A 57,671-nucleotide genomic window follows, 5' to 3' on the forward strand; every position below is an offset into this window, starting at 1 on the left:
ACAACATATACCCGGACTGCCTAAGTATAACTAGAACGGTCGAGGTGGGCGGTCTTACAAAGTCGCAGCTTATCCAGATATTGCAACAGCACTTTATTTTAATGAACGAGTATGGAGAGAGACTATTTGCAGATGATAATTTCACTACATCTGCTAAGGCATACAGAATGGAGACTGTTGAGCTCACCGTCCGCAATCTGGGCTTGACTAAGGGGGCTACTACAGCTCAACTATTTAATAAAGCGAGCCAACTTGGTTTGGGATTGTGTCCACTTGAGCTGGCCCCTTATCTAAGACTGGAGTACCTAGATCAGCCTGAAGGTAATTCGGGAAAGTCCTCCCAGCTACATCAAGCTCCGTATGGCTCCATCACAATAGCTTCAGAGCCACTAACCGAAGACGAAAATTTTCCGAAAGGCTTTTATCTCAGACGAATCAATGGTGTTCTATGGTTACGTGGATACATTGCTGATGACCAACACGTTTGGGAGCCTGATGATCATTTTATCTTTTGTCACCAAAAAAAGACTTTGAATAAGTGAGCTTTATAAACCGATGTAATAATGCAGACTTTGCGACGCGGTAATATCCATAATCATAATTGGAAGGAGTATTTATGAGACTAAATATGCTACTTGGAACTTTGCTTGGTTTTTGGAAAGGTGAGTTTGACTGGATTTGGTGGATTACGATGCTTATGGGTGGGACAACAGGTCATCTAATAATTGCATTTCTTGAGCGGAAGTTAAAAAATAAGCAGAAATAAATAAACGGGTTTGTTTGCCGCCTGTTAGTGTGACATAAAAGATGGAGCCAGCCCCGCATTTTCATTTAGCAAAGAGCAAATGCAATTTGCAATAGATATTGGAACAGATTTCGATATTGATCAATACGTTTTTCCTTTTGAAGAAGAATGAAATAGGGTAAGAAAACTAGCCCTATAATAAGAAAGCTATTTAAATCAGACTCTAAGTGAAGTAAAGTTTCAGCCCCTGGTCTGAAGAGTTTGGGTTTAAATAATAATATAATTTAACCATCGTTAACAATTTATTATGAGGGTGGTTTATTATAAAAAAGAAAAATGCATTAAAAAGTCCATTGATCAGTTTTGTTGTCTTAACTTATGTAATATTTTTTGTGTTTTTTATGATAATCGGTATAAGTATAGTTATAGGTGCACCAGAGAGGGTAACAAGCATTCTGCAAATCATTGCTGCATGGTCATCAACCTTTGCATTTATTATTTTATTTAAAAAGATTTATCCGGCAATAAGGCTAAAGGATTTTGTGAAAAAGCAATTTGCTCCAAGAATTAGTTTTTCTGTTCTTAGCACTGTAGTGATTATTCAAATTATAATTGTCGCTGTTACGATATTGCTGTTATCAGATACAAACGATACTCAAAATTCAGCAATATTATTTACAAGTCCTGGGCTATTGTTGATAGCATTTTTAGATAGTTTAGTAAGGGGACCCTTAGGTGAAGAGTTAGGATGGAGAGGATATGCATTAAATGAACTTCAAAAAAAGTACTCTCCTTTGAGGTCAGCCCTAATAGTAGGTGTTCTGTGGGGGCTTTGGCACATCCCGCTGTGGTTTGCAACGGGTTATACCGGTGTGAGTTTAATCAAGTACATTTTGCTTTTTATGATTGGTATTTTATCATTTTCGATTATTGTGACGTTGTTCTACAACCTAAATAAGAACTTAGTGATACCAATTGTCATTCACCAATTATTTAATTATTCTCTTGTGGTGATTAAAGGAGATTTATTAGATATTATAGTATATGTTATGCTTTCTTATTTTGTTGTCGCATTAATATTAATTGTTATAAATCCAAAGGAAATACTGTACAAAAAAAGCATATGGAAATGATGTTACTGGATTACGTATTCTTAGAACTTAATCTACATCGAGTTTCATTAAGGGTATTTTCATTAAATGAAAAGGCCATACATCTAAATTCAAAATTAGGCTTTAAACAAGAAGGGGCTATAAGACAAAGCTTATACCGAAATGGGGAGTGGCACGATATAATACACATGGGGATTTTAAAGGAAGAGTATCTCTAGGAACAACTCCTTTACATTACCCCTTGGTAAGTGCAGTGGCACCAGTGGTAAATCTTATGGAAACCGTTGGTAAAAAACATGACAGAAGTGGTACATTTTAATGCTCCTATTCAGTGCTCTATGGAGGTTGAACAGATGAAAAGAACAGGCTCTGTATTATTTGTTTTGCTACTTCTAATTTTAGCCGCTTGTGGGAATTCAGATCCTGAAATTTCTCAGGAACAAGCCGAATCAATTGTTATAGAACGCCACTCTGGGGACATAGGTGAAATTGAAATAATATCAGTTAATCACAAATGGGGTAAATATATAGTTGAGTGGGGAAACGAAGAAAACTGTGAGAGTGGTACGGAGCATATTGATGACCAAAGCGGTGAGGTAATAAAGGGTGAAGTATCAATTTGTTAAAGAGAAAAATGTATAAAAGATTCTATAACTAAAGAGCTACGATCATTCAAAAGAATAGCCTCCTGTGCTAATGTGGTAGAATGGCCATACAATAATTTAGGTGAAAATAGGAGAGGCAAATGTTGAAGAAGAAAACTAAAAAGAAATGGTTATATTTTTTAATTGGAATAGCTTTGTTAATTTACTTTTTTTACTTTCAAAACAATTCAATTGTAACAAGTGAATATAACATTCGTTCAGACAAGCTTCCTCCAAATTTTAATGGATATAAAATTGTTCAACTATCTGACCTACATAATAAATCTTTCGGGAATAATCAAAGCGACCTTGTTAAAAAAGTGAAAAAGACAGAACCGGATTCTATTGTATTCACAGGTGATTTAATAGATTCGGAAAGATATGATGAGAAGCCGAGTCTAATTTTGATGGAAAAATTGGTTCAAATTGCTCCAGTTTATTATGTGACAGGAAATCACGAATGGCGGTCTGGGAAATTCAGTTCATTAGAGGGAAAACTGGAAAATATAGGTATCCAGGTGTTGAGAAACACAGCAGAAGAAATCACCCTTGGAACTGACAAAATTCAAATTATAGGTATTGATGACCCAGCAGTAGATGAATCTTCCGCAGAAAAAGCTGCAACGGAAGAAAATATTAAGAATTCAATTGAAGGAATCGAGAGAGGAGATAATTTTCATATTTTATTATCACACAGACCAGAAATGTTTTCTCTTTATAGTGAATATGGATTTGATGTAATTTTCTCAGGCCATGCACATGGTGGGCAATTTAGAATTCCCTTCGTGGGTGGTTTGATTGCTCCAGACCAGGGATTGTTTCCAAAGTATACATCAGGGAAACACAAGTCAGCTAACAGTACAATGATTGTGAATAGGGGACTTGGAAATAGTATTATTCCGTTAAGGATTTTCAATCGTCCAGAAATTATTGTAGTGACATTGAAGACTGATAAATAATCAATGTAACCTGTAAATTTTATCTTGGGAGTAATGAAATGTTTTAGCTGTTAATTGCAAAATAATGCTGCTCAGAAATTGTATATAAAAGCTGGTTTTCAAGATACAGACAAGATAAAAAATTATCAATTGGTGAACAGTTCATAGTGAATTTATTGCTGTAAAATACATACATATTATTAAACTAACGTGCGATTGTCCAATAAGGCAGTCGCTTTTTGTGTTAAATCAGCTAGTTGCTGAACAAGCACTTTTAATAAAAATTTAATCTCGTCTTCCTTGAACATCAGCATTTCCGAGCTTTGTCATGCAAACTATTAAATTAGGATGCAAAAATTGTTATAGTATATTATCTTCACTTGAAGGACTGATTGGGAGTGTGGACAGAGAATTCGGAATAATTATATAAATGATTTAAATATATGGTAAAATGAATTTAGATTATAAATGTGTAAAAATATGTACTCTTACGGGGCAGTGTTTTGAAGGGTTATGAAATATCTAAGTTTCAAAGTGAGGAGGGAGAACTATATTGATTAATACTATTACATGTACGGCTCTTGAAAAATCGTTCGAGGGTGACGGTACAAAAACGGTTGCGTTGGAAAATGCTAATTTAATATTTGAAAAGGGAGAATTCACGGCTATTATAGGACCGTCGGGGTCGGGGAAATCAACATTGCTAAGTTTACTCGGAACATTGGACAAACCAAGTAAAGGAACAATAACCTATGATGATATGGAAATTTTAAATAAACGTAAGAATCAAATTGCAGACTTTCGCTTCCAGGAGATAGGCTTCATCTTCCAGCAATTTCATCTACTTCCTACTTTAACAGCATTAGAAAATGTTCTTACACCATTGTTTTCGAGAAAAGTTCCATATAATAAATTGGAACAAGCTAAAGAGGTCCTGGAACAAGTTGGGCTTCAGGATAAAATGAATTCACTCCCATCCCAATTATCTGGTGGACAGCAACAGCGGGTTGCTATAGCTCGAGCGATTGTACATAAACCAAGCTGGCTACTAGCGGATGAGCCAACGGGTAACCTTGATACAGAAACAGGAGAACGGATTTATGATCTGCTTAAAGAACTAAACAAACAAGAAGGATGTGGCGTTTTATTTGTGACCCATGATCCAACACTTGCTGCAAAAGCAAGTCGCATCATTACAATGCAAGATGGTGTTATACGCTCGGATGAAGTAGGTGTAACACTGTGATTCGTTTCATTTGGCAGAACTGGTGGAGGCGGAAGGAAAGGTTTCTTCTGCTCATTGTTGGTGCCTTTATTGTTAGTGCTGGTTTAACATATTTAATAGGATTATCTGAGACCAATAAAGGAACCGTTGTTGATAATTTACAACAAAGATGGTCTGCATCTTATGACATTGTTGTTCGCCCAGACGGAACTCGTAGTTTTACAGAAGAGAAGAAACTATTAGAGCCTAATTACTTAAGTGGCTTAAGTGGAGGAATTAGCCTTGAACAATATGAAGCTATAAAGGATATACCTGGTATAGAAGTTGCCGCACCTATTGCGATGATTGGTTATGCTGATTATGAGGTTAATTTTGGTTATGCGGACTTGCCTGAGGATGGTATTTACAGAAGGATAATGGAGACCACTGTTGACAACGGAATAGACAAGGAAACAGATGCTTATAATTATTATTTTGTAAGTGATGTCTGGGATAACATGAACATGGGTACTGAATATGGAGTAGGCAGTCCACACCCGGATTTAACTGTTCACTCTTATGCACTGTTAGCTGGAATTGATCCAGAACAAGAGGCGAAACTAGTCGGTTTGGATGAAGCTATCATTCCTCTAGGGACAAGTAGGTATTTTAATGAATCAGATGGCTATTACTTTAATGGAATTAACGGAGGACATCATGAATTTCCAATCATCGTAAATCAACAAACGTTTGTTGATAAAGTAGAAAGTATTACATTTGAACGTTTAAATATACCTATTAACCAAGAGAATGTATATGAGGTAATGGAAACCGTAAAGGAAAAAGGTGGAGGAGAGTATTTAGATTCTATAGAAGGTGAAGTTGTCGAGACATTTACCTATACGGGTGAAGAAGCTTTTCGTGAATTTATAAATGAAAAGACGGGTGTTGACTGGGAAACTGGGGAAGCTCTACCGATTGATAATGATAAATCGGAGGGGGAATCAAAGGAGATTGTTGGGAATTCTGGTGAGGATAATGTGACTGGGATGGTTTATAAACCAAGTCCACTCGAGTATCAGGAAATTGCAAGTCCTTATGAAGATAGATGGCCATACACGTACCAGGTTATATCCTTTCAAAATGGAGAAGATACAGTAGCATTGTATAGAAATCAAGAGTCTTACCGTGAACCAGTTTTAATCGAGGAAGAATTTATTAATTTTCCTCGAATTAACCCAAGCTGGATAGGTTTCTATGACGCTAGTGAACTTGCAATTTCAAAGGATCCAACTACTGAATTGCCAATGGAAACATATCGCCCGGCGACTGCCGAGTTTGTCATGGATGCGGAAGGAAATCCAGTGAACCCACCTAAACAATTGAAGCCCATTGGAGATCCAAATAACTTTTTAACAGAACCACCAGGAATGCTTACAACAATTGAAGCAGCAGAAAAAATATTAGGTGATAAGCCGATCTCAGCGATTCGAATTAAAGTTGCAGGGGTTACAGATTTAAGTGATGAAAGCCAAGCAATATTAGAACAAGTTGCCAGTGAGATTGAAAATAAGACAGGGCTTATTACTGATATCACACTAGGGTCCTCACCACAATTAGCATTAACATACGTTTCAGGATTAAATGGTGATAATGATATCGGCTGGTTACAACAGCCTTGGGTGAATATTGGATCATCCATTTCTATTTTTAAAGAAACAAAAATCGGATTCTCTGGCGTTGTAGCTAGTGTTATAGCAATAGCAATTGTCTATGTCTGGGCTTCTGGAATTGTTAACTTGCTAGCCAGAAGAAAGGAATTTGCTGTATTGCTCTCAATAGGATGGCGGCCAAGTCAGTTAAGTCGTTTATTATTCCTGGAATCCAGCATAATTGGTATTTTTGTGGCGTTCATTTCCTGGATAATGCTTGGCTTTGTGTATGTATCGAGTGATGCAACGATATCCTTTGATCGCTTTTTATGGACTGGTTTATTTGGGCTTATTGTTTATATTTTAGGTTCGGTAATCCCAATCATTTTAATCCGAAATATCTCTCCTTATGAAGCAATGCGTACTGGAGAAATATCGGGTACAAGTAAGCGGATGTTCCAGGCTAAAGGAATTAATCGGATGGCTTTTAATCATTTTATAGGAAAGTGGAAAAGAAGTTTTCTGTCGGTTATTTCGATTGCCTTGCCAACCTCACTATTGGCAGTGTTTTTATACATTACATTCCGATTAAGAGGAATTATGTACACCTCATTACTTGGAGAATATGTAGCATTGGAAATAGGACCTCAACATTATGTCGCGATTATCATATCCTTAATTATTGCTATTTTGACTACAGCGGAAATTATGTGGCAGAATGTATCGGAACGAAGAGAAGAAATTTCTTTACTCCAGGCAATAGGATGGAAAAGATGGAGTATTCGTAGATTAATCTTGGCAGAAGGGATTTTTAGTGGCTTAGTTGCTGCAGTTATTGGTCTTACAATTGCCTTTTTGATGATGTGGGGATTATATGGTGCTTTCCCCAAGGAAGAAATTGGCTTTATTGTAGCAACAGGATTGATTCCGGTAGTGATTGGGTTAATCGGAACAATTTTCCCTGCAGAAAGAGCGGTTCGAATAATACCAAATCAGGGTATAGGTGGAAATATTTCGAATCGAAAAGCTGTGGAAAGGCGTTTAAAATGGATCGTGATTTCAACATCTGTATTATTAGTAGGTACGTTTCTGTTTACGATGGTAAAGGTTGCTCCTAATATTGAAAGTGCTAATCCAGAGCTTGAGGTAGAGCAAGCCTTTAGTCCGACAGAAGGTAGTGTGGAGGAAGATACAAATGTTAACAATACTGATCAGAACACTAATAATAATGTGACTGGGACTACTCACGAAACTACGGATGAATACGAATTAGAGTTTAGATCAGATGAGACTAGTAAAAATACAAGTTGGTCCGGAATGCTCTTTTATGAGGCTAAAGAAATAGAGAGTAGTTTACCTCCTTCTGAATCGGGGATGCAAAATATAGGAATTGAATTTACGTTTGAAATACTGGATTCAATGACATATGGAATACGGCCAAAGCAGCATTTTACACTCCTTGTTGGAGAGGAAACCTATTACCCGGTCGAAGTAGAAGTGCTTGAAGCGCAAGGCTGGAGGGATGAGCGCTGGTTAGAGGGACATCGAGATGGAATGATGCATGCTGTGTTGGAATTTACTGTTCCAGACAACACTGATAGTTATGGCTTGTTGTTGAAAAGCGAAAATGGATCTGTTGGAAGAGGGATAATGGTATGGTTTGAATAAATGTAAAAATGGTGCACTGGCTAATGACCAGACACCATTTTCTGCATTATAATCCCGTAACCAACCCGAGTAGCAGGACAACACCTCTCCTCAAATTCTATAAATCTACCACCATAACATCATAAATTTCCTCAACTGATTTCAGTGCTTCTAATTCATCTTTTTCCATATGTTTGTCAACTGTCAGCATCATGATGGCGTCTCCGCCTACATCAGATCTGTCTACCTGCATTGTAGCAATGTTAATATTATGTTGTGACAGAAGGCTTCCCATTTTGCCGATAACTCCTGGCTGGTCTTTATGATGGATGACTACAACATGACCCTTCGGTGTAAAATCAACACTGTAATGGTCTACCTTTACAATTCTCGGTCCAAGTCCGTTTAATAAGGTTCCGGAAACACTTCTGGATTCGGATTTTGTTTTCACTTCTACTTTTATTAAATTGGTAAATCCTCTTGCTTTAGGTGTTTTATTTTCTTGAATGGTAATCCCTCTTTTTTCAGCAAGAAACAAGGCATTCACATCATTGACATGGTTCCCCAGATGGCGCTTAAGAAGTCCTTTTACTGTATTTCTCGTCAATGGGGCAACTTCTACATCATACAAATCGCCGGAATAATATATATTTACTTCTTCGATAACTTCATCTGTTAAATGAATGAGAAAGTCTCCAAGCTTTTCTGCTAAATTAAAGTATGGTTCGATTTTATTCAGTATTTCTCCTGGAACAGATGGCAGATTAACCGGATTCTTTACTGTTTCTCCTGTTAAAAGGCTAATTACGTCGTGACAAACGTCAATCGCCACCATTTCCTGTGCCTCAATTGTGCTAGCACCAAGATGTGGTGTTGCAATGACTTCTGGTAGCTCCAATAGTTTATTGTCCATGAATGGTTCTTCCTCAAAAACATCCAGTGCAGCACCAGCTACTTTTTTTGAGGTGATTGCATGATACAAGGCTTCCTCATCAATGATCCCTCCACGGGCACAATTAACAATTTGGACACCATCTTTCATGAGTTTAAAAGCATCCTCATTAAGCAAATGTCTGGTTTCCTTTAATAAAGGGGTGTGAATGGTGATAAAATCTGCTACCTGTAAAACATCTTCAACCGTGCCATATCCAATCCCCATTTTGTCTGCTTTTTCTTCTGTTAAAAAAGGATCATACGCTGTGATGTTCATTCGCTGGCCTTTTGCTCTATATGCAACTTCAGCACCGATTCTTCCAAGGCCGATTATTCCTAATGTCTTATTCTTTAGTTCGACACCGACATATTTTTTACGGTCCCAACGCTTATTTTTTAATGAATTAAAAGCCTGTGGGATTTTTCTGGACAGAGACATGATCATTGCCATGGTATGCTCTGCTGCAGAATTGGTATTTCCATTGGGAGCATTCACAACGATGATCCCATGCTCTGTAGCAGCATCCAGGTCAATATTGTCAACGCCAACACCTGCACGTCCGATAATTTTTAAATTCGAAGCTTTGCTGATTAATTCCCGTGTTACTTGTGTCTGACTTCTTACTAATAAGGCATCAAAATCAGTTATTTTTACTGCTAATTCTTCAGGGGTTAACTCGGTATCAATCACAATATTCATGTTTTCGGCGTTACGAAGTGGCTGTATACCTTCTTCACTAAGTGGATCGGAAATTAAAATATTAAACATTATTATTACCCTCCAATATAACTTCCTGAGCTGCTCGTATACCTTTTCCAAGCTCTATCGTCTTGCCAATTCTAGTAAGTCCAATTTCAATAATGCTGATTGTCTGAAGTACATCAGCAACAGAACAGTAGCCCATATGACCGATGCGGAAAATCTTTCCTTTCAAATGCTGCTGTCCGCCTGCAATGGACAGACCAAATTCACTTTTAATAATACTTCTTAAATCTTCAGCTTTAAAGTCAGTTGGATTTACAGCGGTTACTGTTGGCGATGCTGCAATATCATTTGTAAGTAATGGGATATCATGTGCCCTGAATGCTTCTCTCGTCATTTTCATCATTAATTGGTGTCTTGAATAAACCTGCTTGAGACCTTCTTCCTCCATAAGTTTCAGAGCCTGCTTCAAACCAAATAGCAATGATAGACCGGGAGTGAAGGGTGTGGAATCTTTTATTAAATTGTCACGATATTTCGTTAGATCCAAGTAGAATCTCGGCTGCTCGTTTTCTTCAATGACCTTCCATGCACGATCGCTGACTGCAACAAATGTTAAGCCTGCTGGGAGCATCATGGCTTTTTGTGAACCTGTAACCAGGATGTCAATTCCCCATTCATCCATTTTTGTTTCCACACCGCCAACACAGGATACACCATCCACAATTACCAGTGCATCTGAGTATGTATGAACTGTTTTAGCAATTTCTTCAATTGGGTTTAATACCCCTGTTGAAGTTTCGCAATAGGTGGTGAAAACCGCTTTAATGTTTTGATGCTTCCTGAGATATTCTTGAATGGCTTCAGGCGTAACTGCGTTTCCCCAATCGACCTTAAGATGGTGCGTTTTTAATTGATAGGCAGCACATATTTTTGAAAAACGTTCACCAAAAGCTCCGGTTTCAACTACTAATACTTCTTCGCCTTGTTTAACGGCATTGACTACGGCAGTTTCGAGACCAGCTGTCCCACTTCCAGTAATGATAGAGACATCTTGCTTTGTGCCAAAGACAAACTTTAATTTTGGTTTAATCTGTTTGAGTAATTCCTTTGCTTCCTGACCCCGATGACCGATCATAGGCTGACTCATTGCGAGCTGTACACTCGGCGGGATTGGACTTGGTCCAGGAATTCTAAGTAAATGCTGATCTGGTAACATAATCTTTCTCCTTTCGTACTTGAGGTAATCTAATGGTGCTTTTCCATGTATTAATAAATAATTGTAAGGATATCAGATATATTATAATTGTCAATTAACTTTATGGATATTTATTTCAAAAAATAGACAATAAATGATAATATAAATTTAATGTTCGGTTTTTGGATTAAAATATGTAATATATAAAAGATCTTATTAAAATAATATACCTAAACACAAACAAAAACAAGCCGAATTTCAACATCGGCTTGTTTGTTGGAATTTTTAAATGGAAAAGCGTTATTCCAACCGAAATGAAAACTGTTTTTCGTTTATAAACTTTCCTTCATTATATGTGCGTTCAGTAAAAGTTACATTGTTATCATGGTCGATAATTAATACAGTGGAAGAGCGGGTGCCATAATTGGTTGTTTTGATAAAGAGGGGAGACAGTATTCGTTCCAAATCCAAGCCAACACCTGTTTGTGGCAGATGGGCGTCCTCGGCATCTTCAGCGTCAGAAAGGATATCAAATAAAACGTTGGACTCGATATTCTTCTGACTCCCTACATATTCCCTTAATCTTTTCTTTCCTTTTGTTACTTTTGGCCATGGGGTATTCAGAAAGTGGTTGCTTAGCCCGTGAGTCCCTGAAGTAATCTTAATGGCTTCATTCTCTATATTATTATAGTAGTATAAGCTGTCAGGACTTCCGAGAATGAGATTGAAGCCGACATAGTTATCTTTGCCCAGTTTTAATGAATCAAGAAAAGCCTCGGTGGATATATCATTTGCCAAATAGTTTGTAATAATCTCTCCACGAGAATTAGCACCTGACTTCATATGTTCTGGATCACGATAATTCGTTAGTGCCGCAAATCGGCCATGCTTCGTGATACCAAGCCATGTTCCCATTTGCGATAAATCACGTCCTGCCAGAATATTTGGATGATCTTCCCAAAACGCAGCAGGTGCAGTTGGGCGGTCATAAGCTTCATCCCGGTTCGCTGCAACAATTAATTTATATTTTGGATGTTCCTGGAATTGAAAATTAATCAAACACATAGTGGTAGAACCCCCTTTTAAATAAGTATACGTGTGAAGTGGGGGTGATATCAAAAAAAATGCCGGGGTAAAAAGTTTTTATAGCATGATCATCATATAAATGGTATACTAGCCAAGCGATGAGCTGATTTGTGTAAGACGAAGAATGAGGCAGTACATGTGCATGTGAACCACATGATTCTTCGCCACAAATAATTCGTTAAAAAACGCCTATTTTTATAGGCGTTTTTCTTATTAATCACGTCTAATTGTATCAACTTCAAGCGTTACATCATCACTGACAGAATCATTCCCCATCCGCATTTCATCATCTGCTATGACTAAAATTTTTCCTGATTCAATTTCATCCACATATTTTGAAGCCTGTTTGTCTGAGATACCTGAATGTATTAGTTTGTCATGTAAGTAGGGATGAGAACCCGCATCGTTCGTAAATACCTTCTTCACCTTATCCACAAATGATGGGTCAGAATCTGTTTCTACTATACTGCTTTCAACATTTACGTCTGTGCGTAGTGCTAAGTCATTTGTATCATCATTATTTGCAAAAATGGTGATGTTTTTTGCTTTATACCCCTTTAATTCCAGTCCGTCCACTGTCTTAATTGCCTCATCCTTTGTATCAAAAGATCCAAAAATTTGTCTGGTCATTTTAATCTCCTCCCGATGAGTATTTTCTTATATTTATATTCCCTGGTCTGTTTATTTTGAAACAAAACTCAACGTAAATTAATGAGAATTCTCAAAATTGAATATTGATAAAATGAATATAATATGATAAGTTAAATTTAGAAGGAATAACTTTATTTTTATAATTTAAAAAGGATTTGCTTTATATAGGTAGTAAATTAACCAGGAGGATAGTGATGGAACATATTTTTCAAAAAATATATGAGCAGCAGGCTGATTTTTCCAAAAGTTTACAGAAAATTTCATCACATTTTTTAAATGATCCTAAAATTTTTGCAGTATTTTCCGCTACAGAAGCTGGCAGGGAAGTAGGAGTCAGTGAAACGACAGTCATTCGTTTTTGCAAAAAGCTGGGGTACAATGGATATAGTGCTATGCAGGAAGATGTTCAGCGTAATCTTTTTTCTAATAGCAGTTTAACGGAATATCTTGAGGGTAAATCAGTGGACGAAAATATAGATAATCCAATTAAAAATCTGATGGTTAATGATATTGGTAACATCCAAAAAACGATGAAACAAATCTCAGAGGAAAGTCTTGAGACTGCTGTTTCCAAAATAGCTGAAGCTGATCGTGTTCTTGTCTCAGGAGTTAGGTCATCCCATGCTTTAGCAAGTTGGTTTGCATTTTCCCTAGATTTAGCTGTTGGAAATACCCGCCTTTACCATTCAAATGTTGACGATGTGTTACTCAGGATCAGTGAACTAACGGATGAAAGTGTATTTATCGCTTTTTCGTTTCATCGCTATGCAGTTGAGACCATTCAAATTGCGAAGCTTGCAAAACAGCAAGGTGCTTTTGTTATAGCAATCACGGATTCACCTGTTTCACCAATTACTGAATTTTCATCACTCATATTGCCAATCCAACTAAATGTAAAATCGACATTGGACGGGGCACCTGCAGTTTTATCATTAACGAATAGTATTGTTTCGAGTATATCTTTAAAAAATCAGGAAAAGTTTCAAAAACGTGCAGCACTTTTTGACTCAATAGAAGCAAAGGATTTATTTGCGAATTAAATGAAAAGGAGTCTGGATATGAAGTCCATTATTGAAAAACTTACCCCTTATTTAAAGAAGGTTTTTAATCATTTGCATGAAAGTCCAGAAATAAGCTGGGAAGAAACAGAAACAACAAACTATATTAAAGAGCTATTTAAACAAAAGGATTGTAAAATTAGTCCATTTGAAAATACAACCGGTCTTACGATAGAAGTCGGAAAAGGTAAGCCGGTCATTGCAATACGCGCAGACATTGATGCATTATGGCAGGAGGTAAATGGAAGGTTCCAGGCAAACCATTCCTGTGGCCATGATGCACATATGACTATTGTCATTGGTACATTGCTGACTATTCTTGAAAATGGATCACCTGAGAATGCTACGTTTAAATTTATCTTTCAGCCTGCGGAAGAAAAAGGAACAGGGGCTTTAGCTTTCGTCGATAACGGAGTTGCTGATGATGTGGACTATTTATATGGGATGCATTTACGACCAATGGAAGAATTGAAAAATGGACGGTTTGCACCTGCTATCGGACATGGGGCTGCAAGATTTATACAAGGGGAAATACAAGGTGACGATGCACATGGGGCGCGTCCACACTTGAATGGGAATGCCATTCAAATTGGAGCAGAGCTCGTGCAGCATTTGAATAATATTCAGATCAATCCAATGGTTCCACATTCTATCAAAATGACTTCCTTTCATGCAGGAGGAAAAAGTGCAAATATTATTCCTGGAAATGCGACCTTCTCTATCGATGTTCGAGCACAAACAAATGAAGTGATGAATCTGTTGTCAGAAAAAGTGGAGCAGATTGTAGCAATGCTTGCCAATATGCATCAGGTTAGTATAACTACCAGTACAGGTGCAAATGTTGCTGCAGCAGTTCTTGATGATGATGCAATCAATGTAATGCGTGAGGCAATATCAGAAAGTGTCGGAGAAGAAAATCTGGAGCCGGTAATTACAACAACAGGCGGGGACGATTTTCACTTTTATACGATCAAGCGACCAAATATAAAGGCAACAATGCTAGCAATCGGTTGTGACCTCGAGCCTGGATTACATCATCCAAATATGGCATTCAATCATGAAGTAATACCTAAAGCGGTAGAAATTCTCACACGAGCATTATATAAGACAGCTAAGATAAACCAATGAAAGAAGGAATCTGATGATGGAAAACATAACGATTCGCTCCATTAAAACTATGGAGGAATTACTTGAGGTACAGAAAGTAGAGGAGTCTGTTTGGCATATGCCACCAACACCAGTCCATCAAACATTTACTGCTTCAGTTAATGGCGGGATTATTTTAGGAGCTTATGATGGAGACAAAATGATTGGATTTTTATACAGCTTTGCTGGATTTGATGGGGGAAATGCGTATTTGTGTTCTCACATGCTAGGGGTATTAGCTGACTATCGAAAAGGTGGTCTGGGAGTACAGATGAAGCTGAAGCAAGCAGAACTGGCAAAAGAAATGGGTTATGACATGATCACATGGACATACGATCCACTTGAAAGCTTAAATGCCAATCTTAATTTGCACAAGCTTGGAGCAAAAGGTGCAAAGTATAAAGAAAACCATTATGGCTCAATGGATGATGGACTGAACCAGGGTTTACCAACAGACCGGATTCAAATTATGTGGAATATAAGTAAAAGTGAAGCAACAAATACAGTGGCTTTTAATGAAGATAAAGTATTGCTTACAGCCACATCAGAAGGAAATCCACTGATTACAAATACTTTTCATGAAACATACACACCGAAAAATGATGCTTGGTTCATGGCAATTCCAAATAACTTTCAACAGATAAAAAAGGAAAACTTTAAGCTTGCGAAAAGCTGGAGAATGCATACAAGAGAGGTATTTCAAAGACTATTTGCAGATGGATACCAAGCTGTAGATATCATTCGTGATGATGCAAAACAAGTTAGCTATTATGTTTTTAAAAAATAATTAGGCGGTTTTTTAAAGGATTGGGACCTTTGAGAATTAAAAAACAACTTACGAAAAGACTCAGGTAATTATTTCATTAATAAATAGGAGGTTTTTAGTTTGACGATTCCAATTAAACAAATCAAACTGAGAAAATTACAAATGCGGTTAAAGGATCCTTTTACAACTAGCTTTGGAACCATGCAGGATAAGGAATTTTATATAACAGAAGCAATAGATGGGGAAGGAAATAGCGGATTTGGTGAATCTGTCGCATTCATTAGCCCATGGTATAGCGAAGAGACAGTTAAAACAAATCTGCATATTATGGAAGACTTTTTAATTAAAATCCTAAAGGAAAATGAAATTTCCCATCCGGATCAGATTTCCGAGTTATTTCAGCCAATTAAAGGACATAATATGGCTAAGTCAGCACTGGAAGGAGCTATTTGGGATCTGTATGCAAAACGGCAGAATATCACACTAGCAGAGGCTCTTGGCGGTGAAAAGAAAGAAATTGATGTTGGAATTAGTATAGGAATTCAGCCTTCCATAGAAGATTTGCTTCAGACGATAAAAGGTTTTGTTCAAGAAGGATATAAACGGATGAAAATAAAAATTAAACCAGGCTGGGATGTTGACGTTTTACGTGAAGTTCGTGCGAATTACCCGGACTTGCCAATTATGGCAGATGCCAATTCTGCTTATACCTTGGATGATATCGAACATTTACAGAAACTGGACGACCTGAATCTTACGATGATTGAGCAGCCGCTTGGACATGATGATATTGTCGATCATGCGAAGCTGCAAGCTGTAATGAAAACACCAATTTGCTTAGATGAAAGTATTCATTCTCTTGAAGACACAAGAAAAGCTATTCAATTGGGAAGCTGTAAAATTATCAATATAAAAATCGGCCGTGTCGGTGGACTTACAGAAGCCAAGAAAATACACGATTACTGTAAGGATCACGATATTGCAGTGTGGTGTGGTGGAATGCTGGAAGCTGGTGTAGGAAGAGCGCATAACATAGCATTGACAACATTGGATCAGTTTATTTTGCCTGGTGATACTGCAGGATCATCAAGGTATTGGGTAAAAGATATTATTAAACCAGAAGTGGTTGTTCATAAGGGTGTTATTACAGTTCCTGATAAGCCGGGGATTGGTTATGACATTGATGAATCAGCATTGGAAGAATTTACTGTAGATGAAAAAGTGTTTAATTTTTAGGGCAAGATTAAAAGGCGAGAGGTAAAATCTCTTCCTTTTCACCAAGAGAATTCGAAACATTCAGATAGGTAAGAGGTGAAGATATAATGAGGAAGAGTTTTCAAATCGCTGGTGCATACATTGGGCTGATTGTAGGGGCGGGTTTCGCTTCAGGACAGGAGGTACTCCAATTTTTTACTAGCTTTGGCTGGTATAGTATTTTGGGAACGATTGTGGCGATGTTTTTATTTGCCTTCTTAGGTATGCAGGTGATGCAAATTGGCTCCAAGCTGCAAACTACATCACATAAAGAAGTAGTTTATAAGATATGTGGAAAATACCTTGGAGCAGGTGTGGATATTTTAGTCACATTTTTCTTATTTGGTGTTGCGGTTGTTATGATCGCAGGGAGTGGGGCTATTTTTGAACAACAGTTTGGAATATCACCCCTTATTGGTAATATACTCCTCACCTTACTGGTAATTATCACACTATGCTTTAATGTTAAAAATGTAATTTCGATTATAAGTATGATTACACCGTTCTTGCTTATATTGATCTTTATTATCGTGGGTTATTCAATAGTCACAAGTAATTCCAGTTTGGAGGAGCTAAATGCTATCGCTTCTGACCAGCCTTCTGCGGCACCAAACTGGCTTGTAGGTGGAATATTATATGTATCTTATAATATAGCAGCAGGTATTTCGATGCTAACCGTTATTGGCGGAACTGTTAAGGATAGGAAAGTTGCCAGTCGTGGCGGTATTATTGGGGGCATTGGGCTTGGTTTATTGTTATTATTAATTAATTTGGCATTATTAATGAATGCAGATCATATTCTTGGTGCGGACATGCCAATGCTAATGCTTGCTACTGAAATATCTCCTATTGTTGGAATATTAATGGCGATAGCTTTACTCGGAATGGTTTTTAATACAACTGTTGGAATGCTATATGCTTTTACAGCTCGATTGGTAGAACCAGAAACACGGAAGTTTAAATGGAGTGTTATTGTTATCGGCTTTCTTGCATTTGGAGCAAGTTTCGTTGGCTTTATGACTTTGGTTGGAACGGTTTACCCTATTACTGGATACTTAGGGTTGGCTTTAATTATCGCCATTTTTGTTTCCTGGATTACTATGAGGAAAGAACAAAGAGCAAAATAGTCCCTATTAATGCGAACAGTGATGCTGTTCGCATTATTATTGATGTGAACCTATGATATTATTAAGTTAAATCTTAATGTAACCTAAAGGGAGAGATTTTCCAATCATGGAGAAATCGGTCAAATTCAAAAACTCGGAGAAATTCCTAACATCCTTTAATAGAATTGAAAAACTATTAAAGTCTTTATTGTATAAACAAAAAGAAGCAGGCTTTTCAAAAGCAGTGAAAATTCTACGCAGTTCAAACGCAATTGTTAAGCAATATAGTGATGATTTATTAGAGTTTGCAGAGCTCAGGAATGCAATTGTACATAATAAAGTCGATATGGCCTATGTAATTGCTGAACCCCATGATTCAGTCGTGGCCAGGATTACTAAAATTGAAAATGAACTCGCTCGTCCCAAAAAAGTAGTTCCAACATTTTCCTGCAGTGTTTACACATTTCAGGAGAATGACTCTTTATTTAATATGTTGAAGGTTATTCATGGAAAGTCTTTATCAAAATTTCCAATATATAATGGGACTGAATTTAAAGGGTTGATCACCCAAAAAGGAATTACAAATTGGATAGCGATGAATGTTGAAAATAGTTATTCTATTCCAGTGGAAACCTTACTTGTAAATGTGCTGCCACTCGAGGAAGGGGATAATTATAAATTTATAAGCAGCAGTACACCAGTATATGAAGCAGTAGAAATTTTCAGGTGGCATATTGGAAAAGGAAAACGTTTGGAGGCATTGCTCATAACGAAAAATGGTAATCCTTCTGAGAAACTATTAGGTATCATTACGGCTTGGGACATTTTGGATATACCATAGTGAACAGTAGAACATGTTCACTATGGCACTTTAGGATATAACAGGTTCTGCATCTACTTGCTTTACTGCAACTTCCAAGGCTTGATCTATATCCTTGATTAAATCCTCTATATGTTCAAGTCCGACGGATAGACGCAACAATCCATCTGTAATCCCTCTTTTTTCCCTTTCATCCCTTGGCATTGCCGCATGTGACATAGTAGCTGGATAGGAGAGAATGGATTCAACCGCTCCCAAGCTTACTGCAAATACCGGAATGCGAATATTTTCAACAAAGGCTTTAGCTGCTGCTTTACTAGGTAAGCGAAAAGATAGAACCGCACCATTACCAGTGGACTGCCTGTTATGAATGTAGTGGCCAGGGTGGGAGGTTAAGCCAGGATAATAAACTTCTTCAATCGACGGATGTTCATATAAATAATCAGCTATGCTTAGCGTTGAATTGGAAGACTGCTCCAATCGTGCACTTAATGTTTTGAATCCCTGGATTAATAGATAGGCATCCTGTGCACCTAAGATCGAACCAAATGAGTTTTGAATAAAGGCAAGCTTTTCACCAAGTTCTTTCGTTCTGGTTACAGCCAAACCTGCGATAATATCACTATGACCTGATAAAAATTTGGTTGCACTGTGGAGAACGATATCTGCTCCCAGCTCAAGTGGGTTTTGGTAGAGTGGTGTCATAAAAGTATTATCAACAAACGTTAAACAATCATTTGCTTTAGCTATCTTGATAATCCCCTCCATATCCGTGATGTTTAAACATGGATTGGACGGAGTTTCGATATAAATAACCTTTGTATTTGGCTGAATTGCATTGGCTAATTTCTCTAAATCTGACATGTTAACAAATGTGTGTTCAATATTATATTTTTTCAAAACATCTGTAACAAAACGATAGGTTCCCCCGTAAACATCTTCGGTAACCAATACATGGTCACCAGCAGAAAGAAGCATAAAAGCGGAAGAAATTGCTGCCATTCCGGATGCAAATGCCAATCCCTGTTCTCCACCTTCTAATTCTGCAATATTTTGTTCCAATGCTTGCCTTGTTGGGTTGCCTGATCGGCTGTAATCAAATGGACCAAAGCTATCAAAGCTTTCCTGATGAAATGTAGATGACAAATAAATTGGTACATTTACTGCACCTGATTTTATTGCATTTTCACTGCCTGCTGATGAATGGATGAGTTTTGTTTCTAGTTTATCTTTGTAATCAGTCATGTTTAAATTTCCACCTTTCCTAAAATTGAAAATACCTGTTTTAAGTCCTGGATCAAATCTTCTGCTTTCTCAATGCCAACTGAAAAACGTAATAGTCTGTTATCAATTCCTCGATCCATTCTTTCCTCTAGTGGAATTTCAGCATGTGTTTGGGTCGCTGGATAAGTAATAAAGCTTTCGACTCCACCAAGGCTTTCCGCAAATGTAATAACCTGCAAGTTTTGTAAAAAGGGATCTACCCACTGACTTTCTTGCAATTTAAAGGAGAGCATGCCACCTTTCCCTGGATAAAATACTTTACTCACTAGTGGTTCATTCATTAAATAAGAAATAATTTTTTTTGCGTTTTCTTCATGTCGATCCATTCGTAGTGATAGTGTTTTTAGGCCCCTTATTAAAAGCCAGGAATCAAAAGGAGAAAGGACAGCACCTGATGCATTATGAAAGATGGATAACTTTTCACAAATTTCATTTCGTTTAGCAACCACTAAACCAGCCAATACATCATTATGTCCACCGATATATTTTGTGGCACTGTGAATAACAATGTCTGCACCTAAATCCAGAGGCCGCTGTAGATAAGGAGTCAGAAACGTATTATCAACAATCAGCAAAAGATTATGCTTCTTGGTGATGTCTGCTATCTGAGCAATGTCAATTTCCTGCATTAAAGGATTTGTTGGCGTCTCGAGAAATACTGCCTTCGTATTATTAGTAATTAACTGTTCGATTTGCTGACTATTTTTAAAGTCGGTGTATGTTGTATGAATATCATATGTATCTGCGTAATACTGAAGCAGGCGATAGGTGCCACCATAAATATCTTTAGGAACAATCAAGGTATCCCCTGATCGAAACAAAGAAAGAACTAGTTGAATCGCCGCCATGCCTGAACTGCAGGCAAATCCGCTATCACCATTTTCCAGTTCAGCAATTCCGTCTTCCACTATTGTTCTTGTTGGATTTTTCGTTCGGCTGTAATCAAATCCTGTTGATTGGCCAAGGCCTTGATGCTGATAGGCTGTTGATAAATAGATAGGTGGATTGACAGCCCCTGTTGCTTTATCATTTCTGTTGCCAAGTTGAACCAATTTCGTTTCAATACTTCTGTCTGTCATTATTTCATCTCCTTGTTAAAAAAAAGGGGGGCGCTGAAGCTAGACATGGCTTCCTAGGTTGTCAGCTAATCAGAGCCTACTATTTTTTTCTGTAAATGAAAGGACCCTCCATAAGAAGAGCCCTGTTTCATCGCAAATTAATAGGGAGTAGGCCTCCCGCTGAATGAAGGTTTTTTACTTCATGTTATTCCCAAATCTCCTTCGCCACATCAACTATATATTTCAATTTTTCCCATTGCTGTTCTTCTGTCAGCTTATTACCATGATGTGTTGACGCAAATCCGCATTGTGGGCTGATGCATAACTGCTCAAGGGCAACATACTGCGAAGCATCTTTAATACGTGCTTTGATAGCTTCTTTGTCTTCCAGTTCTCCGTTTTTTGATGTGAAAACTCCTAATACGACTTGAGGTCCGTCTTTTGGAATATGTTTCAATGGTTCGAAGCTGCCAGAACGATCATCATCATATTCTAAGAAAAATCCATCTACTTTTTCCTTTGCTAATAGTGTTGGTGCAATTTGTGCATAGCTTCCTTCAAATGCCCAGGTAGATTGATAGTTTCCACGACATAGATGTGTTGTCACAACTAAATCTTCAGGCTTATTTTCCAAAACCTCATTAATGATACGCAAAGCTAATTCGATTAATTGCTCCCTTGAATATCCGTCCTCAACCAATTGAAAATTATCAGAGGAAAGCCCGGCAATATAAACATCATCCAACTGTAGATAACGCACGCCTGCATCGTAAAATGCTTGCAATGCATCCTGATATGCTTTAATGATGTCATCTGCGTATTCTTCAATATCAGAATAGATTTCACTGTTGTGAATGCCTTTTTCAAATAATTGATTCGGGCTTGGAATGGTTTGTTTTGGAATGGCACGATCGCCAACAATATCTTTAAATTCTATAAAATCTTTTACAAAAGGGTGATCAGGATTGAATGAAATTTTACCTGTATTTCTAACGTTGTATTTTTCAGTTTCTATCCCATCAAAGATATATCCTGTTTCAGGGACATATCCTTCTAAACCATTTAAATGTTCGAGAAAATCTGTGTGCCAAAACCGTCGTCTAAATTCACCATCTGTCACTGCCTGTAATCCAACTTCTATTTGTTTATTTACAATTCGCTTAATTTCCTTTGTCTCAACTTCGCGTAATTGTATCTGGGAAATTGTACCTTCTTTGAAATCTTTTCTGGCTTGGTGTAAATTGTCCGGGCGCAGCAGGCTCCCAACGTGGTCTGCTCTGAATGGTGCTTTGGTTAATGTAATTGTCATAATAAATTCCCCTTTTCATTTATAGTTATTTTTAATAAATTAATCATGGCTTAAGGTAAAATTGCGAATGATCTTACTGGAAATCCTGATGCCTTATCCGGTTTTGGAACGATATTTAATATTACTGCACCTTTAGCTGGTAATTTATCCAGATTTGTTAAAAGCTCAACCTGGTATGTATCCTGATCGAGTACATAATATTCTCCTAAAAGTGCTCCGTTTTTTTGAAAATCAATTGCAGAATCTGTATCATATGTTTCATGCCCAATTGCTTTGATCTTTCGTTCTTCAAATAAAAACTTCAAAGCTTCGAGTCCCCAGCCCGGCAGCCGATAGTTTCCAGCTTCATCTTTGTTGTTGAAGGCTTCGCTATCAGGCCATCTTTTCCCCCAGTCTGTACGTAATGCTACGAAAGTGCCTTCTTCAATTTCTCCATGTTCTGTTTCAAATTTTAAAATATCCTCAATTGATAAGGTAAAGTCATTATTTTCAGCAGCTTCCTTTGATTTATTAATTACAACAAGCGGCAATACCAATTCTTTCAGACCCAATTCCGCTAAGTATCTTGTGTCACGAACAAAATGGATTGGAGCATCGATATGTGTTCCATATTGACCTGCAAATTTAAAGCTCTGTGCAAAAAATCCATCATCATGATTGAAAAGCGTATTAAATTCAGCTGAGTCAAATGCTGAAAAGTGCGGGGAATCAGGACCGAAAGCATGTGTTAAATCGACCCATTCCTTTTGCTTTAATAGATTAATGCTTTTGAGTAATTCATTGGATGTTTCAAGTAACTCATTTGACATTGGATCACCTCATTTTAATATTAAAAAACCCTCTTCAATAAATAAGAAGAGGGTTATGCACCATGGCTATTTTCTCTTCTTATCTACAAAGCATTACGCTTCTGGAATTGGCACAGTACTTTACATAAGTCTGTTGCCGAGGTTTCAAAGGGCCAGTCCCTCCACCTCTCTGGATAAGAAATTTGGATATTCAGTTAATTGTTAAACATTACATTACACCTATTATTATCGATTGTCAACAAGAATTTCATTTTTTTATAAGCAACAGTTTAAATAGGCGATTACCTATTTCGATGGGTACAAATCACCCAAATCAGACAAGAGAATATGATAATAAGTGAGATTACAACGCTTATGGGAGGATTGGATTTTAATGAATAACTGGCATCATCCGAACGCATACAGGCAAAATCATTGGCAGCATCAGGGAGGGCCTAATCATTTTCACAATGCATATCGCAGAATAACAATAGAAGAGGCAATGCATATTGCGCTTGAGCAAGTCCCGGGTCAAGTGGTGAAAATAGAGCTGGATACAGAAAATGGAATACAGGTGTACGAGGTGGATATTGTAACAGCACAGGGCGCATTATTTGAAGTATCTGTAGATATAAATACAGGAACTATCGTAGAAATCGAGCAGGATAGAATATAACAAAATATTTGCAGCCTCCCTTTGGATTAGATTTTTCCAAAAGGAGGTTTTTTGAATGCTGCAAAAACAATAGTAAATTGTTCAATAAACTTGTTTATTTTCGATATACAGAGCTTTTACTTTATAATTAGAGAGCTGGAATGATATATTATTAGTAGAAAAGTAATGTATATAAAAGGAGATTCTATACTATGAATTTCGTATCCATAGATTTTGAAACTGCTAATGAAAAGCGCTTTAGCCCATGTGCGATTGGTGTGGTTGTTGCGAATGAGAATGAAATTATCGAAGAATATTACAGTCTAATCAATCCACTGATGGAATTTAAATCATTTAATACATATATTCATGGAATTACAGCTGGTGATGTTAACAATGCTCCGACATTTGCTGAGCTATGGCCAACACTGGATAAATATCTATCTAATAATCTAGTAGTGGCACATAACGCCAGCTTCGATATGAGTGTGATCAGACAGACACTTGATTATTTTAAGCTTTCGTATCCGAAAATGGATTATCTTTGTACAGCAAATATTTCAAAAAGAGTATGGCCGGATCTGATAAATCATAAGCTAAATACACTTGCCGCAAGTCTCGGGATTACATTTGAGCATCACCATGCACTGGAGGATGCGAGGGTTGCTGCAAAAGTTTTCATGAAGGCGCTCGAAGAAAAACATGCAAATAATTTGGACATCCTTCTGGAATCATGCAATATGTCTAAGGGAAGAATTTATGAAAGGGGTTATGTTCCGCCGAAATCGAAACGGACCCATAAAAGCAAAAGAATCTATTTTTAAAAAAGGCTGTTTTTCAAATAGATTCTTGTCTGACCTGTAGTTGATGTAAAAGACGACGTAATTACTTTTTGCTATAATTTCCATTCGGGATCACTCCGGGCGGATGCGCATCCATAGGGCACGGCCTTAGCCAACTCGAGAAACCCATTCTGCGAGGTCTTCGGACACGTGCTATTCCTGCAGGACAAGTAAAGCTTCGACAGCGTTACATCGCACGAAGAAAATTGTTTTATATTTTCGAGGAGTCACCGCCCTTCACCCGAACTGGTTAGGTGGTTCGATGTTTTCTTTAATTACAAATACAGTTCATTGGCAGTAACCGGAATTTTAGCGGAGGAAACACACGTAGACTCCTGCGGGAGCAGAGGCCTAGATGAGACCCCGGAGAGCGACAGCTCGAGGAGGCTCATCAGCCGCCCGCGGAAAGCGTAGTGTGTTTCTGGAGCGGTAGATTTAGCACATATTTTCATTAAAAGTTACTTCGCATTCTATATCAATTGCGACGGTTAAAAAAGCAATAAAGTTTTCAAATAAAGACTAAAAAAGAAGGAGTGGCTAAAATGGCAGAATTAAAATATGACATTATAAAAACAATTGGTGTAGTTTCTGAATCGCCAAAGGGCTGGACAAAAGAGTTGAACTTGATCAGCTGGAATGGCCGTGAACCGAAGTATGATTTGCGGGACTGGGCGCCTGATAAAGAAAAAATGGGAAAAGGAGTAACATTGACGGAAGAAGAGTTAAAGCAGTTGAAAGAAGTATTGGAGAATATGGAGTAGGTATTATTTTTGGGTCGCCTGTAGTGGTGACCTATTTTGATTGAAAGGATGAATAAAACTAAAAGAAAACCTTCAATATACATATTATACAATCCACAAAATAGAGAACACTAATTAAATGGTGTATTATTTTAACTAACGAAAAGTAGGGAGGATATACATATGAACAGTAAACGGTGGATAGCTCTTATTATTGCAGTTGCTTTATTTGTAGTCTCAATTGGATTCCAAACGGTAACAAGTGTAGCAACTGCTGATTTCGATAAGCTGTTTAATTTTGATAATAAGAAGTTCGATGAAAAAGTAATTGAGGATGGGAGAGGCAATGATAAGATTGCTGTCATTCATCTGAACGGCATTATCCAGGATGCGTCTGCAAATTCTATTATAAACGCAAATGCATATAATCATAAGCGATTTTTGGAAATGCTTGATGAAGCTGGAGAAGATCGCACTATTGAAGGAATTATAATACGTGTGAATACACCTGGTGGAGGTGTTGTCGAAAGTGCAGAGATCCACGATAAAATTGTCGGGATACAGGAAGAATATGAGAAACCTGTCTATGTTTCCATGGGAAATACGGCAGCATCCGGTGGTTATTACATAGCTGCACCTGCAGATAAAATTGTTGCACACCCGGCAACACTGACTGGCTCAATCGGTGTAATCATGGAAAGCTTTAATTTTGCAGAATTTGCTGATGAGCATGGAATTGATTTTAACACAATTAAAAGTGGCGAATTTAAGGATATTATGTCATCCTCACGTCCAATGACAGATGAAGAACGTGAAATTTTGCAGACAATGATCGATGATTTATATGCTGATTTCGTCCAGGTAATTGTTGATGGCCGCGAGATGTCAGAAGAGCGAGTGAGAGAGATTGGGGATGGCCGGGTTTATACCGGATCACAGGCACAGGAATTGGAACTGGTTGATGAATTGGGATCCATGGACGATACCATCGCTATGATGAAGGAAGATTATGATCTCAAGAATGCAACTGTAATTGAATATGAAAATAACTTTGGCATCAATCAATTTTTAGGTGGAACTGTTCAAAGCCTGCTGCGGACAGAGTCTGATTTAATTGGAATAAAGGATTTGTTAAGGGAATCCAATGCACCGCGTGCGATGTACTTATACTCGGAATAAGGAGGGGACGTTATGAGTGAGGAACAGGTTCTATATAATACAGCCAATGTGACAACTGACGACAAAAGATATGCCGGCTTTTGGATGCGTTTTTGGGCTTACTTGGCTGATTTAATTATTATTTTCAGCATTAACGGCCTCCTGCTTAGTCCATTAAAGTTTCTTAATGATGGAGCGGGAATTGAAATTGGATTCTGGACATTAACCGGTGTCATAGGAGCTATCGTATTCTATGTTTACTTTTTACTGATGACAAAGTACTTTGGCCAGACATTAGGAAAAATGATTTTTGGGTTGCGTGTAATACGTGAAGATGATGGCCCCCTAAAATGGAGTGATCTTCTGTTTAGAGAAGTTGTTGGAAGGTTTCTCCATCGTGTGTTTTTCTTCGCAGTATTACTTTATGCTGTTGTGGCTTTCAGCAGGGAAAAACAGGGGGTACATGACATGATTGGCAATACCAGGGTTGTACTGGAAAGGTAAGGCTTAACAAAAAATGCTCTTATAAGGCATTTTTTGACATTTATGTGAAGATACTATAAGTAAATCTATTTACGATGCAAGTGGAAATAGTGAACTGCGAAAAAAGTAATTGATGTTATACCAAAGTTAAAGATAACTGAACAAGTGAGTTTACTACAAGGGGAAATTATGGGTTAACAACTAATTAATAGGATGAAAACCAGCTCAGGTTGCTGGTTTTTTTCATGACTATAATGAATTATAATATGCTATTCATCACCTTCATAAGGTCTTTTTTCCACAAATAATAAAATAATAGTTGCGATAGGTCCAATGAATAATGACAGAAAAAACCAGTTAAGTCCGGTTCTGTTTTTTCCTTGTGCTAAGCCTGCATTAATTAAAGCAAGCGTTCCCCACCCAACGAAATATTCATTATTCATAAAATATCCCCCCCTGTTTATTTTTGTTACTAAATCATAACATATTATTGCTTTAATTTTTTATCTGAATTAAAATAAAACAAAGAATATTCAACATGGCGGTCAACATAAATTTCATTTGAGGAGTGGGATCATATGAACACCGAAACAAATGTACATGACGGACTTGAAAGAATATTGGAACGTGCGAGACGGAATACACTTGGAGATCTATTGGCGAGAACTAGAGATCGTATGCCGGAAAAGTTTGCGTTTGCATATCAGGAACAGCGTTTAAATTATGCTGAACTTGATGACATGGTTAACCAAACTGCACATTTATTTTTAGCGGATGGGATGAAAAAAGGTGACATGATTACGGTGATGTCAAAGAACAGTCTGGATTTTGTTATTGCTAATTTTGCTTTGGCTCGGATCGGGGCAGTGATGATACCGATTAACTATATGCTGTCAATTGAGGATGTTCAATATATTTTGGAACATGCTGAGGTCAGTGGATTTATTGCTTCTGAGGAATACGCGCCAGTGCTCGATCAATCTGCTGGAAGGTTGGAAATTAAGTATCGTTATTTGATGGATGTTCCCACCACGTATGACGGGGAACTTACCTCATGGACAGCATTGTCGAAAGCGAGGGTTGCGCAACCAACAGACTTTGTTGATGCAGAGATTGCTGATGATGATCTTGCACATGTTCTGTATACGAGTGGAACAGAGTCTCGGCCAAAAGGGGTTATGCTATCACATAAAAGTATTATAAGTGAATATGTAAGCAGTATTGTAGATGGAAAAATGGCTGCAGAAGATGTAGCAATTCACGCATTGCCACTTTATCATAGTGCACAGTTGCATGTATTTTTAGGACCTAGTGTTTATGTGGGATCAAGTGGGATTATCTTAGGGGCAGCAAGTCCTGAGGTGATTTTGAAAACAATCGAGGAAGAGGGTGCAACACAGTTGTTTTGTCCACCAACTGTTTGGATTGCTTTGCTTCGCCATCCTGACTTTGATAAACGTGATTTATCTACACTGGAAAAATGCTACTATGGAGCAGCAATTATGCCACGGGAAATTTTAAAAGAACTAGCTAAGCGTTTGCCTAATGCGAAGTTCTGGAATTTCTATGGACAAACAGAGGTGGCTCCACTTGCAACAGCACTTCAACCTGAGGATCAATTACGTAAACTTGGATCGGCAGGGGTGGCAACATTGAATGTGCAAACAAAAATTTTCGACGATAACGATAATGAGGTTAACCGGGGAGAAATTGGTGAGATTGTCCATCGCACACCACATGCGATGAAGGGATATTTACATGATCCGGAAAAAACTGCCGAAGCTTTTCGAGGTGGCTGGTTCCATAGTGGTGATCTTGGAGTGATGGATAAGGAAGGCTATGTCACTATTATTGATCGTAAAAAAGATATGATTAACACTGGTGGTGTGAATGTTTCGAGCAGGGAAGTTGAGGAGATGATTTATCAATTGGACGGTGTATCTGAGGTGGCAGTAATTAGTATTCCCGATGCATACTGGATCGAAGCTATTACGGCAATTGTTGTTCCGAAAGAAGGCATGACTTTAACTGAAGAGAAGGTTATCGAATTTTGTAAAGAAAAGCTGTCGAAATTTAAGGTTCCCAAATATGTAGAAATTACTGATGAGCTTCCAAAGAACCCAAGTGGGAAAGTGCTGAAGCGGTCATTACGGGTTCGTTATGAAGAACTTAGTGAGAAATAGATGGAGAGAACGCTGCTTTCGACTTTCGGGGCAGCGTTCCTAATTTTCTGTTTTAACTTAACGTCTTTTTACAATAAATAACCCAATACCTGAGATAAAGAAATAAAGTAAAGCAAATATCCATAGATGTAGGAGGGAGACAGTATGATATCCGAGTAATGTTACTCCACCTAAAAAAATGAAAAAGAGAAAAATAAATACAAATGATACACCAGCAAAAAACTTAAATACATTTTTCATTGTTCGTTCATCAAATTCGGGTGTGTAGTCTTTCTTTCGTTTAAGTTTTAATAGATAGTATGTGGTATAGGCAACTATTACAATAGCTGCAGCAATAATGAAATCCCAAATAAATTCATCCTGGAAAATATAAATCGCATATGTTGCAACTACTGCAGCACCCGCAGTTACAAATAATCCCATACAAAGTGGCACCCACCTCTCAATAAATGGCATCCACTTTTCAAACTTTTCCTCTTTCATCGCTTTACCTCCTCTAAAATAAAAACTTCATCTATTGGCACATTAAAATAATTTACAATTTTCAATGCAAGCTCAAGACTTGGGTTATATTTATTATTTTCAATAGCGGTAAACGTTTGCCGTGTTACCTGTAAGTCTTCAGCCATCTTTAATTGTTTAATTCCACGTTCTTTTCTTATTTTTTTTATATTATTTTTTACCGGCATTTATTTTGCCACCTCAAATGTAAATATATCTTTACATATTTTATAGCATATTTAAATTTAAATGTAAAGAACTATTTACATTTTTGTTTTGTTTGTACAAAAAACAAATAGCATAGAATAAAAAAATATTGAAACACTATCTACTGGAGGTGTTTCCAGTGGCGAAAAAGAATGATAATTGGAGTAAACGAAAAGTGAATTCAAGTACAAATCCCCAGGGGCTGTCTGAAGATGTGGCAGATCAGCAACCAAAGTCACAGCTTGAGCAGCGATCCAAAAAGAAAAATACAAAGATTTAGTAGGTGAATGAGATCGATCATACATTAGATTATTTGCGTGAGCCACTATCAAATTATATGGAAAATGAAATGTGTGAGCAAATTGTTAAAAAGATTGAAATAAACAGCTATACAGGTGAAGGTGAGTTTGTAAAAGATTTGGATGAAGAAGAGATGGCGTATTTGAATGGTGTGTTGGAGCAGGAGCTCAATTATGCTAAAAGTGTTCAGCATGATAACAGGGTAAAAGAACTAACTGAAGTGTACGAGCTCTTATTGTGAGGCCAAATTAAAAGTTAGGATAAAATTCCCATTGAAATTTTGTCGTAAAAGGTATACTATATAAATACAAGCTACGATGTACGTATTCAATTAAGTTTTAACCTCTAACAGATGAATAGGGAGTTTTACATCGGAACTAAAATGTCGAGCCGTCGTAGAGTAACGGAAGGCAGGAGGGTTTCTGCAAACACCCACTTGGAGAAGTGGTGGTTTAAAACTTTTTATTATATAATACGGCAATTGTGGCCTGTAACTTATACAAATAATCGGGACCAGTTTCTTAATTGAAGCTGGTCTTTTTCGTTTTTTATAAGTGGTTTTTATCGTAAGTCTTGCTACTTTTAATCTTCACAATAGATAGAAACTGCGACGTAGTGAAAATTATCTAACATGACGATTTCTTTTATTCTAATGATGATTGAGAGCTAAAACTCGCTTCGGCAGAATACTTCGCTTTCCACGGGCACGGCCTCAGCCTCCTCGAGAAAACCACTCTGCGGGGTCTTCGGACACGTGCTGTTCCCGTAGGAGTCTTCGTATTCTGCCTACGCTAGTAAGGATTATCTTAATAGTTTGATGTAATCTAATGTTAAATCATCTTTTGAAGGTGAAAGCACCATCCCAGCGGAGGAAACACATTGAAGACTCCTGCGGGAGGAAAGGCATAGGTGAGACCCCGCAGTGCGTAGCACGAGGAGGCTCACCAGCCGCCCGCGGAAAGCGAAATGTGTTTCCGTAGCGGTAGATTTAGCACATATTATCATTAAAAGTTACTTCGCAGTCTATAGATTTTGTGAAACAACAAATCCTTATGAAAAACAGCCTTATCATATAACTAAATGTTTTGGTTGTTGATTTGAATTGGATATTATATTTATTCCTCTGCAAAGGTTAGAATAAGTATAAGAGGTGATTGGATGAGTTTTCATTATGAATTAATTGATCATGTTCAATTAGCAGCTCCAAAGAACGGGGAAGATCAGGCAAGAAAGTTTTACGATGCTTTATTAGGTTTTAAGGAAATCGAAAAGCCAGATTCATTACGTAAAAATGGTGGTGTTTGGTTTCAAGCAGGATCTGTCCATATACATATTGGCATAGAGGATCCATTTTGTCCGGCAAAAAAAGCACATCCTGCAATTCGGGTGAAAAATATTGAAGCTATGAAAAAGTATTTGAAGGAAAAGAATGTGGACTTTTCGATAGATGAACTTCTGCCTTGTGCAAATCGTTTTTACGTTTCAGACCCATTTGGCAATCGGATTGAATTTTTGGAATGGATGTAAACAATTATTATTTGCTCGAAATTACTTTAATGTCTTTTTATTTGTAGAACAAGAAATAAAAAGCTACCTAGCCATACAATATGAAAGGAAATGCGTTGCGTTATAATGGCATTTCCTATTTCGTGTGCTCACCTTGGCTTTTAGAAATTAGTCGAAATTTATAATTAAATGTAGATTATTATAAATTTTCTAAAAACGTCTTGACTTATATAAGCCTGTTCACTATTATAATTAATAATAGGATGGAGGGTGGAACTGTGAATGTAGCTTTTTCCTCAACTGATACTCGTGTACTAAAGAAGACGATTGCTCAGGTTTATAATAGGATCAATCAGGAATTCTATGCAACTGGAGTAGTAAGTCAACGAATTAATGTTTTTAGTGACAGGATCATTATCTTCGCACAACACAAAAGGATACCTGCTTTTACTGCATTGAGTAAAAACTTTAAGGAACTGACAACTTATGCTGATGCTGCGCTTATTTCTGAATTTAAATCAAAATTAAAACAGGAAATTGAAGAAGTGACGGGACACCGGGCAATATCTGTTTTAAAAGATTATGATACGGTGACAGAGCATGCCTGCTGTGTAGTTATTTTTGATAAAGAAAACTCGCCGATTGATGTACCTGTAAGGGAATGACAATACCCTGTCTGCACAAAAATTGCGTTTAAGATCTGCTGTATATCATCGAACGTCTTCCAATCGACAGCTTGTACTTTCCTAACGGTGTGAAGAAACTTAGTTTTCTTTAATGATCTGGAATGTTAGCGCAGGTTCGCTTTATTCCAGGCTGTTTCTAGAAACGGTTACATAAAATCTCTGTTATACGGAGATTATTTGAACCGCAGACTTAAAATATTTCCATTAATGGAGAAATATTTTAAGATTGCGGTTTTTTTATATTCTGTAGAGGAATTAATTCATATAAAAACATAGAAATCAACAATGAAAGAAAAATAGCAACTTGTAAATCAATGCAGATAGGAGGGATTAGCAGCTACTTCATTAAGACAATAATTAGCTGAAGGAGGGTTTAATTAGGTATTCTTCTTGTAGGTAGAAGTAGGTCTATTGAAAAAATGAGTTTATAGTACACCCCATAAATTGGTTTATGTTGAACTTAAACAATTAATAGGGAGTGAAAGAAATTGGATAAAACTGCTGTTCATTATCCTTGGTTTAAGAAAGAAGATACAGATGCTTTTTTTGCATTGTTTCAGAACAACCTGGCAAACTTTGTAATTATATCTGTTTCAATGTTAGGTATGGGGTTTCCGGCAGAGATTGTGTTTGGACGTGTAGTTCCCGGTGCAGCAGTAGCTGTATTGGCTGGTAATCTGTACTATGCCCATATGGCGAAAAAATTAGCTATTAAAGAACAGCGTACAGATGTAACTGCATTAGCCTATGGTATTAGCACCCCGCCAATGTTTGTCTTTTTATTTGGAGTGATGGCACCGGCATTGGCACTAACAGAAAGTCATGAAATGGCCTGGAAGATTGCTGTAGCTGCCTGTTTTATAAGTGGGATTGTTGAAGCGTTAATGGGGTTTATTGGTAAATGGATACACAGAAATATTCCAAGGGCTGCGATGCTTGGTGCATTAGCAGGTTTGGCACTCACCTTCATTGCTGGAGAAATGATGTTTAATACACTACAAATACCTGTGGTTGGACTTGTTGTACTTGCAATTATCATCGTCGGGATCATTGGTAAAATTGCGATGCCATTCAAAATTCCTGCTACATTATTTGCAATAGTCATTGGAACTTTATTAGCATATATGTTGGGATATGCAAAATTGGATGGAATTACCGAAGGACTTTCCCAATTCGGTTTTTATCCATTCCTTCCGACATTAGCTTCTATTGAAGGGTTGGGACTTCTTTTTGGTACTGCAGCAACTATTTTTGCTGTTGTGGTTCCGATCACGATTTATAATGCAATTGAAACGATGAACAATGTAGAAGCGGTTGGCGCACTTGGAGATAAATACGATATAAAGGAGAGCATGATTACTGATGGGATTGGTACAATGGTTGGACCTATTTTTGGTGGAGCATTCCCAACTACAGTATACATGGCATCTACCGGATCTAAATGGATGGGTGCTGGAAGAGGCTATAGCATTTTAAATGGGATCGTTTATATTTTTGCTGCCATGTTCGGTCTTGTTGCCGTTATCTCTTCTATTATTCCTATTTCTGCCATTGCACCAATTATGGTGTTTATAGGAATTACCATGATTGCAACTGCTTATCAGACGTCACACAGTAAATACTTTCCGGCAATTGCGATTGCTATGATTCCATATTTCTCAAATTACATCATGACAAGGTTTAACAGCGGTGCAGAGGAAATCGTCGCTGATATTTCAGGAGCTATTGTTCCATTGGGGCAGGGTGCACTTATTTCAGCGATCATTTTAGGTGCGATAGTGGTATGTATTATTGATATTGACTTCAAGCGGGCAACAATGTTCTCCCTTGCTGGTACACTTCTATCGTTTTTTGGTATCATTCATGCACCAGCAATAGCTTTTAATGCATCTCCTGAATATGCAATCGGTTATTTGGTAATTGGATTATACTTCCTGATCATGTCAAGAACAGCGAGTGTGATGCAGAAAAAGCAACTTAATACACAAGAAGAATTAACTGATAGAAAAGCCAATTAAATTTTCTAAATGAAGTAGGCAGTCTATCTGATGGTCTCCTTTATTTTTACAGGGAACCTAATCTACCCGAATATATTTAATAAAAACAATTTTCGGAATATATGTTGACATTTGTAAGCAGATTCATTAAAATATAATTAATAACAATGAAACGTAAATAAAAATTATATCTTCTTTAACGCTCAGGTGCATTAACGCAGGATCGTTTTTGTTCCGGGCTGTTCTTGAAGCGGTTACATTAAGTCTCTGTTATACGGAGGTTATTTGAACCGCAGATTTAGAATATTTCCTGTATGGAAATTATTTTAAGTCTGCGGTTTTTTTTATATAGAAAAACTTTATTTGTAGAAGAGGGGGCTAATGAATAAATGGCAAATAAAGTGCGTGAATAGGGGTAGCTATAGAATATAAAGCTATTAAAATTATACATTTATAAAGGAGAGAATTTAATGGATTTAATTTTAAAAAATGCACTAATACCTCAAGGTGATAGAAAAGTGGAAACAAATATATTGGTAGATAATGGGGAGATAGTAGGATTCACAAATGCTATCAACGGCATGGCTGCCAAGGAAATAATTGATATCAAAGGAAATCTTGTTGTACCAGGGTGTATCGATCCCCATACACATTTTATGGATCCGGGTTTTACACATCGTGAAACATTTGCGACAGGAACCAGGTCTGCTGCTGCAGGAGGAATTACGACACATATTGACATGCCATGCTGCAGTAAACCATCCGTAAGGGACAGAGAAAGTTTTTATAAAAAGATTGAACCACTAAAGAGTCAGGCTTATATTGACTATTGCTTCTGGGGTGGCATGACTGGTGAGGATGTTAGAGAAGAATTGCTTGATAACATTTACCCGCAAATAGAAGAAGGGGTAGTTGCATTTAAAGTGTATATGACACCATCTGTTCCGACATTTCCAAAGGTAACAGATGCAGAAATGCTCGAGATATTCAGTAAAATTGCACCAACAGGAATGCCAATTGGTGTTCATGCTGAAAACTATGAAATTTGTACTTTCTATTCGGAAAAAATGAAAAAAGAGGGACGTATGGATGGTCCAGCATGGGCTGAAGCAAGAATGGCACTTGCTGAAAAAGCAGCAATCCAGCTGGTAATTAGTTTTGCGGAAGCTACAGGCGCTCGAGTTCACATTGTTCACATGACAACGAAAGAGGGTGTTGAACTCGTTAGGGAAGCAAAGAAACGCGGGGTTAAAGTGACAGCAGAAACATGTCCACATTATCTTGTGCTAAATGCGCAGGATTCGATGACAGAGCGGGGAACGTTTGCAAAAATTGCTCCACCACTCAGGGAAAAAGAAGATAACATTGTTCACTGGCAGGGATTGGCAGATGGGTCGATTGATTTTGTTGGTACAGACCATGCTCCTTATGAAATTGCAACAGAAAAAGATGCACCGGATTCTGATATTTGGAATAGTTTCCCGGGAATTCCTGGAGTCGAAACGATGGTTCCAATCCTTGTTAGTGAAGGTTTAAATAAAGGTCGTCTGTCCCTGTCCAGATTTGTTGAAGTGACAAGCAGGAATGCCGCGATTCATTATGGCATTTATCCGAAAAAAGGTTCAATGGAGCTTGGAAGTGATGCGGATTTCACTGTGATTGATCTGGAACGTGAATATACCATTGATGAACAGAAAACTGAATCCATGGCAAAGTATAATCCCTTGCATGGTATGCAATTAAAAGGAATGCCAATCCAGACAATTGTCCGGGGGAAAGTGGTTTATGACGAAGATAATGGCGGGATTCTAGGTGAGTCAGGCTATGGGGAATTTGTTAAGCGACAAAGTATTCAGAAGCTGGATCGCTCCATTAAATATGAAGTTTATGAAGAGACTGCAAAAGAACTGGCATCACAGCAGAGACAAGAAAAGGCGTTAATTAATAACTAAGAAAGGGCGATGTGAAATGACAGTGTTAAAAGGAAAAAAACATGCACTGGTTGTTATCGATATGCTAAATGACTTTATTGGGGAAAAGGCTGCTCTCAGATGTGCCAATGGGGAGAAAATTGTCCCGAAAATCAGGGAAGCAATTGACTTTTGCCATGAAAATGACATACAGGTTATAAATGTTCAGGAAGCACATCGGAAAAATGATGCAGACTTTAGGGTGAGACCAGTTCATGCAATTAAAGGTACATGGGGTTCACAGTTTATTCCAGAGCTTGAGCCCCAAGAGGATAAAGGTGATTATGTCGTGCAAAAACGCCGTCATAGTGCTTTCAGCTTTACCGATTTTGATCTGTTCCTAAGAGAAGAACAGATTGATACGGTTGTTCTCACAGGAGTCTGGACAAATGTGTGTGTTAGAAGTACAGCCTCAGATGCACTGTACCAAGGCTATAATGTCATTGCATTGTCGGATGGAACGGCTTCCAAAGATGATGATATGCATCGATCTGGCCTTCGAGACATGGATTTGTTCGGAGAGATTATGACGACAGATGACTATAAAGAAGGCGCAAAGAAAAAATTCTCCCAAAACCGGCAAACGGTTTAAGGCATATGTGAATGGGCCGTAATATGAGGATCATTGTCGGCATCACTGGAGCAAGCGGATCAATCTATGGATATACACTGATCCGTGCACTCCATGAAATGGGAATTGAGATCCATTTAATTGCTACCGAAATGGGAGTAAAGGTTATGCAATTTGAATGTGGTGTGGATATCAAGGATTTGAAGCAGTATGCGATTGTTCATCATAATCAAAATCTGTTTGCATCTGTTGCAAGTGGCTCTTTTAAAACGGATGGGATGGTAATTGTTCCATGCTCCATGAATTCACTTGGCGCCATTGCAAATGGGGTAGGAGATGCACTATTAAGTCGTGCAGCCAGTGTTGTGATGAAGGAAAGAAGGAATTTAGTTATTGTACCAAGGGAAGCCCCTTTTCATTTAATTCATTTGAAAAACATGACGACATTAGCTGAAACAGGTGTATCCATTTTACCTGCAAGCCCCGGTTTCTATCATCGGCCAACAGAAATATGGGAGCTGGTTAACTTTATGGTTGGACGTATTATGGATGAACTAGGCCTGGAACATGAATTAATGGAGAGATGGGGTGAGAAAAAATGAACCCCCTCAATATGAGAGACTTACTTGATGATTGGGAAAACCGCGAACTGCTTTACCGTATAAAAAAAGAGGTAAGTGCTGAGTATGAACTTGGTGCAGTTGTAAAGTCAATGAAAGGGGAACAGCCATTTCTGTTTGACAATGTAAAAGGTTATACGGTTCCTATGGCTGCAGGACTTGGTGGTAGCCGCAAATTGATGGCAGATAGCATCGGGTTGGATGAATCGGAATTAATCCCGAAAATGATTGATTCGATTATCAATCCAATCCCGACAAATTCAGTGCCAACAGCACCTGTACATGAAAATGTTGTCATGGGACCATTTGATCTTGATGACTTCTTCCCTATACCAACATTTCATACAGAAGATTGCGCTCCTTATTATGTTTCCGGTGTTTTAGTTGTTAAGGATCCAGAAGGAAAAAAGCGGTATACCTCTATCCGAAGAATGAAGTTTATTGGGGGTAACAGAACAAATATCGTGATTACTTCACCCGAGCTTGCAAGGCAGTATGCAGACATGGAAAAAAAGGGGGAGGCAATGGAAATTGCTGTTATGTTCGGTGTTGTTCCGGCTATTGTGCTCGCTTCACAATATAGCACACATCTATATCATACGGATAAATTTAATGTTGCAGGTGCACTTCTTGGACAAGCCCTGGATGTCGTTCAATGCAAGACAGTTGATCTTGAGGTATTGGCAGAAGCTGAAATTGTATTGGAAGGAAAGATTCTTCCAAATGAAAGAGACGAGGAAGGGCTTTTTGGAGAACTTGGGGGCTATTACGGGGGAAATATGCCACAGCCAATTGTCGAAATGTCAGCAATTACGTACAGGGACGATCCGATTTCGCAAACGATTTTTCCGTCAAGTTCTGAAGAAAAATTGCCAATGTCGCTTGTTCGTGAAATGACTTTATTCAGTACGATACGTCAAGTTGTTGAGAATGTGAAAGCCGTTCATATAACAATGGCCGCAGCAGCGCGCTTACATGCAGTAATTCAGATTGAAAAAAAATCAGAGGGTGATGCAAAACAAGCAGCAATGGCTGCCTTTGCCAGTGATAAAGATTTGAAGCATGTTGTTGTAGTTGATGACGACGTTGACATTTTTGATTCGGAAGATGTTGAGTGGGCAATTGCTACAAGATGTCAGGCTGATCAGGATATCTTTATCATAGCTGGAGCAAAGGGTTCTCCATTGGAATCATCTCATAATTTAAGAGGTGTCTCGGCCAAGATGGGGATAGACGCCACATATCCATTGTCCGAAAAGGAATTATTTACAAGAACATCTGTCCCGATTCAGAAGATTAATTTAAAGGATTACCTGTAGATAACTAGAACAAGATGGGAGAGAAACTCAGATGAGTGCAATAGGATTAATTGAAACAAGGGGGCTCACAGCAGCTGTAGAAGCATTGGATTCCATGGCAAAGGCAGCAAACATCCGCTTAGTTGATTTGAAAAAGGTGGGTTCGGGGTTAATAACGGTAATTATTGAGGGAGATGTTGCTGATGTGAGTGCGGCAATAGAGGTTGGCAGGCTGGCGCCCGAACGAACCGGTGGAGAACTTATTTCATATAACGTCATACCAAGACCTCATTCAGAGTTGAAAAAAATTCTATAAAAGAAGGAAGATAAAATTCCTTCAAATTTTTAAGCCTAAGATAGGAAAAGCGAGGTGAAACGATTGTCGGATGTCATGAAACAAGTGGTTCAGGAAATTTTGCAGGGAAATAAAAAAATAGCATCAAATAAGGCTGTCAATAACAGCGAAAAATCAGAGTCGGTACCGTCTGTTAAGAACATTAAACGACCAAATTATCAACGCTTAAAGAAAGAAGAGAGACTCTCTTATACTAAAAGGAATTCACGAGCTCCCTTAAAAGAACCGAAAACGATTGGTAATAAACGAAGTGGATCTACATCGCCTGAACAGTTTAATGAGAAATCGATTTCTGCACTTCATTCTATGTCACTCGTACAGGGCAATGTTCCGAAAAAACATCATACGTTTACACATGGAAATAATCCAAAGATAAATAAGGCGAGGATCATTGGAAAGACGAAAAACGGTGGTTGTGTTTGGTTTTTTCCAAAACTGCCTAAGAAGCTTATGGGAAGCTTTCAACGGCCACTCAACAGTGCAGCTGTTGGTGTGGTAAAAATGCCAGACTGTCTGCCAAGTTATCTGCTGGTAATCAATGAAGTAATCCAAAATAATCAGGAAATAAAATTCCATTTATCCTGGAATAAAGACGCTGGAACACCTTTTACGGCAGAATTATATGATGATAATGTCGACAGATTAGGAAAATTAATGAATGACCTGTATCAAAAATTAAATCGTCGTTCGTTCAAACAGTATGAGACGTACACAGCGGTATCCCCCAGTTCATGGCTATCAAGTCAACTTAATATCAGCAAAACTGTTGAAGGTATAGCAATTCTTGAAGGGATATCTTATTACACAAGTATTGTTTTAATGGATTCACTGCTGAAAAATTTTGAAACAAGTGATTTTAATTATGAAATAAATAGCAATTATTTACTATTAAGTGGAAATTACCATGTCATCTCCAAACTTATTGCAGAACTGAAAACGGAAGCAGCAAGGTTAATCAGTTCAGACACAGACTTTTAGTTGAAAGAGGAGGTTGGATTGATTGATAGCACTTGGACTTATAGAGACTGTAGGTTATACGACTGCGGTATCAGCGGCTGATGCAGCAGTTAAAGCTGCTAATGTGGAGATTATCGGTTTGGAAAAAGTGATTGGTGTAAATGGTTATGTCGGTGTAACCATACAGCTAACTGGTGATGTTGCAGCAGTTACTTCAGCAGTCGAAGCAGGAAAAGAACAGGCAGAAAAGATAGGTGAAATAATTTCAACGGAAGTAATCGCACGAGCACATTCAGATGTTAATGAAAAGCTTTTAAGTAAGTTTACGTTAAAAAATGATTCTGAACCAGAGAAAACAAAACCAAAAAAGCGGGGAAAGAAAGCGGAAAATGAAAATCAGGAAGAATCCGGCGAAACTGTAAATGCAGCCAAAACAACTTCATCTCCCAAAAAACAAAATAAAAAAAATAATGATGAGAAAAAAGCTTAAAGTGCATGTTCAAAAAGGAGGATAAAAAGGACCGAGAAGTTCGAGGCAGCGTAGCTTTGAGCAACGGAACGTATGCAATTAATACGTGAGTAGCGGAAAAGCAAGCTAACGAAGAAATTCGAAGTGTCATTTTTACCGGACTTTTTGAACAACCTTTTAAAGGGATTTAAAAAGAGGAGGGTTTTAAATGGGTGAGGCATTAGGATTAATAGAAACAAAAGGACTGGTTGGTGCAATTGAAGCAGCAGATGCGATGGTTAAGGCCGCAAATGTTGAGATATGTGGCTATGAAAAAGTAGGATTTGGGCTTGTAACTGTTATGGTGAGAGGTGACGTCGGTGCAGTAAAAGCAGCTACCGATGCAGGAGCAGATGCTGCGGCTCGTGTTGGGGAGCTTATAAGTGTCCATGTCATTCCTAGACCACATAGTGAAATTGAGCGTGCATTATTGTCTAAAGGTGAATAAACATGCTTACTAACCGGCAAAGTACGGTAGTGGATTCTACTTTGCGGGAACTTTTTTTCAGAAATAAGAAACCGGCGGTAAACGCTCATAGTAAAACAGTGCTTGTTTTACTTTTTTATCATATGAATGGTCTGGAAAGAGATTTGAAAGAGTTAAATGATTTGCATGAAAATAATATAAGGGTTCGAATCTGTCCAGATGAACAAATCCTTGATCATTATGATGTAAATGATTTGGCTAAACTCACTGGAATTGATGATTGGATTTCCATGAAAGATGTCGAAACTCAAAAGGAACAATTCGATCATTTTTACATTCCAATTTTGCCTTTTTCTACAGTATCAGATCTGCTTAATTTTAACGACGTACGTCCATCTATTCGAATAGTCCTGTGGGCATTGATGAGGGGAAGGCAAGTCAGTACTTTCTCAGCGGGTGCAGATCCATATCATACAATCTGGCAGGAACTTGGATTAAATCATGGAACAGCAAATTTGAAAGTTGAAATGAAAAAGCAGTTACAGCAAATAAGAGGATTTGGTATTCAATTAGTAGAAAACGAGAATAACTTGATAGACCATTTCCTGACATCCTTTCAAAAAAATAAGAATCAGGTTATAACAGCAAATATGATTATAAAACTGGCCAAAGCAGGAAGAAGCTATATGGAGATAGATCAACAAACAATTATTACACCACTTGCACGTGATACTGCCCGAAAATATCAAGTAGAGATTGGTAGGGAAAAAGGGAGATGAGCGTATGGAAATGGGAATTGTGGTCGGAAGAGTTACTGCAACCAGAAAAGATGAAAATTTAGTTGGTACAAAACTATTAATCACTCAATCTATCGGTTTAGATGGAACTCCTCTCGATTCTCAACCAATTATAACTGTTGATACTGTCGGAGCAGGTATTGGTGAAAGAGTGATCTTTGTGAAGGGAAGTATGGCTTCTCGTGCTGTTATAAATAAAGATTCCCCGGTAGATGCAGCTATTGTAGGAATTATTGATAATTTAGAATGCGAGAAATTTAAGGGGTGACAATGGAGTTATGCAGGCTGAAAACATTAAAAAAGCGATCCAGTGGAGACAGCTGATTGACGTGTTGCTTGATTCCAATCAATTTGCCGACCTTGTACTAAAGGGGGGCTATATAATCAACACGGTAACAAGGGAAATCTATGAAGCTGACGTTGCAATTAAAGGAGAACATATATTAATGGTGGGTGACACCAGTGAATTAGTAGGTAGCAAGACAAAGATTGTTGATGTACGGGGGAAGTTTATATCCCCTGGATTTATTGATTCACATATGCATTTCGAGAGCGCCATGTTAACATGTACGGAATTTTCTAGGCTTTCCATTCCAACAGGGACTACCACGTTAATTGGTGACCCGCATGAAATCGGCAACGTTCTTGGAGTTCATGGTATGCAGGAAATGATTAAAGAGGCAAAAACATTACCAAACCAGATTTATTTTACGGTTCCTTGTGCTGTACCTGATGTACCAGGGCTAGAAACAGCAGGTTTTGAAGTCAATTCAAAGCATATGGAAGAACTGCTGGATGATCCATATGTTCAGGGGATCGGTGAAATTCAAAGCTTTAGTAATATTCAACCTGTCTATGAAAATGCCCCTGAGTTGATTGATGATCTTGTTGCAGCAGTATCTTATGCAAACTGCATTGGCAAAACCGTTGAAGGAAATGCACCAGGGCTATTTGGAAAAGAACTGGCTGCACATATTATCAGTGGTGGTACACATGTCTCCTGCCATGAAACGACGTCTAAAGAAGAAATGGTCGAGAAACTCCGGTATGGCATAAGTGTGTTTATGCGTGAAGGTTCCTCCCAAAGGAATATGGCTGAGTGTATTCGTGCAGTAACGGAAGAGGGAATGGATTCAAGGCGGGCAATCCTCGTGTCTGATGATATGGTACCAGAGGATCTGCTGAATGATGGTCATATGAATGATATTGTCAGACGAACAATTGCGCAAGGGATAGATCCGGTAGAAGCAATCCAGATGGCAACCATTAATCCTGCAACACATTTTGGATTCAAGGATGTCGGCATACTGGCACCAGGGAAAAGAGCTAATATTGCCGTGATTGATGATCTGAACAATATGAGAATTGATCAAGTATACCTCAATGGAAAATTAGCTGCTGAAAACGGTGAGCTGACAATTAACCTTGGTTCCTATACGTATCCGGATAGTGTGAAGAATTCGGTCAAAAAAGCACCTGTGAAAGCTGAGGATCTTCATATTAATGCAAGTGGCAGTCGTGCCCGTGTGCGCTCCATTGTTGCCATTCCGGATCAAAACCTGACAGGTGCGAAGGAATTCAATTTGAATTTAGAAGGCAGTGTTGTTCAGCCATGCCTGAAGCAGGATGTACTTCCACTCATTGTTGTAGAAAGACATGGAAGAACAGGGAATATTGGAAAGGCCTTCCTGAACGGATTTAAGCTGCAAAGTGGAGCAATCGCCGAAAGTGTTGCACATGATACACATAATATTATTGTTACAGGAACCAATTATGAAGATATGGTTACTGCTGTTAATCGGGTTATTTCCATGGACGGCGGTATTGCAATGATCAAGGATGGGAAAGTTGTTGGTGACCTGCCGCTTAGGGTAGGTGGCTTAATCACAGATGAGCTTAGTGGCAGGGAAGTGAGTGAAAAGATAGCTGAATTGACAAGATTGGCCAAGGATGAACTGGGTTGTGGTATTCATGTACCATTTATGCATCTATCTTTCTGGTCACTTGTTACAAGTCCGGAATGGAAAATTACAGATATGGGGTTAATCGATGTAAATAAGTTCGAAATACTTTCCCCTGTTGTAGAATAAGGAGGTTTATCATGGCTGTTAGATTAGTCGATCTCACACAGGAAATTTATCAGGGTATGCCGGTTTTCCCACTGCATCAGCCAACATTGATTTTCCCAAATCTTACCCATGAAGAAAGCAGGGAAAAGGTTGGATTTGAATTTGCAACAAACAATCTATTAATTAATGAGCATGGGCCAACACATACGGATGCAACCTACGAATTTGATCCAAATGGAAAATATATCAATGAAATGCCACTGGAATACTTTTATGGTCCGGCTGTATGTCTTGATCTTTCACATGTATCCCCCGATGAGTACATAACACCAGGAGAATTAGAGGGAGCATTAAAGCGCTCACAGCAGGTGCTGGAAAAGGGCGATATTGTCCTGCTTTATACCGGACATTACAATCGTAAATATGGAACTGATGAATGGCTGACACGCTACACAGGACTTGATTATGATGGGGCACGGTGGCTGGCTGAGAAAGGTGTTGTCAATATCGGCATTGATGCACCTGCGATTGATAATCCAAAAGATACTAAATTCTCCGGACATCTTGTCTGCAGAGAATACGGTATGTCAAATACTGAAAATCTGGCTAATTTGAATGAAATTGCTGACAAAAGGTTTCTTTATTTCGGATTGCCTTTAAAAATTAGAAAAGGTACGGGCTCACCGATAAGGGCTGTCGCTGTATTTATTGATTAAGTAATGGAGAGGAGTGTGTGTGAAATTTGGTTTCTTCACAGCAAAAAGTTAGAGAAGAAATACTAATTCCGCCATATGAAGGCAGAAGCGCTTTATTAAAACCAGGGGAAGAATTGATTATTATTGATTTGGATGGTAAGCAGGTCGGGGATTTTGTATGTTTCAACAGGCATGATGCAAAAGAGTTCGTATCACCAGTCCATATGAGAGCATCGCTCAGCAGTATCCGGCTAAAAATTGGTGATGGGCTGTACAGTAATAAACGTCGTCCATTGATGACTTTTACCGGAGATACTGTTGGAAAACACGATTTCTTTTTTCCTGCATGTGACTACTATCGATACAAAGTAGATTATGGATCTGAAGATCATCCAAACTGTCATGATAATCTAAAAAATGCTTTGAAGGATTATGGTCTTGAAAATGAGCCGGTACCTGATCCGATCAATCTGTTTATGAACAATGTACTGAACGAAGCGGGAGATTACGAGATTAATGAACCATTATCCAAGCCAGGTGATTATGTTCGTCTGAAAGCTTTGGAAGAAGTGGTGATAGCATGCTCAACCTGTTCCCAGGATATGGCCCCTGTCAATGGATGGAAAGTAACCTCTTTGAAAATGCAGATATTGGAGGCGGACTAAATGGATGCTGTCCACTTTCTACAGGAAATGATTAGGATTGATAGTTCCAATCCTCCTGGAAATGAACATGAAGTTGCTAAACTATTAGCTGAAAGATGTGAGAAAACAGGTATCCCTTATACTATATCCCGAGTTGAATCGAACCGAAGCAATTTCAGAATCAAATTAAACGGAGAAGGGAAAGGAAAACTTCTTTTTTGTGGCCATATGGATACAGTTCAGCCTGGTGAGCAGCCTTGGAAGCATTCTCCATTTTCAGGAGAACTGGAAGGTGACAGGCTTTACGGTCGCGGGGCATCAGATATGAAAAGCGGTCTCTGTGCCATGTTTCTTGCCATTGAATCCTTGTATAAAGAACAGAAACAGCTACCCAAAGATATCATTTTTCTCGCAACAGCAGGGGAAGAAGTGGATAGCTGTGGTGCCCGTCAGTATTTGAAGGAAGACAGTTTAGATGATGTAGAGGCAATAGTAATTGGGGAGCCAACAAATGAAAAAATAGTCGTTGGTCATAAAGGTGCCCTGTGGCTTGAAATCATTTTAAGTGGAAAGACGGCACATGGGGCTATGCCGGAAAGTGGAATTAATGCAGTGGAATGGATGCGGCCTGTTATGGAAATGGTGGAATCTTTAAAGTCAAAATGGAAAATTTCCAGTGTACCCCTTGGCGAAAGCAGTCTGGCTATAACAAAATTAAATGGAGGAGTGCAAACAAACGTTATTCCCGATCGCTCCAGTATGCATGTTGACATTAGGTCAATTCCTCCACAATCACACGATGAACTACTCACTGAAATAAACCAAAATCTCCATGAAATATTTTCAGCCATAGATGCTCCTGATTTTCACATAAATAAGTTATTGGATCGGCCATCAATTTTAACTGAAAAAGCGAGTACGATCATAACTACAGCCTCAAGGTTAAAAGGTCAGGATTCAGTTTATGGTGTTTCCTATTATACAGATGGCGCTGTTCTGAATCCGGATAGTAAAATTCCAACGCTGATATACGGACCTGGAGATGAAAGATTTGCACATCAACCTAATGAATATGTAGATGTACATGCATATTTGCGATCCATCGACTTTTACAAGGAATTAGCAATCAGATTCAGCTCAGTATCCACTAATATGATAGAAAAATAAAGGGTTTTCCGTAAATAGAACGAATTAAGGAATAAAGTTAGATAATCGTTTAATGAGTGGGGGAATGACATGTCAAGTGTGTTAATTAAAAATGCGCAGATCATTACGATGAATTCACGAGAAGAGATTATTCATGGTGACTTGTATATTGAAGATGACATCATTAAACAGGTTGGTGGAGATTTAGGTTCTGAGACGGATCAGGTTATTGATGCAAAAAATAAAACGGTTATTCCGGGTTTTATCCAGACACACATACATCTTTGTCAGACATTATTTCGGGGCCAGGCTGATGATCTGGAATTAATGGACTGGCTGCAGAAAAAAATATGGCCACTTGAAGCTTCCCATGATGAGGAATCAAGCTATTATTCAGCAATGCTCGGCCTGGGTGAATTAATTCAGAGTGGGACAACAACTATTGTTGATATGGAAACAGTTAATCATGCTGACGCTGCATTTCAGGCAATGGCTGAGAGTGGCATACGCTGTCTCTCCGGAAAAGTGATGATGGATATGGGTGATGATATTCCTGAATTGCTTAAAGAAGATACAGCAAAATCAATTCAGCAAAGTGTCGACCTGCTGGAAAAATGGCATCAGTATGACAATGGCCGAATACAATATGCTTTTTGCCCGCGCTTTGTCGTTTCATGTACTGAAGAACTGCTGACTGCAGTACGTGATTTATCCAAATATTACAATGTAAAGGTACACACACATGCTTCTGAAAATAGAGGGGAAATAAAAATTGTAGAGATGCAAAGAGGGATGAGAAATGTTGTTTATCTCGATAAACTGGGATTGGCTAACGAAAATCTTATCCTGGCACATTGTGTATGGCTTGATGATGAAGAAAAAAGGATCATTAAAGAGCGTGGAATAAAGATGAGTCATTGTCCAGGCTCCAATTTGAAATTGGCCTCTGGTATTGCGGATATACCCGATATGCTTGATATGGACGCAAATATTAGTTTGGGAGCGGACGGGGCACCTTGTAACAATAATCTTGATATGTTTAATGAGATGCGGTTAGCTTCTTTAATTCAAAAGCCGAAGCATGGCCCAACGGCAATGGATGCAAGATCTGTATTTCGCATGGCGACAATTGGAGGCGCGAAGGCTGTTGGTATGGCTGATCAAATCGGAAGTATTGAAGTAGGAAAAAAAGCAGACATAGCCATTTTGGATTTGTTCAAATTTCATACGTATCCATCATATGACGTTGATCCTATTTCGAGAATTGTCTATTCCGCTACAAGGGCAGATGTTGACACAACGATAATTAATGGCAAGATTGTCATGGAAAAAAGCAATGTAAAAACAATCAACAAAGAGCTTGTCCTGCATGAAGCAAATAAATCGATTAAAAGACTATTAAAACGCATTCCTTCGATTGCAAAAGTTTAAAAAGCAAATCCTTCATTATATATATAAATCCATTTTCGTATAACTCCACTATTCGGTGTGGGGGTCTCTACAGGGAACCGTAAACCTTGGCTACGAAAAAGGCGCTTCCATATGGGAAGAATCTTTTTTTGCAGCTTCTGAGACCTACCTGCATTATATTTCATGTCTATGATTCTTTCCTGAATTTCTAAAATATTTTTCAAATTTAATAGAAAATGTAAGGAGGCTGTTAACTTGAAAAAAATTCATTTTAAAGTGAATGGAGAAGAACTTTCGGTCACATGTCCACCTGCTAAGACGTTATTGGATGTATTGCGGGATGAGTTCGATCTGACAGGCAGTAAGGAATGCTGTGGTAAAGGTGAATGTGGTTCGTGTACTGTACTAATCGATGGCAAATCAGTATGCTCCTGTCTGGTACTTGCAGGGCAAGCAGAAAATGCAAGCATTACAACAGTAGAAGGCGTCGGTTTAATAGGGAAAATGGATGTCCTGCAAGAAGCTTTTTCAGATGAGGGTGCCACACAATGCGGATATTGTACACCAGGTTTCATTGTAAGTGCGAGGGCCTTTTTGGATAGCATTGATTATATTCCAACAGATGATGAAATTAAAACAGCACTTGGCGGGAATCTTTGTCGTTGTACAGGCTATACAAAAATAATTAAAGCAGTACAGACTGCCGCCAGGAAACAGTATGCAACCGAGGAAACTGTGGTTTGACAAATAGTGGAGTTTCCGCAATTATGCTTGCAGCCGGGCTTTCCAGTCGGATGGGAACATTAAAGGCATTACTGCCATGGCAAGGGATTCCTCTGATCCAATTTCAAATTGAACAAATGCAAAAAGCCGGGATAAATGAAATTATCATCGTGCTTGGTTATCAGGCAGAGCAATTGCGGGAAATTACTGCTAATTATGATGTGATTACTGTAACCAATAAAAATTATGAACAAGGAAAAAGCTCATCCATTCGAAAAGGAGCAGCATATATCAAGGAGGATACGGAAGGTGTTTTTGTTTCGGCAGTAGACCAGCCTGTATCAAGCCATACACTCAGAAAACTATCAAACCATTTAAAAAAGGTACATGCCAAAGCGGTCATTCCGGTCTATCAAAATAAACACGGACATCCAATTTTATTTCATGGAAGTTTAAAAACAAACCTGTTAGCAGTAAATGAAAAAACGAAAGGACTGCGAAATGTTATCAGGGAACACTCCAATCAGATAGCATATTTACCTGTTAATGATTCAGATGTCTTATTAAACTTTAACAATCCTGATGATTATATGAATAGCTTGCAAGGGGGTTTGAAATGAGAGTTTCAGAGATTGATATGTTTTCACCGTCATCTGTTGAGGAATGCTTATATTTTCTTCGTGATCAAGATCGACCGTCACGAATTCTCGCAGGAGGAACAGACGCAGTTGTTCGGATGAAGGATGGTGCCTGGCTTCCAGATATTTGGATAAATATTAACCAACTAAATGCATTACGTTATATTCGCTTGGAGAACAATGGAATCCATATAGGTCCATTAACCAGCCACACAGATATTGTTAAGTCAGAACTACTTCAGGAAAAAGCAGATGTATTAGTCGGAGCTTCCAAAGAAGTTGGGGCAATTCAATTGCAAAACATGGGGACAATTGGAGGGAATCTTGGTACAGCCTCGCCGGCTGGTGATACAATTCCTGCTTTATTTGTACTGGATGCACAAATTGAACTCAGCTCATTTAATGAAAAAAGAGTCGTTCCAATCAACGAATTTTTTACAGGACCTGGAAAAACACTGCAAAAGCAGGATGAAATGATTACAAATATTATCATACATCCACAAGCAGCTAATGAGATTGGAATATTTGAAAAGCTTGGTCCCAGAAAAGCTCAGTCAATCTCTATTGTCAATGTTGCAATCTCTTTAAAAATGGGTAGTAACCCTCGTGAATGCCTGGATGGGAAAATTGCATTTGGCTCTGTTGGACCAACAATTATTCGGTCAAAAAAATGCGAAAAAATGCTCTCCCTTGGCCCACTGGATGACATAGCGATTCAGGATATTTCCGGTGCCGCCTGGAAAGAGGTTATGCCAATATCAGATGTTAGAGCAAGTGCTAAATATAGACGAAGTATGGCAAGTGCTTTATTGGAGAGAGGTTTATATCGTCTGATGAAGAGGTGGGATGAAAGATGAGTAAACACACAGAAGAAATTCAAAAGCTTAAAAGTAAGCAACAATTAAAATGGGTTGGTAAATCAGTAAAAAGAATTGATGGACCCGAAAAAGTAACCGGTGAGCAGAAATACAAGACAGACTTAAAATTCCCTGACATGGTATGGGGAAAGGTACTCCGGGCAACGTATCCATATGCTAAAATCAGAGCAATTGATACTACAAAAGCCGAGGCACATCCGGAAGTCGTCTGTGTTTTAACCCATAAAGACATTCCGGGTTTTAATGGATTTGGGATTGTAACACCTGATCAGCCTGTTTTATGTGAGGATATTGTAAGGTGTACGGGTGATGCAGTCGCACTTGTAGCAGCAGAAACGATGGAAGCAGCTGAAGAAGCAATTAAATTAATTGAAGTAGACTACGAGCCACTTGATCCTGTTATTGATGCGGAGAGTGCCATGATCCAGGGTGCCCCTCGTCTCCATCCCGATGGAAACATTCATAGTCATGTAACCATTGAGAATGGTGACATTGAAAAGGGCTTTGAAGAAGCTGATTATATTTTCGAAAATACTTTCTATTCCCCAAGGCAAATGCATGCCTTTATCGAAACAGAAGGTGGATGGGGGATTATGGAAAAGGACGGGTCACTGACAATTCATTGTCCCGCCCAGTACGGGCACAGAGATAAATTGCAAATAGCAAGAGCACTTGCCCTGAATCCGGAAAGAATACATGTTTATTCAAGCCCAAATGGTGGAGGGTTTGGTGGTAAAGATGAAATTACGGTCCAAATCTATCTTGCACTATTGGCAATGAACACTGGAGGCAGACCAGTTAAAATTCACTTAAGCCGTGAAGAATCTGTTATTGCCGGCATCAAACGCCATTCTTTTAAAGTAACCGTAAAAACAGGTGCGAAAAAAGATGGGACGCTTATTGCCAATAAAGTGCGTGCAGTAGCAGATACAGGGGCATATGCATCACTTGGCGGTGCCGTTACAGCACTGGCAGTTGAACATGCATCAGGACCCTACAAGATTCCTAATGTTGATATGGAAGGATTTTGCGTCTATACAAACAATGGAATTGCCGGTGCTTTTCGGGGGTTCGGCGTAAACCAGGTGTGTGTTGGTATTGAAACACATATAGATATGCTGGCAGAGAAAACCGGACTTGATCCAATAGAAATTAGAAAGAAAAATGCGTATCGCCAAGGTGAATTATCCAGTTTGGGTCATGTTGTGGGGTCAAGTGTTGGAACGATTGAAACACTGGAAAAAGCAAAGGAATCTGACCTATGGATAAATAGAGATCTTTATAAATCTCAGGGTAGTGAACCATGGAAAAAAAAGGGTGTTGCTGTAGCTACATCATTTCATGGAGTTGGGATGGGTCTTGGTACACCCGACTATGGTGCAGCTACAATCGAATTGCTTGAAGATGGAAGGTTTAAAGTTGGTGTGGCCATTGAAGAAATAGGCACAGGAAATGGAACAGTTTACGCGCAGGTTGCAGCTGAAGTTTTAAGATGCAATGTTGACGATATCGTGGTTGTACAAGGGGATACAAAAGAAACACTGGACAGTGGTACGATCTCGGCATCCAGATCCACTTATACAGGTGGTCGCGCCATTGCAACAGCAGCACCAAACATGATCAGCCTGTTAACAGAAGCCGCTGCAGAAATCTTAGAAGTCCCCAATGCTGACATTGAGCTTGCAGATAATAAATTGATTGTAGCAGGTGATGAAAACAGTTTTGTAAACTACAAACAAATTTATAATAAATTATACGAAAAACATCAAACAACCCGGGTAGAAGGACATTTCTATTTGCCAAGGGAAAAAGAAGAGCTGAAAAACTCCGGTGGTGCTCCCCATCATTTGTACGGGTATATGACACATGTCGTTATGGTGGAGGTAGACACATTAACAGGTGAAACGGAAGTCCTGCATGTCGTTGCAATCCCGGATGTTGGGAAAGTCCTGAATCCACAAGGGCTTGAGGGGCAAAGTGAAGGTGGGGCTGTCATGGGAATAGGCTATACCTTGTATGAAGATACTCTAATTGAAGGTGGTTATCATAAAACGAAAAATTTTACCGACTATATTATTCCAACAATTAGAGAGACACCTATTATCGAGACGATCCCAGTTGAATCCAATGAAGAAACCGGTCCCTTTGGTGCAAAAGGAATTGCTGAGGTTGTCATGATTCCAATTATTCCAGCTATCATGGCCGCAATTTATGATGCTACAGGTGCAAGGATTAATCATCTTCCAGCAACACCTGAACGGATATATCAGGCTATTCAAGCTACTAAAAAACAAACACTGGTTTCGAGGTGATGCAAATTGATAAGTCACCAATTGTATGAACTACTTTCAGAAGCTCTTAGCAAGAAACAGGATATTGCACTGATAACCATTACAAAACATCCCGATTTATCCTATGTCGGTTCTAAGTTTCTCTTGCATAAAAACGGATTACTAGTTGACGAAAATCAATTTTCGCTTGGGCTACAATCCAAATTTATAGAATACTGTTTACCGATATTAAAACAACATAAAACAAAGACAGTTCCTATACCATATAATGAAATACAAATCGAATGCTATGTGGAGGTCTTTCCAGTTCCATCACATCTGATTGTGGCAGGAGCCGGACATGTATCAGAACCTGTTGCAGAGATTGGAAAAATGCTTGGTTTTTACGTAACCGTCATTGATGATCGCCAAAAGTTTGCTAATGACGAACGATTTCCCTTTGCTGATGAAGTTGTTTGTTCATCGTATATCGACTTTTTCCGCAATGTACCTATAACACCGGAAACCTATATACTTTTACTCACAAGAGGTCATAAATTTGATGTTGTTAGCCTACAGGAATTATTAAAACGGGAGGAACACTTGGAAGTAAAAGATCGCACCAAATATATTGGAATGATTGGCAGCAGACGAAGAATATCCGGTGTTTTTGAACAGTTAAAAAGTGAATTTACAGACCATAATTTTATAAACATATACTCACCGGTTGGATTGGATGTTGGTGCACAAACTCCGGCTGAAATTGCCATCAGTATTCTGGCTGAAATTTTAAAAATAAAAAATGCTTCAAGTGGTAATTCATTAAAGGAAAAGATTTCAAGTTATTCGCAACTGAAATTTCGGGAGAGATTCAAAAATGAATAACATTGATTTTTACAAAAAAGTAATGTCTGTGCAAAACGAAGGAATTAAAGCAGCAGTAGCCACCATTATTGGAACAAAGGGGTCAACACCAAGAAGAACAGGTGCTAAAATGATTATTTTTGCCGATGGTGAAATTTATGGAACCATCGGGGGTGGCTGTGGGGAGGGGGAAGTAATTGAGAAGTCGTTTTCTGTTATGGATCAAGGCATTCCCGCACAGCATCAAGTGGACTTAACAGAAGGATTGTTTTATGAGGATGGCGGAATCTGTGGTGGAATTATGGATGTGTTTATTGAACCGATTCATCAAATAAATATATTGTGAATTTGTTAATCCACTTAAAATAAGGTTGTTTTTTCGCAAGAGATATTAAAAACGACGTAACTTTTGTGTGACTTTCTCCCGCCCTTTAGAAGATGAGTGCTAAATCAGCGCTACGGAAATACACTACGCTTTCCGTGGGCGGCTGGTGAGCCTCCTCGTGCTACGCACTCGGGGGTCTCACCTATGCCTTTCCTCCCACAGGAGTCTCCGTGTATTTCCTCCGCTGGTATTCAGTGTACTGCCGATGAACTACATTAGTAATCAATATTCAAAACATCAAACCACCTCACCAGTTCGGGTGAGTGAAGGGCGGTGACTCCTTGAAAATACAGATCTATTTTCTGCGTGCGATGCAGGTGCTGTCGAAGCTTTCCTTGTCCTGCGGGAATAGCACGTGTCCGAAGACCCCGCAGAGTGGTTTTCTCGAGGAGGCTAAGGCCGTGCCCTAAGGTCCGCATCCGCCCGAAGCGATCCCGAACGGCGATTATAGCAAATAGTAAGTTACGTCGTCCTTTTTATCAAATGAGATGGTTTGAGAGCAAAAAACTTATGAAAAGAGCTTATATATAAAGAGAATATATGAATTATATGGTGAATACAATAGATTGTACAAGAATAAAAGTCAGAAAATTAAGACTTAGGGATCAGCAATAAAATTTATATTTAAGTTCATAAATCAATTTTATAAAATGAACGGATGAAAAGTGTATAATCGCTTTTTTTCCTATCATAGTGGAAACACGGTATCATACATTTCTGTTTACCGGAAAAGAAATGAGCCGCAGTAATTATCCTTTTTATTAGGGGTTTACTGTGGCTTTTTCTGTATATATAGATTTTGAGACATTAGTAAATCATTGCAGAAGAGCTTCACTTTTAAGAAGACTACTAAGGTTAAGTGGAAGGAGGACCAGTGTTTTATAGTATGGTAGTTTAACAAAATTTTAATTTTGCAGGTGGAATACATTAAAAAGGAGGAATATGATATGTCAAAACAGGCTGATGAAGTTTTACGAAACAAAGGCACCATCCCACCAAATCAAAACAATATACTGGAAAAAGTTTTTAAGCTGTCAGAACGTGGAACGAATGTAAAAACGGAACTCATTGCTGGTTTAACATCATTTTTGGCAATGAGTTATATCATCATTGTCAATCCAATGATTTTAGCCGATGCTGGTATACCACATGAAGCTGCATTTGCTGCAACAATCTATGCCAGTGTATTTTGTACACTTTTGTTTGCATTATGGGTAAATTATCCTGTTGCAATTGCACCGGGAATGGGTCTTAATGCATTCTTTACGTATACTGTTGTTATTGGTGAAGGTTTAACCTGGCAAACCGCGCTTGGTGCAGTATTTATTTCCGGTCTTGTCTTCTTTATTCTAACGGTAACGGGAGTTCGGGCAAAAATTGTGGAAGGTGTACCAACTCCGCTAAAGTCAGCGATAGGAGTTGGAATTGGATTATTTATTGCGTTTATTGGTTTTCAGAATGCTGGTTTAATTGTTTCGAATGAATCCACGGTTGTTGGATTAGGGGATATTACAAAAGCAGGGCCCTTAATTGCGGTTATCGGGATTATTATTGCTGGTTTCTTTATGGCAAAACAAATAAAGGGTGGTCTCCTGCTAACCATTGCAATTACAACTATTATTGCTATGATTGCGGGTGTAGCTTCAGTTCCTGGTGGAATGAACGATATTATTTCCTTTGATCTCCCAAGTATGTCTGAAACATTCCTGCAGATGGATCTGATGGGCGCAATTGGTTACGGAGTCATTGCCGTAATTTTCTCATTTACAATTGTTGAATTATTTGATAACTTAGCTACACTGATTGGGCTGACAAAAAAAGCAGGCCTAACAGATAAAGATGGTAATATCCAGGATCTTGACAAAGCACTCCAAGCCGATTCTGTCGGTACAATGGCAAGTGCTGCACTTGGAAGTACGGCACTTAATGCCTATGTAGAAAACGCTACTGGTATTTCTGAAGGTGGCAGAACTGGTTTAACCGCATTGACTGTTGGTATACTGTTTTTATTTTCACTGCTGTTTGCACCACTGGTTGGTTTTATACCAAGTGTGGCAACTGCCCCAATTCTGGTTATTGTTGGTGCACTTATGCTAACGGAAATTGCAAATATAAAGTTTGACGATTATACTAATGTGATTCCGGTCTTTCTGACGATTGTTCTGATGCCATTAACATACAGTATTGCTACAGGATTGGCTTTTGGGTTTATTAGTTATACAGCATTAAAAATGATGACAGGAAAGTTCAAGGATATTCACTGGATCGTATATTTTATCAGCATTGCCTTTATCATCCACTTTATTACTGGTGGTCACTAAGAAGTGCGATAGAAAATCTTTCTCGGGATCAGTGTGCTTTAGGGGGATAAATGATGAACAAGGATTTATTAAAAAGAAGAATTGCAATTGCTGCTAAAAAAATACCTGCTGATACAGTTGTGAAGAACGGGAAAATTATCGATGTGTTTAATCAGGAAATTATCGAAGCAGATCTCGCAATTGCTGATGGTGTTTTTGCCGGGATAGGCAGTTTTGAAGGAAAGAATATCATTGATGCTCAAGGTAAATATATTGCACCAGGCTTTGTTGACGGACATGTTCATATAGAATCAGCGATGGTTACACCAGCGGAGTTTGCAAATGTTGTGCTGCCACATGGTGTGACATCGGTCGTAGCTGATCCGCATGAAATCGCCAATGTCAGCGGAATTGATGGGATTAGGTTTATGCTGGACGCTTCCGAAAATATTTTGCTAAATGTATTTTTTGGACTTCCTTCATGTGTTCCTTCAACCGGATTTGAGAATGCCGGAGCAACGTTATCAGCGGAAGACCTGCTCCCATTGTATGATCATGATCGGGTGATCAGTCTGGGTGAAGTCATGGATTTTCCTGCAGTTTTTAATGGGGATGACAGCATGCTGGATAAATTAATAGATGCTAAGAATTTGAATAAAGTTATTGACGGTCATGCGGCCGGTGTGGATCAAAATGGTCTAAATGTCTATATGGCAGCAGGTATCCAGAGTGATCATGAATGTACAACAGCTGAAGAGGCTAAAGAAAGATTACAGCGTGGAATGTATCTCATGCTTAGGGAAGGGTCTGCTTCGAGGGATTTAAGAACTCTATTACATGCGGTTAACGAAAAGAATGCACAACGCTGCTTATTTGTGACAGATGATAAACATTTGGATGATCTGATTGAGGAAGGAAGTATCGATCATAATATTCGTGTCACAATTGAGCATGGCATTGACCCAATTACTGCAATCCAAATGGCAACATTAAATGCGGCTGAATATTTTGGATTAAAAAATAAAGGGACCATCGCCCCAGGATATGATGCAGATTTCCTGCTTTTAGATAGTATCGAAAATGTTACTATTAATGAGGTGTTTGTAAAGGGGAATTCTGTAGCCAGGAATGGACAATGCGTTTCAAATCTAAAAAATGCTGTTCAGCCTTCTGAAAGGTTAGTGAATAGCGTTCGGATGGATTCAATAGCAGCAGACGATCTTCATATAGAGCTTTCCAGAGATCGAAAAGCCAATATTATCTCTATAATTCCTAACAGCATCGTGACGAAACATAAGGTTCAGGAAGTGGATGTACGAAATGGACGATTTCAGCCTTCAGTAGAAGAAGACTTCCTAAAGATGGCTGTTGTTGAACGACACAGCCAAAAAGGGAATATTGGTCTTGGCATACTACATGGATTAGGATTAAAGTCAGGTGCAATAGCATCAACCTTTGCACATGATTCACATAATATTATTGCTGCAGGGACCAACGACAATGATTTAATTACAGCTATTAACAGTATAAAGAAAATAAATGGTGGTATGGTTGTAGTGGATAATGGTAACGTACTGGCTTCATTACCACTCGCTATCTCAGGGTTAATCTCAACTGAAGATTTCACTACAGTCAATACAAATTTACAAAAATTAAACGAAGCTCTTGGCTTGCTTGGATTTTCTGAGAACTTTAATCCTTTTATAACACTGTCATTTATGGCATTGCCGGTAATTCCTGAAATTAAGCTGACAGATATCGGTTTATTTGATGTACAGGCATTTAA

At 38.4% G+C, this 57,671-nt stretch carries 58 protein-coding genes, 1 other RNA gene, 1 pseudogene and 2 riboswitches (2 of these 62 cut by a window edge); of the genes and pseudogenes, 49 read left to right on the forward strand and 11 right to left on the reverse strand.

All coding sequences use genetic code 11. The features are described 5' to 3' along the window. The 8 genes and pseudogenes from CIL05_RS10100 to CIL05_RS10130 form a co-directional block, all read left to right on the forward strand. On the forward strand, nt 1-542 hold the 3' portion of the coding sequence (locus tag CIL05_RS10100) for a helicase (RefSeq protein WP_095655411.1). It extends 16 nt beyond the left edge of the window; the window shows 542 of its 558 coding nt (coding positions 17-558); its start codon lies beyond the left edge, outside the window; the stop codon is at nt 540-542. 74 nt (nt 543-616) lie between these two features. Then, nucleotides 617-766, forward strand: coding sequence for a hypothetical protein (locus CIL05_RS22205; RefSeq protein WP_165769097.1), 150 nt, complete (start codon nt 617-619; stop codon nt 764-766). Nucleotides 767-1,146: 380 nt separating this feature from the next. Next, entirely contained in the window at nt 1,147-1,878 is a 732-nt protein-coding gene (locus CIL05_RS10105; RefSeq protein ID WP_123056250.1) for a CPBP family intramembrane glutamic endopeptidase, read from the forward strand. Beyond that, a pseudogene (locus tag CIL05_RS10110) lies at nt 1,878-2,075 on the forward strand (GNAT family N-acetyltransferase); the annotation flags it as partial. The gene CIL05_RS10105 and the pseudogene CIL05_RS10110, both read left to right, overlap by 1 nt. A 135-nt stretch (nt 2,076-2,210) precedes the next feature. Continuing rightward, complete coding sequence (locus CIL05_RS10115) at nt 2,211-2,483, forward strand: hypothetical protein (RefSeq protein WP_095655414.1); 273 nt, start codon at nt 2,211-2,213, stop codon at nt 2,481-2,483. Nucleotides 2,484-2,605: 122 nt separating this feature from the next. Beyond that, nucleotides 2,606-3,460, forward strand: coding sequence for a metallophosphoesterase (locus CIL05_RS10120; protein WP_095655415.1), 855 nt, complete (start codon nt 2,606-2,608; stop codon nt 3,458-3,460). A gap of 532 nt (nt 3,461-3,992) precedes the next feature. After that, nucleotides 3,993-4,685: an ABC transporter ATP-binding protein gene (locus CIL05_RS10125; protein ID WP_095655416.1), complete on the forward strand. Its 693-nt coding sequence runs from the start codon at nt 3,993-3,995 to the stop codon at nt 4,683-4,685. Continuing rightward, on the forward strand, nt 4,682-7,963 hold the full coding sequence (locus CIL05_RS10130) for an ABC transporter permease (RefSeq protein ID WP_095655417.1): 3,282 nt from the start codon (nt 4,682-4,684) through the stop codon (nt 7,961-7,963). Before CIL05_RS10125 ends, CIL05_RS10130 begins: the two co-directional genes overlap by 4 nt. A gap of 97 nt (nt 7,964-8,060) precedes the next feature. Here the strand turns inward: CIL05_RS10130 and serA are convergent, their stop codons facing one another. From serA to CIL05_RS10150, 4 genes are all read right to left on the reverse strand, one after another. Continuing rightward, nucleotides 8,061-9,647, reverse strand: a complete 1,587-nt coding sequence (gene serA / locus CIL05_RS10135) for a phosphoglycerate dehydrogenase (protein ID WP_095655540.1) — start codon at nt 9,645-9,647, stop codon at nt 8,061-8,063. Next, on the reverse strand, nt 9,637-10,797 hold the full coding sequence (locus tag CIL05_RS10140) for a pyridoxal-phosphate-dependent aminotransferase family protein (protein ID WP_095655418.1): 1,161 nt from the start codon (nt 10,795-10,797) through the stop codon (nt 9,637-9,639). The genes serA and CIL05_RS10140 overlap by 11 nt, the downstream gene beginning before the upstream one ends. A gap of 279 nt (nt 10,798-11,076) precedes the next feature. Continuing rightward, nucleotides 11,077-11,841: an NRDE family protein gene (locus CIL05_RS10145; RefSeq protein WP_095655419.1), complete on the reverse strand. Its 765-nt coding sequence runs from the start codon at nt 11,839-11,841 to the stop codon at nt 11,077-11,079. A gap of 234 nt (nt 11,842-12,075) precedes the next feature. Further along, nucleotides 12,076-12,492 carry a YflT domain-containing protein gene (locus CIL05_RS10150; protein WP_095655420.1) on the reverse strand — a complete coding sequence of 139 codons (417 nt, stop codon included), beginning with the start codon at nt 12,490-12,492 and terminating at the stop codon, nt 12,076-12,078. 215 nt (nt 12,493-12,707) lie between these two features. Here CIL05_RS10150 and CIL05_RS10155 point away from each other — a divergent pair, with 215 nt between their 5' ends. The 6 genes from CIL05_RS10155 to CIL05_RS10180 all read left to right on the forward strand — a co-directional run bounded on the left by CIL05_RS10155 (nt 12,708) and on the right by CIL05_RS10180 (nt 18,684). Next, nucleotides 12,708-13,553 carry a MurR/RpiR family transcriptional regulator gene (locus CIL05_RS10155; protein WP_095655421.1) on the forward strand — a complete coding sequence of 282 codons (846 nt, stop codon included), beginning with the start codon at nt 12,708-12,710 and terminating at the stop codon, nt 13,551-13,553. An 18-nt stretch (nt 13,554-13,571) separates the two neighbouring features. Then, nucleotides 13,572-14,699, forward strand: coding sequence for a M20 peptidase aminoacylase family protein (locus CIL05_RS10160; protein WP_095655422.1), 1,128 nt, complete (start codon nt 13,572-13,574; stop codon nt 14,697-14,699). Between the two features lie 13 nt (nt 14,700-14,712). After that, complete coding sequence (locus CIL05_RS10165) at nt 14,713-15,504, forward strand: GNAT family N-acetyltransferase (RefSeq protein ID WP_095655423.1); 792 nt, start codon at nt 14,713-14,715, stop codon at nt 15,502-15,504. A 105-nt stretch (nt 15,505-15,609) separates the two neighbouring features. Continuing rightward, the gene (menC, locus tag CIL05_RS10170) at nt 15,610-16,719 is read left to right on the forward strand and encodes an o-succinylbenzoate synthase (protein ID WP_095655541.1); all 1,110 of its coding nucleotides are present in this window, start codon (nt 15,610-15,612) and stop codon (nt 16,717-16,719) included. A gap of 86 nt (nt 16,720-16,805) precedes the next feature. Further along, nucleotides 16,806-17,864: a YkvI family membrane protein gene (locus CIL05_RS10175; protein ID WP_095655424.1), complete on the forward strand. Its 1,059-nt coding sequence runs from the start codon at nt 16,806-16,808 to the stop codon at nt 17,862-17,864. A 106-nt stretch (nt 17,865-17,970) separates the two neighbouring features. Continuing rightward, complete coding sequence (locus CIL05_RS10180; RefSeq protein ID WP_095655425.1) at nt 17,971-18,684, forward strand: CBS domain-containing protein; 714 nt, start codon at nt 17,971-17,973, stop codon at nt 18,682-18,684. A gap of 30 nt (nt 18,685-18,714) precedes the next feature. On the opposite strand, the gene metC is transcribed toward CIL05_RS10180, so the two are convergent. The 4 genes from metC to CIL05_RS10200 form a co-directional block, all read right to left on the reverse strand. Then, the gene (gene metC, locus CIL05_RS10185) at nt 18,715-19,908 is read right to left on the reverse strand and encodes a cystathionine beta-lyase (RefSeq protein WP_095655426.1); all 1,194 of its coding nucleotides are present in this window, start codon (nt 19,906-19,908) and stop codon (nt 18,715-18,717) included. Between the two features lie 2 nt (nt 19,909-19,910). After that, entirely contained in the window at nt 19,911-21,026 is a 1,116-nt protein-coding gene (locus CIL05_RS10190; RefSeq protein WP_095655427.1) for a methionine biosynthesis PLP-dependent protein, read from the reverse strand. A 184-nt stretch (nt 21,027-21,210) separates the two neighbouring features. Then, complete coding sequence (locus CIL05_RS10195) at nt 21,211-22,314, reverse strand: 5-methyltetrahydropteroyltriglutamate--homocysteine S-methyltransferase (RefSeq protein ID WP_095655428.1); 1,104 nt, start codon at nt 22,312-22,314, stop codon at nt 21,211-21,213. Between the two features lie 50 nt (nt 22,315-22,364). Further along, complete coding sequence (locus tag CIL05_RS10200) at nt 22,365-23,123, reverse strand: cyclase family protein (RefSeq protein WP_095655429.1); 759 nt, start codon at nt 23,121-23,123, stop codon at nt 22,365-22,367. Between the two features lie 76 nt (nt 23,124-23,199). Further along, a riboswitch (SAM riboswitch) is annotated at nt 23,200-23,303 on the reverse strand. 193 nt (nt 23,304-23,496) lie between these two features. Between CIL05_RS10200 and CIL05_RS10205 the strand changes: the two genes are divergently transcribed. The 5 genes from CIL05_RS10205 to CIL05_RS10225 all read left to right on the forward strand — a co-directional run bounded on the left by CIL05_RS10205 (nt 23,497) and on the right by CIL05_RS10225 (nt 27,001). Then, nucleotides 23,497-23,778, forward strand: a complete 282-nt coding sequence (locus tag CIL05_RS10205; RefSeq protein WP_095655430.1) for a PepSY domain-containing protein — start codon at nt 23,497-23,499, stop codon at nt 23,776-23,778. A 191-nt stretch (nt 23,779-23,969) separates the two neighbouring features. After that, a complete protein-coding gene (locus CIL05_RS10210; protein ID WP_095655431.1) occupies nt 23,970-24,581 on the forward strand; it encodes a 3'-5' exonuclease in 612 nt (203 codons plus the stop codon). A 560-nt stretch (nt 24,582-25,141) separates the two neighbouring features. Beyond that, nucleotides 25,142-25,360: a YdbC family protein gene (locus tag CIL05_RS10215; protein ID WP_095655432.1), complete on the forward strand. Its 219-nt coding sequence runs from the start codon at nt 25,142-25,144 to the stop codon at nt 25,358-25,360. A gap of 162 nt (nt 25,361-25,522) precedes the next feature. Then, nucleotides 25,523-26,518 carry a signal peptide peptidase SppA gene (gene sppA / locus CIL05_RS10220; protein WP_095655433.1) on the forward strand — a complete coding sequence of 332 codons (996 nt, stop codon included), beginning with the start codon at nt 25,523-25,525 and terminating at the stop codon, nt 26,516-26,518. Between the two features lie 12 nt (nt 26,519-26,530). Next, nucleotides 26,531-27,001 (forward strand): RDD family protein, encoded by a 471-nt coding sequence (locus CIL05_RS10225; protein WP_095655434.1) that lies wholly within the window; start codon nt 26,531-26,533, stop codon nt 26,999-27,001. Between the two features lie 248 nt (nt 27,002-27,249). Here the strand turns inward: CIL05_RS10225 and CIL05_RS22210 are convergent, their stop codons facing one another. Beyond that, nucleotides 27,250-27,423 (reverse strand): hypothetical protein, encoded by a 174-nt coding sequence (locus CIL05_RS22210; RefSeq protein WP_165769098.1) that lies wholly within the window; start codon nt 27,421-27,423, stop codon nt 27,250-27,252. 135 nt (nt 27,424-27,558) lie between these two features. Between CIL05_RS22210 and CIL05_RS10230 the strand changes: the two genes are divergently transcribed. Next, on the forward strand, nt 27,559-29,163 hold the full coding sequence (locus tag CIL05_RS10230) for a fatty acyl-CoA synthetase (protein ID WP_206207770.1): 1,605 nt from the start codon (nt 27,559-27,561) through the stop codon (nt 29,161-29,163). A 57-nt stretch (nt 29,164-29,220) separates the two neighbouring features. Here CIL05_RS10230 and CIL05_RS10235 read toward each other — a convergent pair whose 3' ends face one another. Both CIL05_RS10235 and CIL05_RS10240 read right to left on the reverse strand, forming a co-directional pair. Further along, nucleotides 29,221-29,646, reverse strand: a complete 426-nt coding sequence (locus CIL05_RS10235) for a hypothetical protein (RefSeq protein ID WP_095655435.1) — start codon at nt 29,644-29,646, stop codon at nt 29,221-29,223. After that, complete coding sequence (locus CIL05_RS10240; protein WP_095655436.1) at nt 29,643-29,852, reverse strand: helix-turn-helix transcriptional regulator; 210 nt, start codon at nt 29,850-29,852, stop codon at nt 29,643-29,645. Before CIL05_RS10240 ends, CIL05_RS10235 begins: the two co-directional genes overlap by 4 nt. 158 nt (nt 29,853-30,010) lie before the next feature. On the opposite strand from CIL05_RS10240, the gene CIL05_RS21840 reads away from it, so the two are divergent. The 29 genes from CIL05_RS21840 to ade (CIL05_RS10380) form a co-directional block, all read left to right on the forward strand. Further along, nucleotides 30,011-30,151 carry a small, acid-soluble spore protein L gene (locus CIL05_RS21840; RefSeq protein ID WP_100662729.1) on the forward strand — a complete coding sequence of 47 codons (141 nt, stop codon included), beginning with the start codon at nt 30,011-30,013 and terminating at the stop codon, nt 30,149-30,151. A gap of 3 nt (nt 30,152-30,154) precedes the next feature. Next, nucleotides 30,155-30,412: a sporulation protein gene (locus CIL05_RS10245; protein WP_439144833.1), complete on the forward strand. Its 258-nt coding sequence runs from the start codon at nt 30,155-30,157 to the stop codon at nt 30,410-30,412. Nucleotides 30,413-30,477: 65 nt separating this feature from the next. Then, nucleotides 30,478-30,665, forward strand: a non-coding RNA gene (gene ssrS / locus CIL05_RS10250) — 6S RNA. Between the two features lie 664 nt (nt 30,666-31,329). Next, nucleotides 31,330-31,698, forward strand: coding sequence for a VOC family protein (locus tag CIL05_RS10255; RefSeq protein ID WP_095655437.1), 369 nt, complete (start codon nt 31,330-31,332; stop codon nt 31,696-31,698). 257 nt (nt 31,699-31,955) lie between these two features. After that, entirely contained in the window at nt 31,956-32,342 is a 387-nt protein-coding gene (locus tag CIL05_RS10260) for a Na-translocating system protein MpsC family protein (protein ID WP_240510162.1), read from the forward strand. A gap of 509 nt (nt 32,343-32,851) precedes the next feature. Beyond that, on the forward strand, nt 32,852-34,381 hold the full coding sequence (locus tag CIL05_RS10265) for an NCS2 family permease (protein ID WP_206207771.1): 1,530 nt from the start codon (nt 32,852-32,854) through the stop codon (nt 34,379-34,381). 449 nt (nt 34,382-34,830) lie between these two features. Further along, nucleotides 34,831-36,312 (forward strand): allantoinase AllB, encoded by a 1,482-nt coding sequence (gene allB / locus CIL05_RS10270; RefSeq protein ID WP_095655439.1) that lies wholly within the window; start codon nt 34,831-34,833, stop codon nt 36,310-36,312. A 16-nt stretch (nt 36,313-36,328) separates the two neighbouring features. Next, nucleotides 36,329-36,922, forward strand: coding sequence for a cysteine hydrolase family protein (locus CIL05_RS10275; protein ID WP_095655440.1), 594 nt, complete (start codon nt 36,329-36,331; stop codon nt 36,920-36,922). A 23-nt stretch (nt 36,923-36,945) separates the two neighbouring features. After that, the gene (locus CIL05_RS10280) at nt 36,946-37,503 is read left to right on the forward strand and encodes a UbiX family flavin prenyltransferase (protein WP_095655441.1); all 558 of its coding nucleotides are present in this window, start codon (nt 36,946-36,948) and stop codon (nt 37,501-37,503) included. Further along, complete coding sequence (locus tag CIL05_RS10285) at nt 37,500-38,840, forward strand: UbiD family decarboxylase (protein ID WP_095655442.1); 1,341 nt, start codon at nt 37,500-37,502, stop codon at nt 38,838-38,840. Before CIL05_RS10280 ends, CIL05_RS10285 begins: the two co-directional genes overlap by 4 nt. Nucleotides 38,841-38,871: 31 nt before the next feature. Continuing rightward, complete coding sequence (locus CIL05_RS10290; protein ID WP_095655443.1) at nt 38,872-39,135, forward strand: BMC domain-containing protein; 264 nt, start codon at nt 38,872-38,874, stop codon at nt 39,133-39,135. Between the two features lie 54 nt (nt 39,136-39,189). Further along, nucleotides 39,190-40,152 (forward strand): hypothetical protein, encoded by a 963-nt coding sequence (locus tag CIL05_RS10295; RefSeq protein WP_133065300.1) that lies wholly within the window; start codon nt 39,190-39,192, stop codon nt 40,150-40,152. Nucleotides 40,153-40,174: 22 nt separating this feature from the next. After that, complete coding sequence (locus CIL05_RS22805) at nt 40,175-40,621, forward strand: BMC domain-containing protein (protein WP_095655445.1); 447 nt, start codon at nt 40,175-40,177, stop codon at nt 40,619-40,621. 187 nt (nt 40,622-40,808) lie between these two features. Then, on the forward strand, nt 40,809-41,087 hold the full coding sequence (locus CIL05_RS10305) for a BMC domain-containing protein (RefSeq protein ID WP_095655446.1): 279 nt from the start codon (nt 40,809-40,811) through the stop codon (nt 41,085-41,087). Between the two features lie 2 nt (nt 41,088-41,089). Further along, complete coding sequence (locus CIL05_RS10310; protein ID WP_095655447.1) at nt 41,090-41,845, forward strand: hypothetical protein; 756 nt, start codon at nt 41,090-41,092, stop codon at nt 41,843-41,845. A gap of 4 nt (nt 41,846-41,849) precedes the next feature. Further along, nucleotides 41,850-42,131 carry a EutN/CcmL family microcompartment protein gene (locus CIL05_RS10315; RefSeq protein WP_095655448.1) on the forward strand — a complete coding sequence of 94 codons (282 nt, stop codon included), beginning with the start codon at nt 41,850-41,852 and terminating at the stop codon, nt 42,129-42,131. Nucleotides 42,132-42,141: 10 nt separating this feature from the next. Beyond that, nucleotides 42,142-43,953, forward strand: a complete 1,812-nt coding sequence (ade, locus tag CIL05_RS10320) for an adenine deaminase (RefSeq protein WP_095655449.1) — start codon at nt 42,142-42,144, stop codon at nt 43,951-43,953. Nucleotides 43,954-43,964: 11 nt separating this feature from the next. Continuing rightward, nucleotides 43,965-44,648, forward strand: coding sequence for a cyclase family protein (locus tag CIL05_RS10325; RefSeq protein ID WP_095655450.1), 684 nt, complete (start codon nt 43,965-43,967; stop codon nt 44,646-44,648). Nucleotides 44,649-44,674: 26 nt separating this feature from the next. Then, nucleotides 44,675-45,292 (forward strand): DUF1989 domain-containing protein, encoded by a 618-nt coding sequence (locus CIL05_RS10330; protein WP_095655451.1) that lies wholly within the window; start codon nt 44,675-44,677, stop codon nt 45,290-45,292. Further along, nucleotides 45,293-46,438 carry a M20 family metallopeptidase gene (locus CIL05_RS10335; protein ID WP_095655452.1) on the forward strand — a complete coding sequence of 382 codons (1,146 nt, stop codon included), beginning with the start codon at nt 45,293-45,295 and terminating at the stop codon, nt 46,436-46,438. Between the two features lie 69 nt (nt 46,439-46,507). Next, nucleotides 46,508-47,848 (forward strand): 5'-deoxyadenosine deaminase, encoded by a 1,341-nt coding sequence (locus tag CIL05_RS10340; protein WP_095655453.1) that lies wholly within the window; start codon nt 46,508-46,510, stop codon nt 47,846-47,848. Nucleotides 47,849-47,863: 15 nt separating this feature from the next. Further along, a riboswitch (purine riboswitch) is annotated at nt 47,864-47,961 on the forward strand. 121 nt (nt 47,962-48,082) lie between these two features. Beyond that, nucleotides 48,083-48,571, forward strand: coding sequence for a (2Fe-2S)-binding protein (locus CIL05_RS10345; protein WP_095655454.1), 489 nt, complete (start codon nt 48,083-48,085; stop codon nt 48,569-48,571). Further along, nucleotides 48,568-49,170: a nucleotidyltransferase family protein gene (locus CIL05_RS10350; RefSeq protein WP_095655455.1), complete on the forward strand. Its 603-nt coding sequence runs from the start codon at nt 48,568-48,570 to the stop codon at nt 49,168-49,170. Before CIL05_RS10345 ends, CIL05_RS10350 begins: the two co-directional genes overlap by 4 nt. Beyond that, on the forward strand, nt 49,167-50,045 hold the full coding sequence (locus CIL05_RS10355) for an FAD binding domain-containing protein (protein ID WP_095655456.1): 879 nt from the start codon (nt 49,167-49,169) through the stop codon (nt 50,043-50,045). The genes CIL05_RS10350 and CIL05_RS10355 overlap by 4 nt, the downstream gene beginning before the upstream one ends. Further along, nucleotides 50,042-52,378: a xanthine dehydrogenase family protein molybdopterin-binding subunit gene (locus tag CIL05_RS10360; protein ID WP_095655457.1), complete on the forward strand. Its 2,337-nt coding sequence runs from the start codon at nt 50,042-50,044 to the stop codon at nt 52,376-52,378. The genes CIL05_RS10355 and CIL05_RS10360 overlap by 4 nt, the downstream gene beginning before the upstream one ends. Nucleotides 52,379-52,384: 6 nt before the next feature. Next, the gene (locus CIL05_RS10365) at nt 52,385-53,221 is read left to right on the forward strand and encodes an XdhC family protein (RefSeq protein WP_240510163.1); all 837 of its coding nucleotides are present in this window, start codon (nt 52,385-52,387) and stop codon (nt 53,219-53,221) included. Continuing rightward, nucleotides 53,214-53,546, forward strand: a complete 333-nt coding sequence (locus tag CIL05_RS10370) for an XdhC family protein (RefSeq protein ID WP_095655458.1) — start codon at nt 53,214-53,216, stop codon at nt 53,544-53,546. Before CIL05_RS10365 ends, CIL05_RS10370 begins: the two co-directional genes overlap by 8 nt. 986 nt (nt 53,547-54,532) lie before the next feature. Next, on the forward strand, nt 54,533-55,906 hold the full coding sequence (locus tag CIL05_RS10375) for an NCS2 family permease (protein ID WP_095655459.1): 1,374 nt from the start codon (nt 54,533-54,535) through the stop codon (nt 55,904-55,906). Nucleotides 55,907-55,959: 53 nt separating this feature from the next. Next, nucleotides 55,960-57,671: the 5' portion of an adenine deaminase gene (gene ade / locus CIL05_RS10380; protein WP_439144834.1), read on the forward strand. Its footprint extends 40 nt past the window's final position; the window shows 1,712 of its 1,752 coding nt (coding positions 1-1,712); its start codon is at nt 55,960-55,962; the stop codon falls past the right edge of the window.

This window comes from Virgibacillus profundi (genome assembly GCF_002287375.1).
GTDB classification, from domain to species: Bacteria; Bacillota; Bacilli; order Bacillales; family Amphibacillaceae; genus Virgibacillus_K; species Virgibacillus_K profundi.

What these genes read in the sequence shown, in the direction of transcription:
- CIL05_RS10160 (WP_095655422.1), top strand. Translation starts at nt 13,572, where the DNA reads ATGAAGTCCATTATTGAAAAACTTACCCCTTATTTAAAGAAGGTTTTT.
- CIL05_RS10205 (WP_095655430.1), top strand. Translation starts at nt 23,497, where the DNA reads ATGAATAACTGGCATCATCCGAACGCATACAGGCAAAATCATTGGCAG.
- CIL05_RS10355 (WP_095655456.1), top strand. Translation starts at nt 49,167, where the DNA reads ATGAGAGTTTCAGAGATTGATATGTTTTCACCGTCATCTGTTGAGGAA.
- CIL05_RS10275 (WP_095655440.1), top strand. Translation starts at nt 36,329, where the DNA reads ATGACAGTGTTAAAAGGAAAAAAACATGCACTGGTTGTTATCGATATG.
- CIL05_RS10285 (WP_095655442.1), top strand. Translation starts at nt 37,500, where the DNA reads ATGAACCCCCTCAATATGAGAGACTTACTTGATGATTGGGAAAACCGC.
- CIL05_RS10140 (WP_095655418.1), bottom strand. Translation starts at nt 10,797, where the DNA reads ATGTTACCAGATCAGCATTTACTTAGAATTCCTGGACCAAGTCCAATC.
- CIL05_RS10370 (WP_095655458.1), top strand. Translation starts at nt 53,214, where the DNA reads ATGAATAACATTGATTTTTACAAAAAAGTAATGTCTGTGCAAAACGAA.
- allB (WP_095655439.1), top strand. Translation starts at nt 34,831, where the DNA reads ATGGATTTAATTTTAAAAAATGCACTAATACCTCAAGGTGATAGAAAA.
- CIL05_RS10340 (WP_095655453.1), top strand. Translation starts at nt 46,508, where the DNA reads ATGTCAAGTGTGTTAATTAAAAATGCGCAGATCATTACGATGAATTCA.
- CIL05_RS10240 (WP_095655436.1), bottom strand. Translation starts at nt 29,852, where the DNA reads ATGCCGGTAAAAAATAATATAAAAAAAATAAGAAAAGAACGTGGAATT.
- CIL05_RS10175 (WP_095655424.1), top strand. Translation starts at nt 16,806, where the DNA reads ATGAGGAAGAGTTTTCAAATCGCTGGTGCATACATTGGGCTGATTGTA.
- CIL05_RS10375 (WP_095655459.1), top strand. Translation starts at nt 54,533, where the DNA reads ATGTCAAAACAGGCTGATGAAGTTTTACGAAACAAAGGCACCATCCCA.
- CIL05_RS10290 (WP_095655443.1), top strand. Translation starts at nt 38,872, where the DNA reads ATGAGTGCAATAGGATTAATTGAAACAAGGGGGCTCACAGCAGCTGTA.
- CIL05_RS10360 (WP_095655457.1), top strand. Translation starts at nt 50,042, where the DNA reads ATGAGTAAACACACAGAAGAAATTCAAAAGCTTAAAAGTAAGCAACAA.
- metC (WP_095655426.1), bottom strand. Translation starts at nt 19,908, where the DNA reads ATGACTGATTACAAAGATAAACTAGAAACAAAACTCATCCATTCATCA.
- CIL05_RS10235 (WP_095655435.1), bottom strand. Translation starts at nt 29,646, where the DNA reads ATGAAAGAGGAAAAGTTTGAAAAGTGGATGCCATTTATTGAGAGGTGG.
- CIL05_RS10225 (WP_095655434.1), top strand. Translation starts at nt 26,531, where the DNA reads ATGAGTGAGGAACAGGTTCTATATAATACAGCCAATGTGACAACTGAC.
- CIL05_RS10210 (WP_095655431.1), top strand. Translation starts at nt 23,970, where the DNA reads ATGAATTTCGTATCCATAGATTTTGAAACTGCTAATGAAAAGCGCTTT.
- CIL05_RS10155 (WP_095655421.1), top strand. Translation starts at nt 12,708, where the DNA reads ATGGAACATATTTTTCAAAAAATATATGAGCAGCAGGCTGATTTTTCC.
- CIL05_RS10315 (WP_095655448.1), top strand. Translation starts at nt 41,850, where the DNA reads ATGGAAATGGGAATTGTGGTCGGAAGAGTTACTGCAACCAGAAAAGAT.
- CIL05_RS10215 (WP_095655432.1), top strand. Translation starts at nt 25,142, where the DNA reads ATGGCAGAATTAAAATATGACATTATAAAAACAATTGGTGTAGTTTCT.
- CIL05_RS10310 (WP_095655447.1), top strand. Translation starts at nt 41,090, where the DNA reads ATGCTTACTAACCGGCAAAGTACGGTAGTGGATTCTACTTTGCGGGAA.
- CIL05_RS10335 (WP_095655452.1), top strand. Translation starts at nt 45,293, where the DNA reads ATGGATGCTGTCCACTTTCTACAGGAAATGATTAGGATTGATAGTTCC.
- CIL05_RS10165 (WP_095655423.1), top strand. Translation starts at nt 14,713, where the DNA reads ATGATGGAAAACATAACGATTCGCTCCATTAAAACTATGGAGGAATTA.
- CIL05_RS10145 (WP_095655419.1), bottom strand. Translation starts at nt 11,841, where the DNA reads ATGTGTTTGATTAATTTTCAATTCCAGGAACATCCAAAATATAAATTA.
- CIL05_RS10105 (WP_123056250.1), top strand. Translation starts at nt 1,147, where the DNA reads ATGATAATCGGTATAAGTATAGTTATAGGTGCACCAGAGAGGGTAACA.
- CIL05_RS10280 (WP_095655441.1), top strand. Translation starts at nt 36,946, where the DNA reads ATGAGGATCATTGTCGGCATCACTGGAGCAAGCGGATCAATCTATGGA.
- ade (WP_095655449.1), top strand. Translation starts at nt 42,142, where the DNA reads ATGCAGGCTGAAAACATTAAAAAAGCGATCCAGTGGAGACAGCTGATT.
- CIL05_RS10305 (WP_095655446.1), top strand. Translation starts at nt 40,809, where the DNA reads ATGGGTGAGGCATTAGGATTAATAGAAACAAAAGGACTGGTTGGTGCA.
- CIL05_RS22210 (WP_165769098.1), bottom strand. Translation starts at nt 27,423, where the DNA reads ATGAATAATGAATATTTCGTTGGGTGGGGAACGCTTGCTTTAATTAAT.
- CIL05_RS10255 (WP_095655437.1), top strand. Translation starts at nt 31,330, where the DNA reads ATGAGTTTTCATTATGAATTAATTGATCATGTTCAATTAGCAGCTCCA.
- CIL05_RS10195 (WP_095655428.1), bottom strand. Translation starts at nt 22,314, where the DNA reads ATGACAATTACATTAACCAAAGCACCATTCAGAGCAGACCACGTTGGG.
- CIL05_RS10115 (WP_095655414.1), top strand. Translation starts at nt 2,211, where the DNA reads ATGAAAAGAACAGGCTCTGTATTATTTGTTTTGCTACTTCTAATTTTA.
- sppA (WP_095655433.1), top strand. Translation starts at nt 25,523, where the DNA reads ATGAACAGTAAACGGTGGATAGCTCTTATTATTGCAGTTGCTTTATTT.
- CIL05_RS10150 (WP_095655420.1), bottom strand. Translation starts at nt 12,492, where the DNA reads ATGACCAGACAAATTTTTGGATCTTTTGATACAAAGGATGAGGCAATT.
- CIL05_RS10180 (WP_095655425.1), top strand. Translation starts at nt 17,971, where the DNA reads ATGGAGAAATCGGTCAAATTCAAAAACTCGGAGAAATTCCTAACATCC.
- CIL05_RS22205 (WP_165769097.1), top strand. Translation starts at nt 617, where the DNA reads ATGAGACTAAATATGCTACTTGGAACTTTGCTTGGTTTTTGGAAAGGT.
- CIL05_RS10190 (WP_095655427.1), bottom strand. Translation starts at nt 21,026, where the DNA reads ATGACAGACAGAAGTATTGAAACGAAATTGGTTCAACTTGGCAACAGA.
- CIL05_RS10200 (WP_095655429.1), bottom strand. Translation starts at nt 23,123, where the DNA reads ATGTCAAATGAGTTACTTGAAACATCCAATGAATTACTCAAAAGCATT.
- CIL05_RS10230 (WP_206207770.1), top strand. Translation starts at nt 27,559, where the DNA reads ATGAACACCGAAACAAATGTACATGACGGACTTGAAAGAATATTGGAA.
- CIL05_RS10325 (WP_095655450.1), top strand. Translation starts at nt 43,965, where the DNA reads ATGGCTGTTAGATTAGTCGATCTCACACAGGAAATTTATCAGGGTATG.